Genomic DNA, 44,310 nt, shown 5'->3' on the forward strand with positions numbered 1-44,310 from the left:
GCTATTAAACATAACAGCACTTTACTTTAATAAGGCTCCACTGTGGGGCTCAATTCCATTCCAAGCCCATTTTCTGGCGGTGCTTGTACACGGGCGAAGAGCGTTTCCACTTCAACTGCAAGCCCTGGCGCGGCGTGCCGCACTGGGCTTTGGCATGCCCGTGCTGTACCACAGCCGCCGCCCGGTGAACGTGACCAACGAACTACCCGAACTCGTCACGTTATCGGGCAAGGCCAAGCACACACCGCTCGATGACTTGCTCAAACGCGCCGACATCGTCGCCGCCGTGCTGCCCTTGTCAAACGAAACCCGCGGCCTCATGGGCGCACGCGAGTTTGGCCTGATGAAACCCGGCGCCATCTTCATCAACGGCGAGCGCGGCGCCACCGTGCAGGAAGACACCCTGCTCCACGCCCTCACCCACGGCATGCGATGGCGGTGCTGGCTACGAGCAACCTGCTGCAGGCTCTGGCGGGGGAGCGGCCGATGGCGGTGTTTGAGGCAACGGGTTCTTAGAAAAATAGGCCTCAAGCCCATATTTAACGGGCGTGAGTAGCTATCAAATAAGTAGCAATTGAAGCACCTATGGTCGCTTCTGTAAGATTCAGGCCTGCTCATTACCCACTCCAACCGCCATCTTTCGAATAAACGGCATGGGGTAAGGGATTTCTGGATACCCCGCTCTAATGAACCAACAAGCCCTTTCTTCCTTTATCTGGTCGGTTGCCGACCTGCTGCGCGGCGACTACAGGCAGTCCGAATACGGCAAGGTCATCCTGCCCTTCACTGTGCTGCGCCGGCTCGACTGCGTCCTGGAGGCCACCAAACCCGCCGTGTTGGCCGAGCATGCAAAACAGGTCAAGGCCGGTATCAACCCCGAGCCCTTTTTGCTGCGTAAAGCGGGCCAAACCTTTTACAACACCTCGCTGCTCGACATGAAGACGCTCACGGGCGATGCCGACCACATCAGGCAAAACCTGATGGCGTATATCCAGGCCTTCTCTAAAGACGCACGCGATATCTTTGACCGGTTTGACGTTCATACCCAGATTGACCGACTGGCCAAAACCGGGCTGCTGTACCTGGTGACAGAAAAGTTTGCCCAGATAGACCTGCACCCCGACGCGGTTGACAACACGAAGATGGGCCACGTATTCGAGGAACTGATCCGCAAGTTTGCAGAAATCTCCAACGAGACAGCCGGTGAACATTTCACCCCGCGCGAAGTCATCCGCCTGATGGTTGACCTGCTCTTGTGTGAAGACGACCAGGTTTTGAGCAAGCCCGGCGTGGTGCGCACCATTTATGACCCGACGGCGGGCACCGGCGGCATGCTCTCGGCAGCGGGTGAATACCTGGACGAGCACAACCCGCGCGCCCGGCTCACCATGTTTGGCCAGGAACTCAATGACGAGTCTTACGCCATCTGCAAGGCCGACATGCTCATCAAGGGGCAGGATGTGGCCAACATAGTAGCTGGCAATACCCTGAATGACGACGGCTTTCCGGGCCGCAAGTTTGACTACATGCTCTCCAACCCGCCCTTTGGCGTGGAATGGAAAAAGGTCGAAAAAGACATTCGCAAGGAGCATGAGCAGCAGGGCTTTAACGGCCGCTTCGGCCCCGGCCTGCCGCGTGTGAGTGATGGCTCGCTGCTGTTCTTGATGCACCTCATCAGCAAGATGACGCCGGCCAAAGACGGCGGCAGCCGCATCGGCATTGTGCTTAATGGCTCACCACTCTTTACGGGCGGTGCCGGCAGCGGCGAGAGTGAAATACGCCGCTACGTGCTGGAAAACGATTTGCTGGAGGCCATCATCGCCTTGCCGACCGACATGTTTTACAACACCGGCATCAGCACCTATATCTGGATTTTGACCAACCGCAAGCCCGCCAGTCGCAAGGGCAAGCTGCAATTGATTGATGCATCCGGCATGTGGCAGAAGATGCGCAAGAGCCTTGGGTCAAAGCGCAAGGAGTTGAGCGACGAGCACATCGACGAAATCACCCGCCTGTTTGGCGCGGGCCAGGACGCGCAGCAAGACGGCAAGCCGATCAGCCGTGTTTTCAGCAACGAAGATTTTGGCTACAGCACCATCACCGTGGAGCGCCCCTTCGGGACAAAAAGGGCAAAGTCATCCTGGGCGAAAAAGGCAAGCTCAAAGGCAAGCCTCAGCCCGACTCGGCCCTGCGCGATACCGAAAACGTGCCACTCAGTGAGGACATCAAAACCTACTTCAAGCGCGAGGTACTGCCGCACGCGCCCGACGCCTGGATAGACGCCGAAAAAACCAAAGTGGGTTATGAGATTCCATTCAACCGCCACTTCTATGTGTTTGAGCCGCCGCGTCCGCTGGCCGAGATTGATGCGGATTTGAAGCGCTCTACTGACCGCATCAAGGCGATGATCGAGGGACTGGCAGCATGAGCTTGCCACGGTACGAAAAGTACAAAGAATCTGGGGTGGAGTGGCTTGGGGAAATTCCAAGCCATTGGGAGGTCAAGCGGTTGAAATACAACTTGGGCCTGTTGACAGAAAAGACCAGCCGCCGCGAAAACGCGGTTGCATTGGAAAACATTGAAGGTTGGACTGGCCGTTTCCTGTCCACTGAAACCGAGTTTGAAGGCGAAGGCGTTGCCTTTGAGTCGGGTGACATTCTGTTTGGCAAGTTGCGCCCCTACCTTGCAAAAGCGTATTTGACAGAAGCAGCGGGCGAGGCGGTTGGTGATTTTCATGTGATGCGCCCGACTGCAAACGTTGCGGGGCGCTTTGCCCAGTATCAGTTGCTTAGTCGCGAATTCATTGCGATAGTTGACGGTTCCACATTCGGCTCGAAGATGCCGCGCGCCAGTTGGGAATTCGTTGCGGGAATGATCTTGTCGACACCTCCCAAAGCAGAACAACAAACCATCGCAGCCTTCCTCGACCGCGAAACCGCCAAGATCGACGGCTTGATCGCCGAGCAGCGCAGGCTGGTCAATCTGCTCAAGGAAAAGCGCCAGGCCGTCATCTCCCACGCCGTCACCAAGGGCCTGAACCCGGACGCGCCCATGAAGGACTCTGGCGTGGCGTGGCTGGGGGAGGTGCCGGCGCATTGGGAAGTATCCAGCCTCAAGCGCTATTGGAGCATTGCCGACTGCAAGCACATCACTGCCGAATTTCTTGATGAGGGAATCCCGCTTGCGAGTATTCGTGAAGTTCAGAGTCGCTACGTAGAACTGGAAAATGCAAAGCAGACAACCGACTATTTCTACGAGCAACTGATTGAAGGTGGGCGCCTGCCTAAAGTGGGCGATCTTATTTTTAGCCGCAATGCGACTGTCGGTGAGGTGGCACAAGTCGCGGATTGGCACCCACGGTTTGCAATGGGACAGGATGTTTGCCTATTGAGAAAATTGGAGCCGAACTATTCCAGCGACTACATGCAATTGGTCCTACGCTCGCCGGTGATCGTTGAACAGTTGGAACACGTAATGGTGGGTTCAACCTTTAAGCGCGTAAATGTCGAGGAAATCAGAGGGTTCGTGGTGCCGATGCCGCCAGCCATAGAGCAATCTGAGATTGCAACCTTTCTCGACCACCAAACCACCCAACTCGACACCCTGACCCAGGAAGCCCAAACCGCCATCACCCTGCTGCAAGAGCGCCGCAGCGCGCTGATCTCGGCGGCGGTCACGGGCAAGATTGATGTGCGGGGCGCTTTGCCTGCCTGAGCGAGTCAATGTCGCTACTTTTTTGATAGCTTCTTGCGCCCGTATTTATTGGGCTACAGGCTTATTTTTCTCATGAAGAAAGCCTGAAACAGGCAATTCCAGCACCGTGTTGAAAATCCAAATTCTGGCTATACTGTACATATTAGCTAGTTTTACAAGGAGCCAGTCATGATCACTGTGACCTCTGTGGAAGCGCAAAACCGTTTTGGGCAACTGCTGGACACGGCCCAGCGCGAGCCGGTCACCATCACCCGGCACGGACGCACGGCGGCGTTCATTGTCTCGCCACAGGACATGGACGAACTCATCAATGCGCGCCGCAAGCGCAGCAAGGCGGTGGCTGAGTTCGAGGCGTGGAGCAAGCGGGCCAGTCAAACTGCGTTGCCCGCGGCTGCCGAGCTGAGTGACGAAGACGTCATTCGTCTGGTTCGTGAAGCGCGATGAGCGCCCTGCGGCGCGTGGTGTTTGACACCAGCAGCCTGATTGGCGCGGCCTTACAGGTGGGCTCTATGCCGCATCGCGCGCTGGCCCATGCCTTGTCTGCGGGCGACGTGTGCGCCTCCGCTGCCACGCTGGCCGAACTGGAACAGGTGCTGCTGCGCCCAAAGTTTGACCGATACCAGCTACGCGATGTACGCATGGAGTTTGCCGCATTGTTGCGCCGACAAGTGCATTTGTTCGATGTTTCAGAGGCTGATGAAGCCAACGTCCAGCCACCATGCCGTGACCCTAAAGACAATAAATTCCTGGCGCTGTCCAACGTGTGCGATGCCGATGCGCTGATCAGCAGTGATGCCGATTTGCTGGTCTTGCACCCATGGCACGGCGTGCAAATCTTGACGCCAGCGGCGTTTGTTGCATTGGCGCAGACCTGACAAGAAAAAAAAGGGAGAACGAATGAGCTTGCACAAGGAAATCAGCTTTGAAAACGACGTGTGCAAGCACTTGGCGGCCAACGGCTGGCTGTATGCCGAAGGCGACGCCGCCCACTATGACCGTGGCCGCGCAGTCTATGCCCCTGATGTGACAGCCTGGGTCCAGGCCACACAGCCCAAGGCCTGGGAAACGCTGCAGAAAAACCATGGCGCGGCGGCCGAGGCAAGCGTGCTCGACCGACTGCGCAAACAGCTGGACGAGCGCGGCACGCTCGATGTGCTGCGCCACGGCATTGAGCTGATGGGCCTGCGCCAGCCGCTGCAACTGGCGCAGTTCAGACCGGCGCTGGCCATAAACCCGGAGATACAAGCCAAATACGCCGCCAACCGGCTGCGCGTGGTGCGGCAGCTGCGCTACTCGGTGCACAACGAAAACTGCATTGACCTGGTGCTGTTTCTGAACGGCCTGCCCGTGGCCACGGTAGAGCTGAAAACCGACTTTACCCAGGGCATTGGCGATGCGGTGGACCAATACCGGTTTGACCGTCAGCCAAGGCCCAAAGGTCAAAGCGCTGCGGAGCCCTTGCTGAGCTTTCCCAACGGGGCGCTGGTGCATTTTGCCGTAAGCAATACGGAAGTGCGCATGACGACGCGTCTGGAAGGCGCGGCCACCTCATTCCTGCCCTTCAACCGCGGCGACGAGGGTGCGGCCGGCAACCCACCCAACCCGGCTGGCCATAAAACGGCTTATTTGTGGGAAGAAGTATGGGCGCGGGACAGCTGGCTGGAAATTCTGGGCCGCTATCTGGTGGCGGAGCGCGATGGCAAAAAGCAGATCAAAAAGACGATCTTCCCGCGCTATCACCAACTGGACGCGACGCGCAGGCTGCTGGCGCAAGTACTTGCTGACGGAGCCGGGCAAAAATACCTGATCCAGCATTCGGCGGGTTCGGGCAAAACCAATTCGATTGCCTGGTCTGCCCACTTTCTGGCCGACCTGCACGATGCGCAGAACAACAAGGTATTCGATTCGGTGCTGGTCATCAGCGACCGCACGGTGCTTGACTCGCAGTTGCAGGAAGCAATTTTTGGCTTTGAACGTACCACGGGTGTGGTGGCCACCATCAAGGGCGACTCCCAAAGCAAGAGCGGCGAGCTGGCCGAAGCCTTGTCGGGCGGCAAGAAGATTGTGGTGTGCACCATACAGACTTTTCCGTTTGCGATGAAGGCCGTGCACGAGCTTTCGGCCACGCAGGGCAAGCGCTTTGCAGTGATTGCTGACGAGGCGCATTCATCGCAAACCGGTGAAGCTGCCGCCAAACTCAAAGCCGTGCTGAGCGTGGAGGAAATCGCTGAGCTAAACGATGGCGGCGAAGTGAGCACTGAGGATTTGCTGGCTGCGCAGATGAGCAACCGGGCCAGTCAGGGAAGTGAAGCCGGCATTACTTACGTGGCCTTCACCGCCACACCCAAGGCAAAGACACTGGAGCTGTTTGGCCGCCGGCCACAGCCTGAGCTGCCTGCCGGACCGGGCAACCTGCCTGCGCCATTTCACGTGTATTCGATGCGCCAGGCGATTGAAGAGGGCTTCATCCTGGATGTGCTGCAGAACTACACGCCCTATAAAACTGCCTTCAAGCTGGCCCACAACGGCGTGGAAATGGACGACTCAGAGGTGGAACGCAGCGCGGCGGTGAAAGGCATCATGCGCTGGGTGCGGCTGCATCCGTACAACATTTCGCAAAAGGTGCAGGTGGTGGTGGAGCACTTTCGTGACAACGTGGCACCGCTGCTGGCCGGCCGCGCCAAGGCCATGGTGGTGGTGGGCAGCCGGGTGGAAGCCGTCCGCTGGCAATTGGCCGTCAACAAATACATCCGCGAGCAGGGTTACAAGATTGGCACCCTGGTGGCGTTCTCGGGCGAGGTGATGGATGCTGATTCATTGTCTGAGCCGGTAACGGAAACAGCCAAGGCGCTGAACCCCAACCTTAAGGGCCGCGACATGCGCGAGGCCTTTGCCACGGACGAATACCAGATCTTGCTGGTGGCCAACAAGTTCCAGACCGGGTTTGACCAGCCCCTGCTGTGCGGCATGTATGTGGACAAGCGGCTGGCGGGCATTGCGGCGGTGCAAACGCTGTCGCGCCTGAACCGTGCTTACCGTGACGACAAGAGCGTCAAGGACACGACCTATGTGGTGGATTTTGTGAATGAGCCGGATGAAATTCTGGCGGCGTTCAAGACCTACCACAGTACGGCCGAGCTGGAGAATGTGACTGATCCGCACCTCGTGTACGACCTGCGCGCCAAGCTCGACGGTGCGGGCCACTACGACGACTTTGAAGTGAACCGCGTCGTGGAGGTGGTGCTGAACGCCAAGTCGGGTCAGGCGGCTTTGGCTGCCGCCGTTGCGCCCGTGGCGGACCGTGTGGTGAAACGCTTCAAGGCGGCGCAGGAGCAGTTGCGTGCAGCCCGCGCCCTGAAAGACAGCAAGGCCGAGCAGGCCGCCAAGGATGAAATGGAGGCGCTGGAGCTGTTCAAGCGCGACCTGGGCACTTATCTGCGGCTCTATGCTTTCCTGTCTCAAATCTTCGACTACGGCAACACCGATATCGAGAAGCGCGCCATTTTCTTTAAATACCTGCTGCCGCTGCTGGAGTTTGGCCGTGAGCGTGAAGAGCTGGATTTGTCCAAGATGGCATTAACGCACCACACCTTGAAGAACCAGGGCGGACGGGCACTTTACCTGAACCAAGGCGAGGCCACCAAGCTGCTGGCCATGGAACCCGGTGCGGGTAGCGTGCAAGAGAAAGAAAAGGCGCGGCTCGCGGAAATCATCGAAAAGGTCAACGACCTGTTTGAAGGCGACTTGAGCGATGACGACCGGCTGGTTTATGTCAACAACGTCATCAAAGGCAAGTTGCTGGAGTCTGAAGTGCTGACTCAGCAGGCCGCCAACAACACCAAAGAGCAGTTTTCCAACTCACCCGACTTGGCCAATGAGATGCTCAACGCGATCATGGACGCGCTGGCTGCGCATAACAGCATGAGCCGTCAGGCACTCGACTCGCAGCGAGTGCGCAGCGGCATGAAAGACGTCTTGCTGGGGCCGGGGCAGCTGTATGAAGCGTTGCGTGAACGTAGCGCGGGCAGCTACAGCACAGGCCCGTAACGGCCAGTGGGTGTTGCCACCCATGGCGTCAAAGCCGTTGCGCATCAGGCGCCTGGCTCAGTGACTGTGCGCCATCCCGCTAATCAGCATCACCATCCCCATCCCAACCGCCAGCCAGGCAATTTGCGCCACCGTTTCCTTGGCCGTCAGGCGTTTTTGCAGTTGCGGGATCAAATCCGCCAGCGCCACATACACAAAGCTGCTGGCCGCCATGACCAGGAAGTACGGCAGGTAGTCGTGAAGCTGGTCCACCAGAGCGTAGCCCACCAGGCCGCCCAGCGCGGTCACCGCGCCGGCCAGTGACACTTTGATGAGGGCTATGCGCCGGTTGCTTGACGACTGGCGCAGCACCACCAGGTCGCCCATGTGGTGGGGCACCTCGTGCACCAGCACGGCCAGCGCGGCGACCAGGCCCAGGCGCATGTCGGCGATGAAGGCGGAGGCAATGAGAATGCCGTCGCCAAAGGCATGCACGCTGTCGCCCGTCAGCACGGCCCAGCTGCCCGACTTGGGCGCGTGGCTGTGGATGTGGTGGCGGTGCTCGTGGCTGGCCACCGTTTCGCCCAGCTCGCCGCGCACCGAGTTGCCGGTGTGTAGGGGTGTGGGGCCGTCCTCATGGTCGTGATCGTGATCGTGCCCGTGGTTGTGGTGGTGCTCATGGCCGTGGTGCCACAGCTCGGCCTTGTCCAGCAGAAAGAAGAACACCAGCCCCACCAGCAGGGTGGCAAACAGCTCGTGGGCGCTGGCCTGGCTTTCAAAGGCCTCGGGCAGCAGGTGCATGAAAGCGGTGGCCAGCAGTGTGCCGGCGGCCAGGCTGAGCATGTGCTGGGTGTAGCGGGCCAGCACGCCAAAGCTGAGCAGGGCTGCCAGCCACACACTGCCGATGCCGGCTGCCATGGTTCCCATCAAAATTGCTATCAAAGTCATAGCTGCTTGCGCTCGTTCTATACGGGCTGGAGCCCAAAATGATTACTGGATATTTGCAAAAGCGACCTGTGAGGGTACACCACAAATGGCGAAACCCCGGGGCCAGCTTGACTGCCGGCGACCGGGGCTGCATTTATCTTATCAAGCGTGTCAAGAGGGGGGCGCAAAAAAACCGCCTCGCATCGCAGCGGGCGGTTTTTTTGGAGGGAGTTTAAGCCCTAAGCCACACCGTGGGTCTTGAACCACGCCAGCGCGCGCTTGAAGCCGTCGTCTGCCGCTTCCTTGCGGTAGCTGGGGCGGTAGTCGGCGTGAAAAGCGTGGGGCGTATCCGGGTACACCACAAACTCCGAGGCCTTGGCGGCGGCGTTGCCTTTGCTTGCTGCCTCGGCCAGCGCAGCTTTCATCTTGTCAACCGTGTCAAGGGGAATGCCGCTGTCTTGCCCGCCATACAGGCCCAGCACCGGGCCGTGCAGGCTGGTGGCCAGATCGATGGGGTTTTTAGGCATGAGGGCGTTGGGCGTGCCCACCAGCCGGCCATACCAGGCGACGGCCGCCTTGACGTTTTTGCTGTACGCGGCATACAGCCAGGTGATGCGGCCGCCCCAGCAAAAGCCGGTGATGCCTACCTTGGCGGTATTGCCGCCGTTGGCGCCCGCCCATTTCACGGCGCCGTCCAGGTCGGCCATCACCTGGGCGTCGGGCACCTTGTTGACGACCTCGGCAATCAGCTTGCCGATCTCGTTGTAGGTGCCGGGGTCGCCCTGGCGCGCATACAACTCGGGCGCAATGGCCAGGTAGCCGGCCCGGGCAAAGCGGCGGGCGGTGTCGGCAATGTATTCGTGCACGCCAAACACTTCCTGCACCACCAGCACCACGGGCAAATCGGTTTTGCCGGCCGGGGCGGCGTAAAAGGCCGGCACCTTGAAGCCGTTGACCTCGTAGGTGGTTTCGCCGGTTTTGAGGCCTTCCGACGAGGTTTTGATGGCCGTCTGCGCCATGATGGGCAGGGCTGTGGCGGCGTAACCCACACCCAGCGCCGCTTTCAGCGCGGTGCGGCGGCTGGCGCCGGCTTCGCTTGACTGCCCCGGCAGCAAGGCATTGAAGTCGTTTTTCTGGTCCTGGTTCAGCATGGCGGTTTCCTCAGAAAGAGTGGTTTGAAGAACGCAGTCGGAGTCCAAGCGGCTGCAGAAGTTCCTGCAGGCCAGACCCAAGCGCAAAGGCCGTCGCTCACACAATCTTGACGCTGAGCTCGGGCAAGCCGTCGATGTGGCATTCAATCACATCACCCTTGACGACGGGCCCGACGTTTTCCGGCGTGCCCGAATAAATGATGTCGCCGGGAAACAGCTCAAACGCCTCGGACAGCTTGGAGATTTGCTCGGCCACCGACCAGATCATGTGGTTCAGCGTGGCTTGCTGCTTGATCTGGCCATTGACCTTGAGCCAGATCGCGCCTTGGGTGTAGTGGCCGGTCTGCGCCACCTTGTGGATGGGACCTATGGGGGCCGAGCGGTCAAAGCTCTTGCCGATTTCCCAGGGCTTTTTCTGGTCGCCCATGCCGCGCTGCAAGTCGCGGCGCGTCATGTCCAGGCCCAAGGCGTAGCCGTAGACCCTATCCAGCGCCTGGTCCATGGGGATGTTGCGCCCGCCTTTGGACAGGGCCGCCACCAGTTCGACTTCGTAGTGGTAGTTTTTGGTGAGCGTGGGGTAGGCATGGTCGGCCACTTGGCCCGGCGGCACGACCTGAATGGCGTCCGTCGGTTTCTGGAAAAAGAAAGGCGGCTCGCGGCTGGGGTCGGAGCCCATTTCGATCGCGTGGGCGGCATAGTTGCGGCCAATGCAGTAAATGCGGCGGACCGGAAACATCTCGGCACTGCCCGCAATAGGCACGTAGGTGTCGGCCACCGTGAAGGGCGTGGCCGGCGCATTGGCCGCCGTGCCGGGTGTGGCGCAACCGATGACGGCGCCGGCCGTCATCAATCCGCCTGATTGCAAAAGCCCGCGTTTGCTGATGTCGGTCATGTTTGTCTCCTGGGGGTGTTCATGTTCTGTCGCGACAAGCAGCTTAAGCCGCACAGGCTCGCAGCAGCCAGACGCAATTACGCATTTACCGGACGATTCAATGCAATGCGGGGATGCTGCGGCTCAACAGATCACGGAGTGCCGGAAATTTTCGCGCGCACGCTGTCGCGGTAAGCCTTGGGAGTCTGGCCAAAACGCTGGCGGAAGCGGCGGGCGAAATAAGCCTCATCGGCAAAGCCCGAGGCATGTGCAACGCCGGCAATGCGCTGGCTGCTGTGCGCCAGCAACTCCTGCGCAAACTCCAGGCGCCGTTCGGTCACCAGGTCGGTGAAGGTCTTGCCGGTCTCTTTTTTGAGCAAGTGCGCCAGGTAGTTGGGTGACAAAAACGCAGCGGCAGCCGCGTCCGCCAGCGTGATCTCACCGGCCAGATGCTCGCGGATATAGCGAACGGCGCGCTGCAGGCTGGCGCGCCGGCTGCCTTGCTGCGCCTGGCTGGCAGAAAAACGCAGCAGGTCAGCTTCAAACTTGCGGCAGGTCAGCGCAATCAGTTGCAGCATGAGGCCGCGAATCATCTCGACCGATCCGAAGCGGCGGTTGGCGTTTTCGGCAGCCAGCTTTTCAAGCAGCGCTTCGACCTCAGCAAACTCGTCTTCGGAGAAATAAAAGTCGGCGTACTCCTGAAACAAAAAGGGCGCCAGCTCGGGCGCCCTGGACAGCGGCACGTCTTCCAGGTCCAGCGGGTCCACGTCCAGCCCGGGGCGCAGGAACTGCTGCGACATGTTGATGATGACGTAGCGCGAGCCTTCGGGATGCGGAATCACGTGCACCCGGTAAGGCAGGATGAAGCTGAGGTAGCCGCGCCGAAAAGGCCGCACCGTGCCGGCCACGTTCTGCTCGGTGTCGCCCTGCAGGCTGATCTGGATCTGAAAGTATTCGTGCCGGTGCGGACGCACCAGCGGCGGCCGCACCAGCTGGGACCGGATGTCAAAGTCGAGGTGGTCCGCCCGCTCGGACATGCCGTAGGTCTTGATGTCTGTCATGCACGCGTTTTCGTTGATGAGAGAGGGTTTGCGGATATCCTTTTGAAGCTCTCGTTTTCACGAATCTAGTGCGCCTTGTCCCAGTTCGGTCCCACCCCGATCTCGGCCAGCAGCGGCACCTTGAGGTCGGCCACCCCGGCCATCAGGCGCGGAATCTCGGTTTTAAGCCAGTCCACCTCAGCCTCGGGCACTTCAAACACCAGCTCGTCGTGCACCTGCATGATCATTTTGGTGGCACGCTTTTCATCGTCCAGCACCTGCTGCACCTGGTTCATGCTGAGCTTGATCAGGTCGGCCGCGGTGCCCTGCATGGGGGCGTTGATGGCGGCGCGCTCGGCGCCGCTGCGGCGCGGGCCGTTGGGCGAGTTGATCTCCGGCAGGTACAGGCGGCGGCCAAACACGGTTTCCACATAGCCCTTGCTTTTGGCGCTTTGCTTGGTTTCGTCCATGTACTGCTTCACGCCGGGGTAGCGCTGAAAGTATTTGTCAATGTAGGCGGCTGCGGCCTTGGTTTCAATGCCCAGGTTGCGCGCCAGGCCAAAGCTGCTCATGCCGTAGATCAGGCCAAAGTTGATGACCTTGGCGTAGCGGCGCTGCTCGCTGCTGACCTGCGCCACACTCACGCCAAACACCTCGGCAGCGGTGGCGCGGTGCACGTCCACGCCGTCGGTAAAGGCGCGCAACAGGGCTTCGTCGCCGCTGATGTGCGCCATGATGCGCAGCTCGATCTGCGAGTAGTCGGCACTGGCAATCACACTGCCGGCAGGCGCCACAAAGGCCTCGCGCACGCGCCGGCCCTCGGCGGTGCGGATCGGAATGTTTTGCAGATTGGGGTCGTTGCTGCTCAGGCGCCCGGTCACGGCCACGGCCTGCGCGTAGTGCGTGTGCACGCGGCCGGTGCGCGGGTGCGCCAGCTGAGCCAGCTTGTCGGTGTAGGTGCCCTTGAGCTTGGACAAGCCCCGGTGCTCCAGGATTTTGGCGGGCAGCGGGTAGTCTTCGGCCAGCTTCTCCAGCACCTCTTCATCGGTGCTGGGCGCGCCGGTGGCGGTTTTTTTGACGATGGGCAGGCCGAGCTTGGTAAAGAAGATCTCGCCAATCTGCTTGGGCGAGCCGAGGTTGAAGGGCTGACCGGCCAACTCGTGCGCCTCGGCTTCCAACTGCAAAATGCGCGCACCCAGCTCGCCGCTTTGTTTGGCCAGCGTAGGCGCGTCTATCAGTACGCCATTGCGCTCGATGCGGTACAGGCTTTCGCTGCTCTGCATTTCCAGCTCGTAGATAAAGCGCAGCTTGTCGTCGGCCTGCAGGCGCGGCCACAGCACGCGGTGCACGTCCAGCGTCTGGTCGGAGTCTTCGCAGGAATATTCAGCGGCCTTGGCAATATCAACCTGATTGAACTTGATCTGGTTCGCACCCTTGCCACACAGGTCTTCGTAGTTGATGCCGCTGCGCCCCAGGTGCCGCTCGGCCAGGCTGGCCAGGCCGTGAGGCTTGTGCACTTCCAGCACATAGCTTTGCAGCATGGTGTCGTGCGTGTAGCCCTGCACTTCAATGCCGTGGTTGGCAAACACATGGCGGTCGTATTTGACGTGCTGGCCCAGCTTGTGTTTTGCCGGGTTTTCCAGCCAGGGCTTGAGTTTGGCCAGCACTTCATCGCGCGGCAGTTGCGCCGGTGCGTCGGGGTAGTCGTGCGTGAGCGGGATGTAGGCGGCCTCGCCGGGGGTGACGCTGAAGCTCAGGCCGACGATTTCGGCACGCATTTCATCGAGCGACGTGGTTTCGGTGTCCAGCGCCACCAGCTCGGCCGCTTCTATTTTTGCCAGCCAGTGGTTGAAAGCTTCCCAGGTGAAGATGGTGTCGTAAGCCAGCGTGCTGGCTGGCGCAGACGCCGGCGCCGGCTTGTCTTCGGGCTCATCAAAGAGGCCGGGCTCGGATTTTTTCCCATCCCGGTCAGGACGGGCCTGCCTAGGCCCTTCCACAGGCTGAGGCTGAGGCTGGGCCTGGGCGGTATTTCCTCCCAGCGACTTGACCAGCGACTTGAAGCCATATTTCTCATAAAAAGTGGCCAAAGCCTCCATCTGCTGTGCGCCAATAGCTATCGAATCCATAGCAGGCAGGCCGTCCACATAGCCATCAAGTTCGCAATCGGTCTTGATGGTGAGCAGCTCGCGGCCTTTGGGCAGCCAGTCCAGCGCCTTGCGCAGGTTTTCGCCGGCCACGCCCTTGATCTCGCCGGCGCGCGCCACCAGCGCGGCTAGCGAACCGTATTCCTGCAGCCACTTGGCAGCGGTTTTGGGGCCGACCTTTTCAACGCCAGGCACGTTGTCGACCGCGTCGCCCACCAGCGTCTGGTAGTCCACCATCAGCGAAGGCGGCACGCCAAACTCGGCCGTCACGCCGGCCACGTCGCGTTTTTTGCCGTTCATGGTGTCGATGATGGTGATGTGCTCGTTAACCAGCTGGCTCAAGTCCTTGTCGCCGCTGCTCACAATCACCTCAATGCCCTGCCTGGCTGCCGTCACGGCCAGCGTGCCGATCACGTCGTCGGCTTCCACGCCGGGCACGTCCAGCACCTTCCAGCCCAGCAGGCGCACCACCTCGTGGATGGGGGCGATCTGGCTGCGCAAATCATCGGGCATGGGCGAGCGATTGGCCTTGTACTCGGGGTACAGCGTGTCGCGAAAGGTCGGGCCCTTGGCGTCAAACACGCAGGCGGCGTAGTCGGCCCGCACTTCCTTGCGCAGGCTCTGCATCATGTTGATCATGCCGCGAATCGCCCCGGTGGCCGCACTGGACGGATCGCCCGGCACGGCACGCAGATCGGGCATGGCGTGAAATGCGCGGTACAGGTAGCTGGAGCCGTCCACCAGCAGCAGGGTTTTTTTGTCGGTACTCATAGGCCTGATTGTCAGCTATATCCACCCGGCAGCCAGCGGCCTACAATGAGGCCATGCGACATCCTATTTGCTCCCTTTTGCTGGCTGGCATGGCCGCTGGGCCGCTGGGCGCGGCCTGGGCACAAAGCACGCCTGCCGCACAGGCCCAGGCAGAGCCCAAAACCGCGCCCCAGGCCAGGGTGGAAAAGAAACGCCCGGAGCGGGCCATCCAGCGGATTCGCACCGAAGACGCCGGCTCACGCATTGACGAGTTGCGCGTGGGCGGCGAAACCCAAAGCATCATCGTGCAGCCCAAGGTCAGCAATATGCCCGCCTACGAGGTCAAACCCGCTGAAAGCGCCAAGGGCCACGCGCCGTCTTCGACCAGCGGCGACACCAACGGTCAACGCGTCTGGAACGTGCTCAAGTTTTAACCAGTTTCAAGTTCAGGGTCCAGTTTCAGGCATGGCTGTATTTACCGAGGTCTCGTTTGACGAGGCGGCTGCTTTTTTGCACACATTGAATTTGGGTCAACTGCAGAGCATCAAGGGTGCTGCAGGCGGCATCGAAAACACCAACTATTTTGTAGACACCGAGCAGGGCGAGTACGTCCTGACGCTGTTTGAGCGCCTGAGCTTCGAGCAACTGCCGTTTTACCTGCACCTGATGAAGCATCTGGCGCAGCGCGGCATTCCGGTGCCCGACCCGCAGGCCAGCAAAAACGGCAACATCCTGCACAAACTCAAGGGCAAGCCGGCGGCCGTCGTCAACAAGCTGCGCGGCCGCAGCGAACTGGCACCCACGCCGGCCCACTGCGCCGCCGTGGGCGGCATGCTGGCCCGCATGCACCTGGCCGGGCTGGACTACGAGCGCTACCAGCCCAACCTGCGCGGCCTGCCCTGGTGGAACGAGACCGTGCCGGTGGTCTTGCCGCACATCACACCGGCGCAGCGCAGCCTGCTCGAGAGTGAGTTGGCCTACCAGAACCACATTGCCGCCGACTCGGCTTACCTGTCCCTGCCGCGCGGGGCGGTGCATGCCGACCTGTTTCGCGACAACGTGATGTTCGAGGGTGACAGCGCTCACCCGGTGCTCACCGGTTTTTTTGACTTCTACTTTGCCGGCTGCGACACCTTTCTATTTGACATCGGCGTCTGCCTGAACGACTGGTGCGTTGACTTGGCCGAAGGCACGCACAACGCCGAACGGGCCGAAGCCTTCATGGCCGCTTACCAGGCCGTGCGCCCCTTGACCGCGCAGGAACGCACCCTGCTGCCCGCGATGCAGCGCGCGGGCGCCCTGCGTTTCTGGATCTCGCGGCTATGGGACTTTCACCTGCCGCGCGAAGCGTCGGTACTCAAGCCGCATGACCCGAGCCAGTTTGAGCGTGTGCTGCGCGAACGGGTCGCCCATCCGTACAGCCTGCAGTCCTGAACCCGATCATCCTGAGGTATCGAAGGATCGGGCTGAGCTTGGCTTGCCCTGAGCGCAACGCGAACGGATTTTGCCGACCCTTCTTTGAGGCAAACTCTGCCTGCGTGTGAAATTTTGCACTGAATCCCGTGTTTTCCGTGGTTTTTTGAACTTAGACCCAGCTAGCAACCCCAATCCCGTTCAACATGAAACTCAACATCGTTCCCCCGCGTACAGGCTTCACATGGGTCAAGCTAGGCATTCAAACCTTCTTCAAGCAGCCGCTGGCCCTGTCGGGCCTGTTCTTCATGTTCATGGCCGTGCTCTCGCTCGCTACGCTCGTGCCCTTTGTCGGCGCAGCGCTGGCACTGGCCCTGCTGCCTGCCGCCACGCTGGGCCTGATGGCCGCCACGCAGGAAGCCACCAAAGGCAAATTCCCCATGCCTTCCATTCTTATCAGCGCCTTTCGGGCCGGCCAGCAGCGCAAGCAGGCCATGCTGGTGCTGGGCGCGCTGTATGCCGCCGGCTTTCTGGCCCTGATGGGGGTGTCGGCCCTGTTCGACGGCGGGCAGTTTGCCAAGCTGTACCTGGTGGGTGGAAAGATCACCGAAGAGCTGGTGCAGCAAAGCGATTTTCAGACTGCCATGTGGGTGGCGCTGGCCTTGTACCTGCCGCTGTCGCTGCTGTTCTGGCATGCGCCCGCGCTGGTGCACTGGCACGGCGTGACACCGGTCAAAAGCCTGTTTTTCAGCTTCATGGCCTGCTACAAAAACTTCGGCGCGCTGACGGTTTTCGGCCTGACCTGGGTCGGTGCTTTTTTCAGCCTGGGCTTGGCCATCACGCTGATCGCCACGCTGCTGGGCAATCCGGCCGTGGCGGGCGTGGCCATGTTTCCGGCCGCCCTGCTGATGGTGGCCATGTTCTTCACCTCGATTTATTTCACGTTTCGTGATAGTTTCACGCCCACATTGCCAGACCAGCCAGCGACCGACGAGATCATTACCCCAGGAGACAATTCATGACCCAGCACCTGCTGCAAGGCCGTACCGAAAAAGAAATTTTGTGGTTCCAGCGGCGCGACGCGCTCAAGGCCGCGGCGGCATGGGTTGCCATGGGAGGCCTGCCCGCTGCCCTGGCGCAGCAGCGCAGCAACATCGTGCAGCTGACCGGTGATGCCACCGTCAACGGCCGCCCGCTCAATGCCCAGCAAACCATCATCACCGGAGACCAACTCCAGACCGGGCCCGGCTCCAATCTAATCTTCGTGATTGGCAACTCGGCGTTTCAGGTGCGGCAAAACTCCAACATCACCGTGGAACGCGGCAGCACCCTCAATGCGGTCAGTCTGCTGCGCATGATCACCGGCGCGGTCGTCAGTGTCTGGGGCAAGGGCAGCAGCCGCGCCATCATCATGCCCACGCTGACGGCCGGCATACGCGGCACCGGGGTTTATTCCGAGATTTTTCCGAACCAGCGCAGCTACTTCTGCAACTGCTATGGCACGGTTGATCTGGAGTCGCAGGGGCAAAAAACCGTCTCACGCTCGGTTTACCACCAGGCCTTCTGGGGTGAGGTCGAAGCCCCAAACGTCAGCACGCTGACCCCGGCCCGACCCATCAACCACAGCGACGAAGAGCTTGAATTTCTGGCCCAACTGGTAGGCCAGCGAACCACCTGGCAAATTGCAGGCCGCAAGGGCACCAAGGACGGCAGTGGCACCATGGGTTATTGACAAGGTCAAGGATCAATGGGCGCCTCCGGTCTCGTGATGGCGGCGACTAGGGCCTGTTAACGCCCAGACCTCGGTCCAGGACGCTTCCCAGGCATGGGCGAAAAAACTAGCGCATGTTGCCCGTATGCCCTAGCGAGTACCTGCCGGGCTGCGGCCACACAGTCAAACCGTGCGGCTCGCGGCCCACTTTGATTTTGTCGACAGCGCCACTGTTTGTGTCAAAGCGGTAAACCTCATCGTCGTACCTCCCGGACAACCACAGGTACTTACCGTCGGCGCTCACATTTCCCATGTCTGGGCTTCCTCCACCGGGCACCAACCAGGTGGCCCCGACTTTTCGGGTGGCAAAGTCGATCACCGAAACGCTTCCCTTGCCTTTGGCGTCACCGCGAATCTTGTTGCTGCCCCGGTTGGCGACGTACAGACTCTTCCCATCGCGGCTCGGGTATAGCCCATGCGCGCCGACGCCGGTGGGAATAAAACCAACCTGACGAAACGAGTCAAAGTCCACCACATGAACACCGTCGGCGATCATGTCCGCGATGAAGAGCGTTTTGCCGTCTGGGGACATTCGAATGTCCTGAGGCATACCTGATTTGGTGTTGACCATGGCCTCGAGGTTGCTGGGGTCCGGCACGCGCATCGGCTTCTTGCCGGGCTTGGCCAGCAACGCAAGCACGTCGGGGCGATTGAAATAAGCGCTAAGTTTGACCGTTTCAATTACACGACGGTTGGCCAGATCGATCTTTGTGACCGCGCCGCCGAATTCGCAGGTAAATACCGCGTGGCGCCCGTCTATCGAAAAGTCTGCATGATTGATTCCTTCACATAGCGGTGTCTTGATTGAAAACTCAAGTCTCATGCTGTGTGCATCGCGGAAGTCCAGCCTCTTGAAAGCCTCGGCGACCACGATGGCGTATTTGCCGTCAGGTGACCAATAGAGGTTGTAAGGATCGTCCACCGGAATCGAAGTGCCGGCCTTGCCTGTACGAGGATTGATCGGTGTCAAGCTACCGTCTGTTCGTCCTTCTGCATTGTTGGCGACCCACAAGGTTTGCAGGTCCCAGGACGGCACCACATGTTGTGGGTGTACGCCAACCTTGAGCGTGCCAATCACCTTGAGCGTACCTGGGTCGATGACAGATACGGTATTGGCTGACCGGTTGGGAACATACACCCTTTCCAGCGCTCCGGATACCGCCGGCGATAAACGACCGGCACCCGTTTCGCTATAGAGATTGTTGCGGTCTGGCACCGCAGGCATGCCTGGGACATTTGCAACTGCGTTTGACTGCGGACTTGCCTGCGCATTTGCGCGCTCAGTCTGGGCGGCGAACCCTAGTGCCGCGATCACGACGGTGATCGCCAATGGTTTGGAGCGATGCATGACGAAAATCTCCTTGTGGAGTTAAGCATGAATGATGTGTCAATGGGGACGCGCCGCGATGGCCTCTAGTATCGATTGCACACTCTTGTCCACGATCATGTCCGTACCGATACGGCCCAATGCGGCACTGGATTGCGCGGGATCACCGGATACGCCCGAGGATGGTCCGGTGGTACCGGATGAGACACGCATTTGATCCGCCCTGACGCGAGTCGGATCCACCGCCAGCATGAGAGAGGTGTCCGCCAGTCCGGCATGGGTTCCAATTTGGTCACCAGGCAGGCCACGCGCTCGCAACGCTTGCGTGAAGTCGTCACTCGCCGCCCGGTAATACGCCGAGACATAGTGCGCACGCGTTTTCGAGGTGGACCACTCGCGGTTCAGACGTTGCGCCACATCCTTCATCTGGGTCTGATAGCTTCCATGATCACCGATGAACACAATGTTGAGAAATCCATGTTGCTTCAGACTGCGGGCGGCTCCAGCGAGCACTGCGACGAACGCATCGTCGGGAATCGAGATCGTGCCGGCAAACCTCATATGGCCAGAAGGCGGAGAGACACGCCCTTCCGGGACGTAGGAAATTACCGGCGCCACCAAAGCATTGCCCAGCTTGGCGGCAATTCGGCCAGAGAGAACCTGGACTCGAATGTTGTGCTTGCCCAAGGCCATGTGCGGGCCATTTTGCTCTGTACCCCCGACGGGAATGATGATGGTCGTCGTTCCCGCATCCAGCGTGTCACGAACTTCCGTCCAGGTCAGGTCATCGAGATAAACGCTGCTTGGGGCCGCTTGTACGCCTTGGTAGCACAGCGTGCAAGCTGTCAGCAGCAGTGTCGATGCGCTTCTGCTCCAATTTATCAAGAAGTGCTTGCGGCGCGGCAAAAGAGCCCTGTTTTCAGAGGCAAGGTCCGCATGATGGGGCATCAACATGATTGGCTGGTTATAGCACGGCGACAATGCCTTTTTGACTTTTGCCAGTAGGAGGTTCGAGTTGTCAGTACGAAGATGCTTTCCAGTCCCAAGACAGCCATGCCGGCGGCGCAGGCCATGACTGGAAATTCTATCGGCCCGGCGCGCAAGGAGCGTCACAACACTGTCATGTTGCTTTCTGACAATGCGTGATCTGTAACACGATCTCGTTACTGCCCACCCCCTGTCACAAGAAAGCCAACGATGACCACCTCCACCGATCTCGATACCTATGTCGATCCTGATGACCTGAACAACAACACCTCCGACAATCCGTCTTTTGATGCCGTGCTGGATGCACGCCTGAGCCGCCGCAACATTTTGCGTGGCTCGGTGGGTACCGCTGCCGCCGCCGTGTTTGGCAGCCTGGGCGCTTCGGCCCTTGGTTTGGCTGACGAAGCCGCCGCCGCCCCGCGCGAAAAGCTGTTGAGCTTCAATCCGGTGGCCAAAAGCCTGGCTGACAGCGTGGTGGTTCCCGCCGGCTACACCGCCAGCGTGCTGTACGCCCTGGGCGACCCACTGACCGCCTCCACACCCGCCTACAAAAACGATGGCACCGACGGCGACTTCGAACACCGGGCCGGCGATCACCACGATGGCATGGAGTGGTTCGGGCTCGACGCCAATGGCAAGCCCTCTGCCACCTCGACCACCCGCGGCCTGCTGGCCGTCAACCATGAAGCGACCACCGATGAAAAGCTGTCGTCGTTCTTCATTCACGCCAACGGCGGCACCAGCACGCTGCCCCGCCCCGCCGCTGAAGTAGAGAAGGAACTGGCCATTCATGGCGTGGCCGTGGTTGAAGTCCACCGCAAAAGCGGCAAAAGCGGCAAAGGCGCCAAGTGGGAATACCTGAAAGACTCGGCCTTCAACACACGCCTGACCACGCTGACAGAGATCGAAATTGCCGGCCCGGCCCGCGGCAACCCGCTGCTGGTCACCAAATACTCGCCCAACGGCACCAAGACCCGTGGCACGCTGAACAACTGCGGCACCGGCAAAACCCCCTGGGGCACCTTCCTGACAGGCGAAGAAAACTGGGCCGGCTATTTCACCCGGCCCAAGGGCGACGATGCGGCACGCGACGGCAACAAGAGTGTGACCGCGCTGGCGCGTTATGGCCGCGCAGAAGGCGCCTCTTCCCGCCATGGCTGGGAAACGGGCGGCAGCGAGGACAAATTTGCACGCTGGATCAATGCCAAGACCGGCACCTCGGCCGACGGCCGCGACGACTACCGCAACGAAATGAACGGCATGGGCTACATCGTCGAGATCGATGCCTATGACAAGCGCACGCTGGCCAGGAAACGCACGGGATTGGGCCGCTTTGCCCATGAAAGCGCGGCTTTCGGCAAGGTGGTGCCAGGCCAGCCGGTCGCGGTTTACCAGGGCGACGATTCGCGCAATGAGTACATCTACAAATGGGTGTCAAGCGCCCGCTGGGATGCGGCCGACGCCAACCCGGCCAACCGTCTGGCAACCGGCGACAAGTACCTTGATGAGGGCAAGCTTTATGTCGCCAAATTCAATGCCGATGGCTCGGGCCAGTGGATCGAATTGTCAGTCACCAGCCCGGCGCTGTCTGGCTATGCCAAGTATCCGTTTGCGGACCAGGCTGATGTTGCCGTGAACACGCGGCTGGCCGGTGACGCCGTGGGCGCGACCAAGATGGACCGCCCGGAATGGTGCTCGGTCAACCCCGCCAATGGCGAGATCTATTACTCTCTGACCAACAACAGCAACCGCCGCGTGGAGCCCTCGGGCTCGTCGCAGACGGCCCCTGACAGCGCCAACCCGCGCGCCTACAGCGACATCAAGGGCGCCTCCCGCGTTCAAACGGGCAACGTCAATGGCCACATCCTGCGCATGAAAGAAGGCGCGGCCGGCTCTGCCGCAACCAGCTTTACCTGGGACGTGTACCTGTTTGGCGCCGAAGCCAGCGCGGCGCCGGGCCCGGTCAACCTGTCGAACCTGACGGGTGAGCAGGACTTCTCCAGCCCCGACGGCCTGGCCTTCAGCCCCAGCACCGGCATTTGCTGGATACAGACGGACGACAGCGCCTACACCGACGTGACCAACTGCATGCTGCTGGCCGGCCTGCCGGGCCAGGTCGGCGACGGCCGCAAGGTCACCCTGAACTACCCCAAGGCTGATGGCGGTGGTTTGACAGTGGACACTTACGTCGGCAAGGCCCCCACACCGGACAAGCTCAAGCGCTTCCTGGTGGGCCCGGCGGATTGCGAAATCACCGGCCTGTGCGAAACCCCGGACGGCAAGGCCATGTTTGTGAACATCCAGCACCCTGGCGAGACCACCTCGCAGGCCAACGTCACCAATCCGGCCAAGTACACCAGCCAGTGGCCCGCCAATGTCGGCTACGGCGCCGGCAAACGTCCGCGCTCAGCCACCATTGTGATTACCAAGAACGACGGCGGCCGTATCGGCAGCTGATCAATCGTCGTCAGGCAATCCTGTCACGCCGTCCCGCCGAAAGGCGGGGCGGCGTGTTCATTTGGAAAGCAGCGAATTTCAGTTGACCAGCGTCAGCTTGGCCACGCTCAGTGCCAGCCATTTCACGCCATGGCGTGTGAAGTTGATTTGCGCGCGCGCATCGTCCCCGCTGCCTTCGAGCATCATCACCTTGCCTTCACCAAACTTGCTGTGAAAAACTTCCACGCCGGTTTTCAGGCCATGCGAAGGCGCGTTGCGCTGCGGCGGCACCGGCGGGTTGGCAAAGCGTTCCGCGCTGCCGCTTTTAGAGCCAAAAACATTGCTGGCCCAATCACTACGTGCGCCGGCAGCTCCTGAATTGCTAGCACTCCCGCGGCTGCCACCCATCCCCAGACCCGAGCCAAAGCCCTGGTGCCTGGGCGTGATCCATTTGAGAGCGGCCTCGGGCAGCTCATCAAAAAACCGGCTTTTGAGGTTGTAGCGCGTCTGGCCATGCAGCATGCGGGTTTGGGAATGGCTCAGGCACAGCCGCTTGCGCGCGCGCGTGATGGCCACGTACATCAGGCGGCGCTCTTCTTCCAGGCCTTCACGGTCCGTCATCGAGTTCTCGTGCGGGAACAGGCCTTCTTCCAGGCCGGTGATGAACACGCAGTCAAACTCCAGCCCTTTGGAGGAATGCACCGTCATCAGCTGCACGGCGTCCTGCCCGGCCTGCGCCTGGTTGTCGCCCGACTCCAGCGCGGCGTGCGTCAGGAAGGCGGCCAATGGACTCAAGGTTTCGCCGGTCTCGGTGTTGGGTGCCAAGCTTTCGACCGACTCAGGGTGAATGCTTGCATCAGGGTCCAGCCCTTGCGAAACCGGTGACTGGCTCAAGGGCGTGCCCAGCTCATCGACCGGCATGGCCACCGCATCGCGGCCAAAGCCTTCCTGGCTCACAAAGGACTCGGCGGCATTCACCAGCTCACCCAGGTTCTCCAGCCGGTCCTGGCCTTCTTTTTCAGTCTTGTAGTGTTCTTCCAGCCCGCTGTGCTGCAACACCAGCTCGATGATCTCGCGCAGCGTCAGGCCCGTGGTCTGCTCGCGCAGCACATCGATCTTGGCCACAAAGGCACCGAGGTTGGCGCCCGCCTTGCCCGTCACCGCACTGACGCCATCATGCAGCGAGCAGCCCGATGCCTGCGCGATGTCTTGCAACTGCTCGATGCTGCGCGCGCCAATGCCGCGCGGCGGGAAGTTGACCACGCGCAGAAAGCTGGTGTCGTCGTGCGGGTTGTCGAGCAGGCGCAGGTAAGCGAGCGCATGCTTGATCTCGGCACGCTCGAAAAAGCGCAGGCCGCCATACACCCGGTAAGGCACGCCGGCGTTGAACAGCGCGGTTTCCATGACCCGGCTTTGCGCATTGCTGCGGTACAGCAGCGCAATCTCTTTGCGCTCGGTACCGTCCCGCACCAGCTGGCGCACTTCGTCGACAAACCACTGCGCTTCGGCAAAGTCGCTGGGGCTTTCGTACACGCGCACCGGCTCGCCGGGGCCGGCTTCGGTGCGCAGGTTTTTGCCCAGGCGCTTGCTGTTGTGGCTGATCAGCTCGTTGGCGGAGTCGAGGATGTTGCCAAAGCTGCGGTAGTTGCGCTCGAGCTTGATCTGGTTTTGCACCTTGAACTCGCGCACGAAGTCGGTCATGTTGCCCACCCGGGCGCCGCGAAAGGCGTAAATGCTCTGGTCGTCGTCACCGACCGCCACCACCGAGCCACCGGGCATGGCCGGGGCGCCGCCGGCCCCCAACGTCGCATCATCACCCTGCCCGGCCAGCATCTTGATCCAGGCGTACTGCAGCTTGTTGGTGTCCTGGAACTCGTCGATCAGGATGTGGCGAAAGCGCCGCTGGTAGTGCTCGCGTACCGGCGGGTTGTCACGCAGCAACTCGTAGCTGCGCAGCATGAGCTCGCCAAAATCGACCACGCCTTCGCGCTGGCACTGCTCTTCGTACAGCGCATAAATCTCCACTTTCTTGCGGCCTTCTTCGTCGCGCACCTGCACATCCTTGGCACGCTGGCCGTCTTCCTTGCAGGCGGCAATAAACCATGCCAGCTGCTTGGGCGGAAAGCGCTCGTCGTCCACATTGAACTGCTTGCACAGGCGCTTGATGGCCGAGAGCTGGTCTTGCGTGTCCAGAATCTGAAAGCTCTGCGGCAGGTTGGCCAGCTTGTAGTGCGCGCGCAAAAAACGGTTGCACAAGCCGTGGAAGGTGCCAATCCACATGCCGCGCACATTGAGCGGCAGCATGCTGGACAGGCGCGCCAGCATTTCCTTGGCGGCCTTGTTGGTGAAAGTCACGGCCAGGATGCCGCCGGGCGAGACCTGGCCGGTTTGCAGCAGCCAGGCGATGCGGGTGGTCAATACCCGGGTTTTGCCCGAGCCCGCCCCCGCCAGAATCAGCGCATGGGTCGCCGGCAAAGTGACTGCGGCCAGCTGCTCTGGATTAAGATTTTGCAAGAGGGGGGAATCTTGGGTGACTTCTGGGAACATATGCCCTCATTGTAGAAAGCCTTGATGAAACCTTTTTTTGCCTCGTATCCGGCCCTTGCCTTCACTGCCCTATTGCTGCTGGGCGGTTCGCTGCAGAATCTGCACGCGCAATCGTTTTGCGCCAGCGATGGCCAGCCCCGGCCCGTGGCCCTGCTGGAACGCTTCATCAACGCCAACTGCGAAAGCTGCTGGTCAGACCCCAAAACCCCCCAGCCAGGCCGCCGCGAAATCGCCCTGGACTGGGTCCTGCCCGGTGACAAGGGCGACGACGCGCCCCTGTCCGCCGTCGCCAGCCGCGACGCACTGGCCCGGCTGGAGGCCTTGAAGCAGCCGGTGCCGGCCCAGACCTGGAACAGCGCCAGCCCGGTCAAGGCAGGCAAAACCGGCACCTTGCGGGTGGCGCACGGCTTGGCACTGTCGGGCTATATGGGTGCTTCGATAGAACTCAAACCGGTGCCCCAAACCGCCACCGACCAGCGCTGGACCGCCTGGCTGGCGCTGGTGGAAACGCTTCCCGTAGGCACCGAAGGCACGCCGGTGGAAAGAAATCTGGTCAGAAATGTGCTCGAGACCTCGTGGAATGTGCGAAAACAGCTATCAAAAGAGGAGCGAAAACGCTTTTTTGAGTCGCGCGCCATGAGCCTGCCCGAAGGTGTGAACCCGCAGCGCGTACGGGTGATTGGCTGGGTGCAGGATGAGCAGGGCCGGGTACTGGCAGCCGCGCAATCGCGCTGCACCAGCAATTTTCCGCCGGGCCGCCCCAAGGAAAATTAGCCCCCTCGGGGGGCAGAGAGCACACAAAGTGAGCGAACGTGGGGCCATGTTCTAGCGTTTCGACGCTTGCAAGGCCGGCGCCGGTATAACTGCGGTGCATATAGGGGGTATACGGCGGCCATGATGTCCGTCCCGCCCCCGGAGGTTTAGAATCAGTCACCGGGCCCAAGCAATTGCGCCCGGTTTTTTGCGCCCGCTCCCCCTGCATCGCCCTGGTGCACGCGCGCAAAACCGGTCCAGTCCAAGTGCCTTCTGTTCATCAACAGTTTTTCTAAAGGCTTGGGAATCATGGAAATTTTCGATTACGACAACATCTTGCTTTTGCCGCGCAAATGCCGCGTGGAAAGCCGGTCTGAATGCGACGCGGGCGTGGAACTGGGCGGGCGCACCTTCCGCATCCCGGTGGTGCCGGCCAACATGAAAACGGTGGTCGACGAGGAGATTTGCACCTGGATGGCGCAAAACGGCTACTTCTACGTGATGCACCGCTTTGACCTCGACAACCTGCAGTTCGTCAAGAGCATGAAGGCCAAAGGCGTTTACGCGTCGATCTCGCTGGGCGTCAAAAAACCCGACTACGACACGGTGGACCAGCTGGTGGCCGCCGGCCTGGCCCCCGACTACATCACGATCGACGTGGCCCATGGCCACGCCGACACCGTCAAGAACATGATTGGCTACCTGAAGGACAAGCTGCCCAAGTCCTTCATCATCGCGGGCAACGTGGGCACGCCCGAGGCCATCATTGACCTGGAAAACTGGGGCGCCGATGCGACCAAGGTAGGCATTGGCCCCGGCAAGGTGTGCATCACCAAAATGAAAACCGGCTTTGGCACCGGCGGCTGGCAGCTGTCGGCCCTCAAGTGGTGCGCCCGCGTGGCGACCAAACCCATCATTGCCGATGGCGGCATTCGCGAGCACGGCGACATTGCCAAGTCCATCCGCTTCGGCGCCACCATGGTGATGATTGGCTCCATGCTGGCCGGCCTGGAAGAAAGCCCGGGCAAAACCGTGGAAGTCGATGGCAAGCTGTTCAAGGAATACTACGGCAGCGCCTCGGACTTCAACAAGGGCGAGTACAAACACGTCGAAGGCAAGCGCATTCTGGAGCCCGTCAAGGGCAACCTGAAAGACACGCTGCGCGAGATGGAAGAAGACGTGCAAAGCGCCATCAGTTATGCCGGCGGCAAAACACTGATGGACATCCGCAAGGTCAACTATGTGATTCTGGGCGGCGACAACGCCGGCGAACATCTCCTGATGTAGGGCCTGTTAACGCTATTTTTGCAAATGCGAACGGGGTGAAAACAGCGCCAATCAAGGCGCGCGACGACGCCCAGACTGGGCGTCTGGGCTAGGAGTGCAACGCCGAGTGGCGCTGTTTTCACCCCGTTCCCTTCGGGTTGCGATCAAAAAGGCCCTGCGCCGCGTTGCAAAGCCTTGTCGGGGCCTACCCCGACGGCGTTTTGCGCCTTGCTCATGGCCTTTTTGACTCGCAACGCATCTTGCAAAAATAGCGTTAACAGGCCCTCGTCGCGGCTCAAGCAGTTGTGCTGCCCAGCAACTCCAGCGCCAGCCCGTGCAGGCGGTGGCCGGGCTCGATCAGGGCCTGCAGTATGCTGAAGTGGTTCAGACGCAGATGGGCCTCGCAAACAGGCACCGTCTGCGAGCCCCAGGCCTGCTGGATCAACAGGTTTTGCCGTAAAAACTCCGCACTTTCATCGGCACCCACCACGCTGTACAACAGGCCCTGGCTGGGACGTGGCAACCCTGCCGGGCTGGCCTGGCGGACCTGCTCGGGCGTCAGACGCAGCGAGTCTTTTAAAAATGGCGTGTGCCGCATCGGCTCCAGGTCATAAAGCCCTGAAATCGACAGCGCGTTTTTGACGAGGTCGGCCGGCAGGTCCTGCGCATAGGCCTGCCACACGCAGCTCAGCAGCATGGCCGCCAGATGCCCGCCGGCCGAGTGGCCCGCCACGGTGATGCGCGCCGGGTCGCCGCCGTACCGGGCAATGTGGCGCCAGGTCCATGCCAATGCCCTGACCATCTGCAGCGTGATCTGCGGAATCGTCACGGCGGGACACAAGGCGTAATTGGGAACCACGACGCAGGCACCGGCCTTGCTGAACGCCGGCGCCAGAAAGGAGTGGTCCGACTTGTCGAGTGAGCGCCAGTAACCGCCGTGGATGAACACCAGCACTGGTGCCGCGGCCTGGGGGCTGGCGCCGCCTGCGGCAGGCGCAGTTGCCGGAAACACATCGAGCGTTTCACCGGGGTTCAGGCCATAGGGCACGTCGAGCTGGCACGGCGTCCATTGACGCGCGCTTTGCGACTGCTCGGCCCAGCGCGAAAAATGCGCCTCATGGTCAGGTACCAGCGCGCGGTTGTTGTACATGCGGTCCAGCCAGGCGGGATCGGGTCGGGTCATGCTTGCTCCTGAAAATATCAAATTAGGGTTCGTTCTGGAATAAGTTGTGCATTTGGCCGTCAGATTCGGGATGCAATGCTAGGCGTGAAGCGCGCCGTGTGGCCCAGCCACACAAGCGATTCGCAACAACGCAGTGCGCCCGAATCTGACGAGACAAATGTGCAAGTTATTTCTGAAAGAGCCCTTAACGTCAAACGGCTGCCATCTTGGCACAGTCAGGCGCCTGCGCCAGAACCTCGGGTAAACCCACAGAGTCACATTGATGATTTCATGTATTCTGTATACAGAGTACACATCATGGCCTCCCAACTCGTCAAAATCGAATCCGCACCGGACCTGGTGGACCAGGTCTACCGCAGCTTGCTGGACGCGATCAGCGACGGCTCCCTGGCGCCGGGCGCCCGCATCATGCAGGAAGATATTGCCGAGCAGTTGGCGGTGTCGCGCCAGCCGGTGCTGCAGGCCTTGCGGCTGCTGAAAAAAGACGGCTTTGTGCTGGACGCGCCCGGCCGCGGTGTGCTGGTGGCGCCGCTGGACGTGGCCTGGCTGGTGCAGATCTACCAGGTGCGCAGCGCGCTCGATGCGCTGGCCGCCCGGCTGGCTGCGCGTGCCCGCTACCCAATGGACCCCAAGCTGATCAGCCAGGGGCGGCTGGCTGCGCGCAGCAACAAGATCAAGGCCATGATGGCGGCCGACGCGCAGTTTCATGCGGCCATTTATGCCGCATCGGGCAACCCGCTGATTGCCCAGAGCGCGCAGTTGCACTGGCGCCACATCCGCCGCGCCATGGGGGCGGTGCTGCAGGTGTCGACCATGCGCGAGTCCATCTGGGATGAACATGAGGCCATTGCCAAGGCCATCAGCGCCGGCGATGAAGACAGGGCCGAAACCCTGATCCGCCAGCACGATGAAGACGCCGCCCGCAATTTGGCGAGCCTGCTGTCCAGCGCCCTGAACACCCAAGCCCATGGAGACAAACGATGAAACTGACTCCCTCCAAATTAGCCCAATTTGACCGCGACGGCTACCTGTTTTTCCCAAGCCTGTTCACACCGGAAGAAACGCAGACGCTCAACGATGCCGTGCCCGAGCTCTACAGCCGGCGCGAGGACTACAACGTGCGCGAAAAAGGCAAGGACGCGGTGCGCACCAACTTCGCCGCGCACCTGTACAGCGCGCCCTTTGCCAAACTGGGCCGGCATCCGCGCATGATCGAACCGGTGCAGGACCTGCTGGGCGAAGAGCTCTACATGCACCAGTTCAAGATCAACGGCAAGATGGCGTTTGAAGGCGACGTCTGGCAGTGGCACCAGGACTACGGCACCTGGCTGAACGACGACCTGATGCCGACCGAACGCGCGATGAATGTGGCGATTTTTCTGGACGATGTGACCGAGCACAACGGCCCGCTGATGTTCATTCCCGGCAGCCACAAGAAGGGCGTGGTTGATGCCAAACATGACCTCACCACCACCAGCTACCCGCTGTGGACCGTGGACAACAATTTGATCCGCCAGCTGGTGCAGCGCGCCGGGGGTCAACAGGGCGGCATCGTCAGCCCCAAAGGCCCGGCCGGCTCGATGATTTTGTTCCACTCCTGCCTGGTCCATGCCTCGGGCAGCAACCTGTCGCCGTTCAACCGCGTCAGCGTCTACCTGAGCCTGTGCGCGGTCAGCAACCACATCCGCCGCCACAAACGCCCCGAGTACATCGCGCACCGCGACTTCACACCCATCACCTGCCTGCCGGACGACTGCCTGCTCAAGGACTATCCGGTGGACCTGCCCTGGAAAGACGGCGTGCCGGCCACGGCGCTGCAGACCTCGTCCGTGCCGTTTGACGAGATGAAGAAAGCTGCATAACGAAAGAGAAAGGTGTCATGCCGGACTTGATCCGGCATCCATGCCACGCAAGTTAATGCCTCGCCCGGACATGGATTCCGGGTCAAGCCCGGAATGACAAGCCATGAACCTCTACACCAAACTCCAGCAGCGCGCCTTTGATAACAAGCCCATCCGCATCGGCCTGATAGGCGCCGGCAAATTCGGCTCCATGTACCTGGCGCAGATTCCAAGAACACCGGGCGTGCACCTGGTGGCGATTGCCGACCTGTCGCCCGACGCGGCCCGCAGTAACCTCGACCGTGTGGGTTGGAAACCGGAGCTAGCCCAGGCAGAATCTGCGCAAGCAGCTATCAAAACAGGAGCAACCTGGATCACCGACGACTGGCAGGCGGTGGTCACGCACCCGCAGATCGACATCATTGTGGAATGCACCGGCAACCCGGTGGCTGCGGTGGAGCACTGCCTGCAAGCCTTTGCGCATGGCAAGCATGTGGTCAATGTCACGGTGGAAGCCGACGCCTTTTGCGGCCCGCTGCTGGCGCGCAAGGCGGCCCAGGCGGGTGTGGTTTATTCGCTGGCCTTCGGCGACCAGCCGGCCTTGATCTGCGACCTGGTGGACTGGGCGCGCACCTGCGGCTTTCCGGTGGTGGCGGCGGGCCGCGGCCACAAATGGCTGCCGCATTTTTGCGAATCCACGCCCGACACCGTTTGGGGCAACTATGGCCTCACGCCCGAGCAAGCCCTGCGCGGCGGGCTGAACCCGAAAATGTTCAACAGCTTTCTCGATGGCTCCAAGCCCTCCATCGAATGCACCGCCGTGGCCAACGCCACCGGGCTGACCGTGCCCAGCAACGGTCTGCTCTACCCGCCCGCCAGCGTGGAAGACATTCCCTTTGTGACGCGACCTGTTCAAGAGGGCGGCGTGCTGGAGCGCAAGGGCATGGTCGAAGTCATCTCCTCGCTGGAAGCCAATGGCCGCAAGATTCCCTACGACATTCGCATGGGGGTCTGGGTCACGGTCGAAGCCGAGACCGACTACATCAAAAACTGCTTTGAAGAGTACAACGCACACACCGATCCGAGCGGGCGCTATTTCACGCTGTACAAGCGCTGGCACCTGATCGGGCTGGAGGTCGGTGTGTCCGTCGCCAGCGTCGCGCTGCGCGGCGAACCGACGGGGGTGGCGACCACTTGGGGCGCCGACGTGGTGGCCACCGCCAAGCGCGATCTCAAACCCGGCGACATGCTGGACGGCGAAGGCGGCTACACGGTCTGGGGCAAGCTGCTGCCGGCCGACACATCGCTGCAAATGGGCGGCCTGCCGCTGGGCCTGGCGCACCAGGTCAAGGTCGTGCGTGCGGTCAAGAAAGGCCAGAGCCTGAGCTGGGCCGATGTGGCCATGGACACCTCCACCCCGGCCTACAAGGTGCGCCGTGAGATGGAAACCATGTTCTCGCCGGCCATGAAGAAAGCTGCCTGACAGCATTCTCGCGCTGCGTGCCGCATGATGGCCGCAGCGCCATCCACCGGAAACTCAAATGACCATTGCAAGTGACAAGTACACCCCCAAAATCGCCTTTTTAGGCACGGGCAGCATGGGGCTTCCCATGGCCAGGCGTCTGTGTGAAGCCGGGCACGCGTTGCAGGTGTGGAACCGCACGCCGGGTAAAACCGATTCACTGGCCGCGCTGGGCGCGGTGGTTCATGGGCAGGCCAGCGCGGCGGTCGTTGATGCGGACATCGTTGTCAGCATGCTGGAAAACGGCGCCGTGGTGGAAGACGTGCTGTTCGCGCAAGGCGTCGCCGCTGCGATGAAGCCGGGCGCGCTCTTCATTGACATGGCGTCGATCAAGCCCAGGGAAGCGCGGGACCACGCCGCGCGCCTGGGCGCCTTGGGCATCGCGCACCTCGATGCCCCGGTCTCGGGCGGTACCGGCGGCGCCGAGCAGGGCACTTTGGTCATCATGGCGGGCGGCAAAGCGGCCGAGTTTGAACGCGCCCTGCCCCTGTTCCAGGTGTTCGGGCGCGCGACCCACGTGGGCCCCCATGGCGCGGGCCAGCTCACCAAGCTGGCCAACCAGATGATTGTCGGCATCACGATTGGCGCGGTGGCCGAGGCCTTGCTGTTTGCCGTCAAGGGCGGCGCCGACATGGCCAAGGTCAAGGAAGCGATTACCGGTGGTTTCGCCGACAGCCGCATTTTGCAGGTGCACGGCCAGCGCATGGTGGAGCGGGACTTCGCGCCGCGCGGCCGCATGGCCATACAGCTCAAGGACATGCGCAACGCCCTGGCCACCGCGCAGGAAATCGGTTTTGACGCCCCGGTGACCGCGCTGTTTGAGCAGCTCTACGCGGACGGCATCGAGCACGGCCTGAGCGATCTGGACCACTCCGGCCTGTTTGTCGAGCTGGCCAGCCGCAACGGCATGAACTGAATCTCTGCTGCCGGCACCTGAGCTAGTTAGCCGCCCATTCGGGCAAACCCTGTGTACGTTGTGGCACATGGATTGCTAGCATCACTTCACAAAACTGACCAAACGGTCAATTTTTTGGATTGCAGCTTGTTTTCAGATCACCACTACAGGAGTTGCCAGCGTGTCTATCTCATCCTCGCCCGATGTTCGCTCCGGCCGTCTGAACGCCAACGAATACGCCCAGCGCTTTGCCGATGCCACCCCACGCATGACCCAGGCGCAAGCCATGCTGGAAGCCGAGCGCTGTCTTTACTGCTATGACGCACCCTGCACCACGGCCTGCCCCACCAGCATTGATGTGCCCTCTTTCATCAAGCGTATTGCGGACGGCAACCTGCGGGGATCAGCCCGCACCATTCTCGAGTCCAACCCGCTGGGCGGCATGTGCGCGCGGGTGTGCCCGACCGAAAACCTGTGCGAGCAGGTGTGCGTGCGCAATACGCAAGAGGGCCAGCCCGTGGCCATTGGCCGCCTGCAGCGCCACGCCGTGGACGCGCTGATGGAGAGCGCCCAGCCGCAGCTCTTCACGCGCGCAGCCAGCACCGGCAAAAAGGTGGCGGTCGTGGGCGCAGGCCCGGCCGGCCTGGCCTGCGCCCACACACTGGCACGCCTGGGTCACGATGTGGTGGTGTTCGACGCCCGCCCCAAAGCCGGTGGCCTCAATGAATACGGCCTGGCCAGCTACAAAACACCGGACAACTTTGCCCAGCGCGAGGTGCAGTGGCTGCTGGACATCGGTGGCATCGAGATTCGCTCCGGCTGGAAGCTGGAACGCGCTGAGCAACTCGACACCTTGCGCACAAGCCATGACGCCCTCTTTTTGGGAATGGGCTTGTCCACCACGCACCTGCTTGGTGTGCCCGGTGAAACGCTAGGGGGCGTGCAGGATGCCGTGGACTTCATCGCCACACTGCGCCAGACAGAGGACTTGTCCACCCTGCCCATCGGGCGACGCGTCGTGGTGATTGGCGGCGGCATGACGGCGGTAGACGCCGCCGTGCAGTCCCGCCTGCTGGGTGCTGAAAACGTACATATGGTGTACCGGCGCGGGCCTGAGACCCTGTCGGCGTCGACTGCCGAACAGGAATGGGCGCAAACCAACGGCGTGACCCTGCACCACTGGCTGGCACCGGTTGAAATCCTGGGCCATCACAGCAACAGCGGCCATGTCGGCGCGGTGCGCTTTGCGCGCCAGGCGCTGGTGGACGGCAAACTCGTGCCTACCGGCGAGACGGAGGTGTTGGAAGCCGACATGGTGCTCAAGGCCATCGGCCAACAACTTGGCAACCCGTTGCTGGCACAAGCGGGCCTCAAATTAGAAGGTGGGCGCATAGCCACTGACGCTGCGGGCCTGACCAATTTGAAAAACGTGTGGGCCGGAGGCGACTGCCGCGCGGGCGGGCTGGATCTGACCGTGGAGGCCGTGGAACACGGCAAACAATCGGCACGGGCCATCCACGCCTATATCACGGCCCCCTCATTGTCATCCCGGACTTGATCCGGGATCCATGGATTGCGGGTCAGGCCCGCAATGACAAGCCCCCCAAAGACCCAACACCTCAAAACTCGGAGTTCACCATGGCCAATCTGCACACCCATTTTGCAGGCATCCACAGCCCCAACCCATTCTGGCTGGCCTCGGCGCCGCCCACCGACAAAGCCTACAACGTCATCCGCGCCTTCGAAGCGGGCTGGGGCGGTGTGGTCTGGAAAACGCTGGGCGAAGCCGGGCCCCCGGTGGTCAACGTCAACGGCCCGCGCTACGGTGCACTGCTCACGCCCGACCGCCGCTTGATGGGTTTCAACAACATCGAACTCATCACCGACCGCGACCTGGAGTTGAACCTCAAAGAGATTACCCAGGTCAAGCGCGAATGGCCCGACCGCGCCATGGTGGTGTCGCTGATGGTGCCGTGCGTGGAAGCCTCCTGGAAGGCCATCCTGCCGCGTGTGGAAGACACCGGTGCCGACGGCATTGAGCTCAACTTCGGCTGCCCGCACGGCATGAGTGAGCGCGGCATGGGTGCGGCAGTGGGCCAGGTGCCGGAGTACATCGAGATGGTCACCGCCTGGTGCAAGCAATACTCAAAAATGCCGGTGATCGTGAAGCTCACCCCCAACATCACCGACATCCGCCAGCCGGCCCGCGCGGCCAAGCGGGGCGGCGCCGACGCCGTGTCGCTGATCAACACCATCAACTCCATCATGGGTGTGGACCCGGCGACGCTGACCATGTCGCCCTCCACCGGCGGCAAAGGCTCGCACGGTGGTTACTGCGGCCCGGCCGTCAAACCGATTGCGCTGAACATGGTGGCCGAGATTGCACGTGACCCACAAACCGCCGGTCTGCCGATTTCAGGCATTGGCGGCATCGGCAACTGGCGCGATGCGCTGGACTTTATTGCACTGGGTTCGGGCACGGTGCAGGTGTGTACTGCGGCGATGGTGTATGGCTTCAAAATCGTGCAGGAGATGAGCGACGGCCTGTCCAACTACATGGACGAGATGGGATTCAAATCGGTCAGTGACATTGTTGGCAAAGCCGTGCCCACGGTGTCGGACTGGCGCTACCTCAACCTGAACCACATCTCCAAGGCCGTGATCAACCAGGACGCCTGCATCCAGTGCGGGCGCTGCCACATTGCCTGCGAAGACACCTCGCACCAGGCCATCACCGCCACGAAAGACGGCAAGCGCCACTTCGAAGTGATGGAAGATGAATGTGTGGGCTGCAACCTGTGTGTGACGGTGTGCCCGGTGCCCGAGTGCATCACGCTGCGCGACCTGACACCCGGCGAGCAAGACCTGCGCACCGGCAAAACCGTCAGCGCCACCCACGCCGACTGGACCAGTCATCCCAACAACCCGATGCGCAGCGCGGCAACGGCGTAGTATCTTCCCCCTTGTCCCTCCTATTCCTGAGGAAAAATCATGGCAACCCTGTTGATTCGTGGCGGTACGGTGGTCAACGCCGATCGCGCTTTCCGTGCTGATGTGTTGTGTCAGGATGGCCGCATTGTCGGCGTGGGTGAGAACCTGCAGGCCCCCAGCGGCGCGCAGGTGCTGGACGCCGGCGGCCAATACGTGATGCCCGGCGGCATCGACCCGCACACGCACATGCAGCTGCCCTTCATGGGCACGGTGACCATGGACGACTTCTTCACCGGCACGGCAGCCGGGCTGGCTGGCGGCACCACGTCCATCATTGATTTCGTCATTCCCAATCCGCAGCAATCACTGCTGGAGGCCTACCACACCTGGCGCGGCTGGGCTGAGAAGTCGGCGGCCGACTACGGCTTTCACGTCGCCGTTACCTGGTGGGACGAAACCGTTAAACGCGACATGGGCACCCTGGTTCAGCAAGAGGGCGTGAACAGTTTCAAGCACTTCATGGCCTACAAAAATGCCATCATGTGCGACGACGAAACACTGGTGAACAGCTTCAAGCGTGCACTCGAGTTAGGTGCCATGCCCACGGTGCACGCCGAGAACGGCGAGCTGGTGTTCCTGCTGCAAAAAGAAGTGGCGGCCATGGGCATCACGGGGCCGGAAGGTCACCCCTTGTCGCGCCCACCCATGGTGGAAGGTGAGGCCGCCAACCGCGCGATTGCGATTGCCGATGTGCTCAACGTGCCTATTTACGTGGTGCATGTGTCGTGTATCGAAGCCGCCGAAGCCATTGCCCGTGCCCGCGCCCGCGGCCAACGTGTTTATGGCGAGGTGCTGGCCGGGCATCTGGTGCTGGACGACAGCGTCTACCGCCACCCCGACTTCGCCACGGCCGCCGCACACGTGATGAGCCCCCCGTTTCGGCCCAAAGGAAATCAGGAGTTCCTGTGGCGCGGCCTGCAGTCAGGCAACCTGCACACCACCGCCACCGACCATTGCACCTTCTGCGCGGAGCAAAAGGCGGCTGGCAAAGACGATTTTTCGAAAATTCCGAATGGCTGCGGCGGCGTGGAGGAACGCCTGGCCGTCATCTGGGACGCCGGCGTCAACAGCGGGCGCCTGACCCCCAGCGAGTTTGTAGCCATCACCTCCGCCAACACCGCCAAACTGTTCAACATCTACCCGCAAAAAGGCAGTGTGTCCGTGGGAGCCGATGCCGACCTGGTGGTGTGGGACCCGCAAGGCAGCAAGACCTTGTCCGCCAAGACCCAGCACAGCAAGGGCGACTTCAACATCTTTGAAGGCCGCACTGTGCGCGGCATTCCCAGCCACACCGTGAGCCGGGGCGAGCTGGTCTATGTACGGGGCGAGCTGCGGGCCAGACAGGGTGCGGGGCGCTACATCAAACGCCCGGCGTTTGGTGCGAACTTCGCGGCCGCCAAGCAACGCGCCGAAACCCTGGCCCCCAGCGCCGTGGCACGCTGAACGTCCATCCCCCTACCTTACGGAGAACACCATGAGCACAGCAACCCCGACCGGCGTGGACGGCCTGCGCATCAACGGCGAGCGCCTGTGGGCCTCGCTGATGGAACTGGCAAAAATTGGCGCCACCCAAAAAGGGGGCGTCTGCCGCCTGACCCTCACCGACCTCGACAAACAGGGGCGTGACCTGGTCATCCGCTGGGCCAAAGAGGCCGGCATGACCGTCACCATCGACAAGATCGGCAACGGCTTCATGCGCCGCGCCGGACGCAACAACAGCTTGGCCCCCATCATGACCGGCAGCCACATCGACACCCAGCCCACTGGCGGCAAGTTCGACGGCAACTACGGCGTGCTGGCGGGCATCGAGGTGGTGCGCACACTCAATGATCACGACATCCAGACCGAGGCCCCGATTGAAGTGGCCTTCTGGACCAACGAAGAAGGCTCGCGTTTTGTGCCGGTGATGATGGGCTCGGGCGTGTTTGCCAAAGCTTTCACGCTGGAGCATGCCTACGCCGCGCGCGACATTGAAGGCAAGTCGGTCAAGGACGAGCTCACCCGCATTGGCTATGTGGGTGATCAGGAACCCGGCGACCACCCGATTGGCGCGTACTTCGAGACCCACATCGAACAGGGCCCGGTGCTGGAAGACAACGACAAGACCATTGGCGTGGTGCAGGGTGTGCTGGGTATCCGTTGGTTTGACTGCACCGTGACCGGCATGGAGGCGCACGCGGGCCCCACCCCGATGGCGCTGCGCAAGGATGCCCTGCAGGTAGCCACCCATTTGATGCAGGAAGTGGTGGCCGCGGCACTGCGCCACAAACCGCACGGACGCGGCACCGTGGGCATGGTGCATGTGCACCCGAACAGCCGCAACGTGATCCCGGGCCGTGTGAAGTTTTCCATCGATCTGCGCAACAGCACCGATGCGCTGGTGGACCAGATGGCCGACGAGGTCAAGGCTTATGCCGCCCAACTCAGCCAGGACTCAGGTCTGGACATCCAGATCGAACTGGTGTCCAGCTACCCGGCGCAGGGCTTCCATGCCGATTGCGTTGACGCCGTGGCGCGCGCCGCCAAAAAGCTGGGCTACTCGAACATGCCCGCCGTCTCCGGCGCCGGGCACGATGCGGTCTACATGGCCAAACTGGCGCCCAGCGGCATGATCTTCATTCCCTGCAAGGACGGTATCAGCCACAACGAAATTGAAGACGCCAAGCCCGAGCACATCACCGCCGGCTGCAATGTGCTGCTGCATGCGATGCTGGAGCGGGCTGGCACATAAAGTGCTTAATTTTCTTAATGAAAACAGGCTCTAGCCGCCGTCAAACAAGCGTGAGCAGCTATTATTTTTATAGTGTCATTAACCTGGAGAAGCTATGTCGATGAAACTTTTAAACCGCCGTCATGCGGTCGTTTTGGCCACAGCACTTGCCACATTGGCGCCCGCCCTGGCGTTGGCGCAAGCCAAACTGAAGGTTGCCGCCATTTACACCGTGCCGTTTGAGCAGCAATGGGTCAGCCGCTTGCACAAGGCACTCAAAGCAGCCGAAGCCCGCGGCGAGATTGAATACAAGGCCAGCGAAAACGTCTCGAACGCCGACTACGAGCGCGTCATGCGCGAGTACGCCACTGGTGGCAACGCGCTCATCGTGGGCGAAGCTTTTGCCGTCGAAGCTGCCGCGCGCAAGGTGGCCAAAGATTTTCCCAAGGTTTCCTTTCTGCTGGGTTCATCCGGCAAACCCCAGGCCCCCAACCTCAGCGTGTTTGACAACTACATCCAGGAACCTGCTTTTCTCTCGGGCATGGTGGCCGGTGGCGTGACCAAGAGCAACAAAATCGGCATGGTCGGTGGTTTTCCTATTCCCGAAGTCAACCGCCTGATGAACGCCTTCATGGCCGGCGCCAAGGAGGTCAACCCCAAAGTCGAGTTCAGCGTGAGTTTTATCAACAGCTGGTTTGATCCCCCCAAAGCCAAGGAAGCGGCTTTCGCCATGATCGACAAGGGTGCGGACGTGATGTACGCCGAGCGCTTTGGTGTGAGCGATGCGGCCAAGGAAAAAAACAAACTGGCCATTGGCAACGTGATCAACACCCAGGCCCAGTACCCCGACACCGTGGTCGCCTCGGCCCTGTGGCACATGGAGCCCAGCATTGACCGCGCCATCAAGCTGGTCAAGGAGAGCAAGTTCAGCGCCGAAGACTACGGCCCCTACTCGATGATGAAACACAAGGGCTCCGAGCTGGCGCCTTTGGGCACTTTCGAGAAAAAAGTGCCCACGGAGGTGGTGGCCAAAGTACGGGCCAAGGAAAAAGCCATTCTGGACGGCAGCTTTAGCGTCAAGGTGGACGACAACCAGCCCAAGTCGACGGCCAAATAATCACTTGAGCAAGCCCACAAGACACCCCAACCACGGGGTGTCTTTTTTTGACAGATCCCCATGACCGACCCCGTTCTGAAACTCGCCCACATCACCAAGCGCTTTGGCGCCTTGGTGGCCAACGACGATATCTCGCTACAGCTCAAGGCCGGTGAGGTGTTGGCGCTGCTGGGCGAGAACGGTGCCGGCAAGTCCACCCTGGTATCGATTCTGTTTGGGCACTACACGGCGGATGCCGGTCACGTCGAGGTTTTTGGCAAGCCACTGCAGCCCGGCGACCCCAAGGCTGCGCTGGCGGCTGGCATTGGCATGGTGCACCAGCATTTCACGCTGGCTGACAACCTGAGCGTGCTCGACAACGTGATGATGGGCTCGGAGCCCTTGTGGCAGCCGTTTACGCGCCGCCGCGCGGCACGCGCCAAATTGATGGCGGTGGCGCAGCGCTTTGGCTTGGGTGTCGATCCCAACGCGAACGTGGGCAAGCTGTCGGTAGGCGAACGCCAGCGCGTCGAAATTCTCAAAGCCCTGTACCGCGGTGCCCGCATCTTGATTCTGGACGAGCCCACCGCCGTGCTGACGCCCCAGGAAAGCGAAGCACTGTTCGGGGTGTTGGCGCAAATGGTGGCGCAGGGGCTGTCGATCATCTTCATCAGCCACAAACTGGGCGAGGTGTTGCGCGTATCCAAGCGTATTGCGGTGCTGCGCGGCGGCAAGCTGGTGGCCGAATCAGACGCACAACAAACCACACAAGCCCAGCTGGCGCAATGGATGGTGGGCCACGCTATTGAAGCACCCCAGCGCCGCCCGGCACAAACCGTGGGCGAGCCGGTGTGTGTGTTGCACCAGGTGAGCACCGGGCTTGGACGTGAGCGGCTCAACCAGGTGTCACTGACCCTGCGCAAAGGGGAGATCGTTGCGATTGCCGGGGTATCGGGCAACGGCCAGGTGGCGTTGGCCGAGTTGCTGTGCGGCACACGGCGTGCCACCTCTGGGCGTGTGGAGTTCATGGGTCAAGACATGCCCGCGCATCCGGCCCGGTTGGTCGCGCTGGGTGTAGCGCGTATTCCTGAAGACCGCCATGCCGTGGGCGTCGTCGGCGATTTGCCGGTGTGGGAAAACGCCGTCTCGGAACGCTTGCGCAGCCCTGCTTTTTCGCGGTTTTCCTGGGTGCGCCGCCGTGCAGCACGCGCCTACGCCCAGCGGGTGATGGAGGCCTTTGATGTGCGTGGTGGAGGCGCGCACGCCCCGGCACGTTCGCTCTCGGGTGGCAACATGCAAAAGCTGATTTTGGGACGCGCCCTGTTGCACCCTGACAGCAATACAAGCAATACAAGCAACAACACCACCCCCAGGCTGATCGTTGCCCACCAGCCCACCTGGGGGCTCGATATTGGCGCCGTGGCCTACGTACAAGAGCAGCTCATTGCTGCGCGCGATGCGGGTGCAGCCGTGTTGGTGATTTCCGATGATCTGGATGAGGTGTTGACCCTGGGCGACCGTGTCGCCGTGATGCATGGCGCAAGCCTGAGCCCGGCACGCCCGGCCCTGCACTGGAGCCGCGAAGCCGTCGGTCTGGCGATGGCCGGCGTCGGTTCGTCCGAGGCGAAAAGTGCGCATTTTTCCGACGGGCCGCCCCTAGGAAAAATAGCCCCCTCGGGGGGCAGCGTATTACACGAAGTGAGAAGCGTGGGGGCGAATCAAGCATGAGACTCGAAAAACGCGCCCAAAGCTCGACACTCGCATTGGTGCTGGCACCCATAGCCGCCGTGCTGGTCACCCTGCTGGTCAGCGCCTTGCTGGTGCTGTGGGCCGGTGCCGCCGTGGCACAAACCTACGGCCTGCTGCTGCAAGGGGGCTTTGGATCGGTCTTCGCTTTAACTGAAACCCTCACGCGCGCCATTCCGCTGATGTTTACCGGGCTGGCGGCCACCGTCGCTTTCAAGGCGCGTTTGTTCAACATTGGTGGTGAAGGCCAGCTCTATGTTGGCGCACTGGCGGCCGTGGCGGTGGGCGGGCTGCATGGCGGCAGCGGTTTCGCACTGCCGCCTTATGTGTTGTTTGTGCTGATGATGCTCGCCGCCGCTTTGGCGGGCGCACTGCTGCTGCTCGGCCCGGCGCTCATGAAGGCCAGGCTTGGCGTGGATGAAGTCGTTACCACCCTGCTGCTGAACTTCATTGTGTTGCTGCTGGTGTCCCTCATGCTGGATGGCCCCATGAAAGACCCGAGCGCCATGGGCTGGCCACAAAGCGTGGCCTTGATGGGCGAACTCGAACTCTCCAAACTCATACCTCAAACCCGCGTGCACACCGGTCTGCTGTGGGCCTGCGCCCTGTCCGTGGGTCTGTGGGCGCTGATGAAATACACCGTGCTGGGTTTTGACATTCGCGCTGTAGGCGCCAACGCGCGCGCCGCTGCCTTTGCCGGCGTGCCGGTGACGCGCACCATGGTGCTGGTGGCCATGTTGTCAGGCGCCCTGGCCGGCTTGGCCGGCGCCATTGAGGTGGCCGGTCGCACCAGTTACCTCACGCTGGACATGTCGCCCGGCTACGGCTACTCCGGCATTGTGATCGCCATGCTCGCCGCCCTGCACCCGCTGGGTGTGGTGGCCGCCAGCGTGTTTGTGGCCGGCGTGCTGGTGGGCGCCGACAGCATGAGCCGCGCCGTGGGCGTGCCGACCTACATCGCCGATGTGATCGTGGCGACGTCCCTGATTGCCGTGCTGGTGGCCACGCTGCTGACGCAATACCGAGTCCGCCTGAAATGATGGAGCTCTTCGACATCCTTGCCAACCAGGCCTTCTGGATCGCGGTGCTGCGCATTGCCACGCCGCTGATTCTGGGCACGCTCGGTGTGCTGCTGTGCGAGCGGGCCGGCGTGTTGAATCTGGGCATTGAAGGCATCATGGTGGCGGGCGCCTTCACCGGTTGGCTCGCGGTTTATGGCGGCGCCCCGCTGTGGCTGGGCGTGGTCGTGGCGGCACTCACGGGGGCTGCATTTGGCTTGCTGCACGCCTTCCTGACCGTGGGCCTGGCGCTGTCGCAACATGTTGCCGGCTTGGGGCTCACCCTGCTGGCGACGTCCTTGAGCTATTACGGCTACCGCGTGAGCTTTCCCAAAGTCACTACGCCGCCGACCATCACTCCGTTTGCCGGGATGGACTGGCTGGGCGTGCCGATTCTGGCGCAGCAAACCCCGCTGACGCTGCTGGCGCTGCTGCTGGTGCCGCTCATCGGCTACGTGCTGTACCGCACTCCTATCGGTCTGGCAGTGCGCATGGTGGGCGAAAACCCGCAAGCCGCCGAAGGCCAGGGCGTATCGGTCGCGGCCGTGCGCACCGGCGCGATTGTGGCGGGCTCGGCGCTCATGGGCGTAGCGGGATCGTTTTTGACCTTGTCGGCCTTCAACGCCTTCTTTTTCAACATGGTCAACGGGCGCGGCTGGATCTGCGTGGCGCTGGTCGTATTTGCCTCATGGCGCCCGGGCAAAGCTCTGCTGGGCGCCTTGCTGTTTGCATTTTTTGACGCCTTGCAACTGCGCCTGCAACAATCGGGCACGGCCGTGCTGCCCTACCAGATGTACCTGATGCTGCCCTACGTACTGTCCATCATGGCGCTGATCCTGGTCGCCCGCAAAGCCAGTTACCCGCAGGCACTGATGAAACCCTATCGCAAAGGCGAACGTTAAATGCTTGACTTGCTCATCAAAAACGCAGCCTTGCCCGATGGGCGCGTCGACATGTCCATCGCCGTGCGCGATGGGAAAATTGTAGAGGTCACCGCAGGCCTGGATGCCCCCGCGCATGAAGTGATCGACGCACAAGGCCTGCTGGTCAGCCCGCCTTTTGTCGACGCCCATTTTCACATGGACGCCACGCTGAGCTACGGCCTGCCGCGCGTGAACCAGTCCGGCACGCTGCTCGAAGGCATTGCCTTGTGGGGCGAGCTCAAACCCTTGCTCACCCAGGAAGCGCTGATTGAGCGCGCCCTCACCTACTGCGACTGGGCCGTCGCCAAGGGCTTGCTGGCGATTCGCACCCACGTGGACGTGTGTGACCCACGCCTGCTGGCGGTCGAAGCACTGCTGGAGGTCAAACGCCGCGTGGCGCCGTATCTGGATTTGCAGCTGGTGGCGTTTCCGCAAGACGGCGTGCTGCGCGGCCCGCTGGGGCCCATGCAGCATCTGGACAACCTCAAACGTGCACTGGCGATGGGCGTGGACGTCATCGGCGGCATCCCCCACTTTGAACGCACTTTTGAACAGGGGGCACACAGCATCAAGCTGCTGTGTGAACTCGCCGCCGAGCGGGGCTTGCCGGTGGACATGCACTGCGACGAATCCGACGACCCGCACTCGCGCCACGTCGAGACGCTGGCCTTTGAAACCCAGCGCCTGGGGCTGCAGGGGCGCGTGACCGGCTCGCACCTAACCTCCATGCACAGCATGGACAACTACTATGTGAGCAAGCTGCTGCCGCTCATGGCCGAGGCGCAGTTGCACGTGGTGGCCAACCCGCTCATCAACATCACCTTGCAAGGCCGGCACGACAGCTACCCCAAGCGCCGCGGCATGACACGCGTGCCCGAGCTGCTGGCGCAGGGCATCAACGTCGCCTTTGGCCATGACTGTGTGATGGACCCGTGGTATAGCCTGGGCAGCGGCGACATGCTCGAAGTCGCCCACATGGGCTTGCATGTGGCCCAAATGACCAGCCAGGCCGCCATGCGCCAGTGCTTTGAAGCGATTACCCGCAACCCGGCACGCATTCTGGGTTTGCAGGGCTATGGACTGGAGAGCGGCTGCCATGCCGACTTTGTGCTGCTGCAGGCGCGCGACCCGATTGAAGCCATCCGCCTGCGCGCCACGCGCCTGAAGGTGTTCAGGCGGGGTCAACTGCTGGCCGAATCGCCGGCGGCCACCAGCCTGCTGC

At 61.6% G+C, this 44,310-nt stretch carries 33 protein-coding genes and 2 pseudogenes; 26 read left to right on the forward strand and 9 right to left on the reverse strand.

Translation table 11 applies throughout. From position 1 onward, the window contains the following. Positions 1-118 precede the first annotated feature (118 nt). The 6 genes and pseudogenes from V6M61_RS10370 to V6M61_RS10395 form a co-directional block, all read left to right on the forward strand. Positions 119-516, forward strand: a pseudogene (locus tag V6M61_RS10370) (NAD(P)-dependent oxidoreductase); the annotation flags it as partial. 170 nt (positions 517-686) lie between these two features. Next, positions 687-2,428: pseudogene (locus V6M61_RS10375) on the forward strand (type I restriction-modification system subunit M). Beyond that, positions 2,425-3,714 (forward strand): restriction endonuclease subunit S, encoded by a 1,290-nt coding sequence (locus tag V6M61_RS10380; protein WP_332776495.1) that lies wholly within the window; start codon positions 2,425-2,427, stop codon positions 3,712-3,714. The pseudogene V6M61_RS10375 and the gene V6M61_RS10380 overlap by 4 nt, the downstream one beginning before the upstream one ends. A gap of 168 nt (positions 3,715-3,882) precedes the next feature. Next, positions 3,883-4,158, forward strand: coding sequence for a type II toxin-antitoxin system Phd/YefM family antitoxin (locus V6M61_RS10385; RefSeq protein ID WP_332776496.1), 276 nt, complete (start codon positions 3,883-3,885; stop codon positions 4,156-4,158). Next, positions 4,155-4,589, forward strand: a complete 435-nt coding sequence (locus V6M61_RS10390; protein ID WP_332776497.1) for a putative toxin-antitoxin system toxin component, PIN family — start codon at positions 4,155-4,157, stop codon at positions 4,587-4,589. Before V6M61_RS10385 ends, V6M61_RS10390 begins: the two co-directional genes overlap by 4 nt. 22 nt (positions 4,590-4,611) lie before the next feature. Then, entirely contained in the window at positions 4,612-7,761 is a 3,150-nt protein-coding gene (locus V6M61_RS10395) for a type I restriction endonuclease subunit R (RefSeq protein ID WP_332776498.1), read from the forward strand. A 57-nt stretch (positions 7,762-7,818) separates the two neighbouring features. Here the strand turns inward: V6M61_RS10395 and V6M61_RS10400 are convergent, their stop codons facing one another. The 5 genes from V6M61_RS10400 to polA all read right to left on the reverse strand — a co-directional run bounded on the left by V6M61_RS10400 (position 7,819) and on the right by polA (position 14,644). Continuing rightward, on the reverse strand, positions 7,819-8,688 hold the full coding sequence (locus tag V6M61_RS10400) for a ZIP family metal transporter (protein WP_332776499.1): 870 nt from the start codon (positions 8,686-8,688) through the stop codon (positions 7,819-7,821). 218 nt (positions 8,689-8,906) lie between these two features. After that, positions 8,907-9,818, reverse strand: coding sequence for a dienelactone hydrolase family protein (locus tag V6M61_RS10405; protein ID WP_332776500.1), 912 nt, complete (start codon positions 9,816-9,818; stop codon positions 8,907-8,909). Between the two features lie 97 nt (positions 9,819-9,915). Beyond that, positions 9,916-10,710 carry a fumarylacetoacetate hydrolase family protein gene (locus V6M61_RS10410; RefSeq protein WP_332776501.1) on the reverse strand — a complete coding sequence of 265 codons (795 nt, stop codon included), beginning with the start codon at positions 10,708-10,710 and terminating at the stop codon, positions 9,916-9,918. A 131-nt stretch (positions 10,711-10,841) separates the two neighbouring features. Next, positions 10,842-11,750 carry a helix-turn-helix transcriptional regulator gene (locus V6M61_RS10415; protein ID WP_332776502.1) on the reverse strand — a complete coding sequence of 303 codons (909 nt, stop codon included), beginning with the start codon at positions 11,748-11,750 and terminating at the stop codon, positions 10,842-10,844. Positions 11,751-11,815: 65 nt separating this feature from the next. Continuing rightward, the gene (polA, locus tag V6M61_RS10420; protein ID WP_332776503.1) at positions 11,816-14,644 is read right to left on the reverse strand and encodes a DNA polymerase I; all 2,829 of its coding nucleotides are present in this window, start codon (positions 14,642-14,644) and stop codon (positions 11,816-11,818) included. Positions 14,645-14,697: 53 nt separating this feature from the next. On the opposite strand from polA, the gene V6M61_RS10425 reads away from it, so the two are divergent. The 4 genes from V6M61_RS10425 to V6M61_RS10440 all read left to right on the forward strand — a co-directional run bounded on the left by V6M61_RS10425 (position 14,698) and on the right by V6M61_RS10440 (position 17,768). Then, positions 14,698-15,057: a hypothetical protein gene (locus tag V6M61_RS10425; RefSeq protein WP_332776504.1), complete on the forward strand. Its 360-nt coding sequence runs from the start codon at positions 14,698-14,700 to the stop codon at positions 15,055-15,057. 31 nt (positions 15,058-15,088) lie between these two features. Continuing rightward, on the forward strand, positions 15,089-16,057 hold the full coding sequence (locus tag V6M61_RS10430; protein ID WP_332776505.1) for a homoserine kinase: 969 nt from the start codon (positions 15,089-15,091) through the stop codon (positions 16,055-16,057). A 185-nt stretch (positions 16,058-16,242) separates the two neighbouring features. Next, complete coding sequence (locus V6M61_RS10435) at positions 16,243-17,058, forward strand: BPSS1780 family membrane protein (RefSeq protein WP_332776506.1); 816 nt, start codon at positions 16,243-16,245, stop codon at positions 17,056-17,058. Next, positions 17,055-17,768, forward strand: a complete 714-nt coding sequence (locus V6M61_RS10440) for an iron dicitrate transport regulator FecR (RefSeq protein ID WP_332776507.1) — start codon at positions 17,055-17,057, stop codon at positions 17,766-17,768. Before V6M61_RS10435 ends, V6M61_RS10440 begins: the two co-directional genes overlap by 4 nt. Before the next feature lie 106 nt (positions 17,769-17,874). Here the strand turns inward: V6M61_RS10440 and V6M61_RS10445 are convergent, their stop codons facing one another. Continuing rightward, a complete protein-coding gene (locus tag V6M61_RS10445; RefSeq protein WP_332776508.1) occupies positions 17,875-19,155 on the reverse strand; it encodes a YncE family protein in 1,281 nt (426 codons plus the stop codon). A gap of 39 nt (positions 19,156-19,194) precedes the next feature. Then, on the reverse strand, positions 19,195-20,088 hold the full coding sequence (locus V6M61_RS10450; protein ID WP_332776509.1) for a creatininase family protein: 894 nt from the start codon (positions 20,086-20,088) through the stop codon (positions 19,195-19,197). A 243-nt stretch (positions 20,089-20,331) separates the two neighbouring features. On the opposite strand from V6M61_RS10450, the gene V6M61_RS10455 reads away from it, so the two are divergent. Next, positions 20,332-22,578: a PhoX family protein gene (locus tag V6M61_RS10455; RefSeq protein ID WP_332776510.1), complete on the forward strand. Its 2,247-nt coding sequence runs from the start codon at positions 20,332-20,334 to the stop codon at positions 22,576-22,578. Between the two features lie 78 nt (positions 22,579-22,656). Here the strand turns inward: V6M61_RS10455 and V6M61_RS10460 are convergent, their stop codons facing one another. Next, positions 22,657-25,104: a UvrD-helicase domain-containing protein gene (locus V6M61_RS10460; RefSeq protein WP_332776511.1), complete on the reverse strand. Its 2,448-nt coding sequence runs from the start codon at positions 25,102-25,104 to the stop codon at positions 22,657-22,659. A 24-nt stretch (positions 25,105-25,128) separates the two neighbouring features. On the opposite strand from V6M61_RS10460, the gene V6M61_RS10465 reads away from it, so the two are divergent. Continuing rightward, positions 25,129-25,878, forward strand: a complete 750-nt coding sequence (locus V6M61_RS10465) for a hypothetical protein (protein WP_332776512.1) — start codon at positions 25,129-25,131, stop codon at positions 25,876-25,878. Between the two features lie 288 nt (positions 25,879-26,166). Further along, positions 26,167-27,144, forward strand: coding sequence for a GMP reductase (locus V6M61_RS10470; RefSeq protein WP_332776513.1), 978 nt, complete (start codon positions 26,167-26,169; stop codon positions 27,142-27,144). Between the two features lie 274 nt (positions 27,145-27,418). On the opposite strand, the gene V6M61_RS10475 is transcribed toward V6M61_RS10470, so the two are convergent. Then, a complete protein-coding gene (locus V6M61_RS10475) occupies positions 27,419-28,306 on the reverse strand; it encodes an alpha/beta hydrolase (protein ID WP_332776514.1) in 888 nt (295 codons plus the stop codon). A 297-nt stretch (positions 28,307-28,603) separates the two neighbouring features. On the opposite strand from V6M61_RS10475, the gene V6M61_RS10480 reads away from it, so the two are divergent. From V6M61_RS10480 to V6M61_RS10540, 13 genes are all read left to right on the forward strand, one after another. Beyond that, positions 28,604-29,290, forward strand: a complete 687-nt coding sequence (locus V6M61_RS10480) for a GntR family transcriptional regulator (protein ID WP_332776515.1) — start codon at positions 28,604-28,606, stop codon at positions 29,288-29,290. Further along, the gene (locus V6M61_RS10485; RefSeq protein WP_332776516.1) at positions 29,287-30,168 is read left to right on the forward strand and encodes a phytanoyl-CoA dioxygenase family protein; all 882 of its coding nucleotides are present in this window, start codon (positions 29,287-29,289) and stop codon (positions 30,166-30,168) included. The genes V6M61_RS10480 and V6M61_RS10485 overlap by 4 nt, the downstream gene beginning before the upstream one ends. A 103-nt stretch (positions 30,169-30,271) precedes the next feature. Next, complete coding sequence (locus tag V6M61_RS10490) at positions 30,272-31,630, forward strand: NAD(P)H-dependent oxidoreductase (RefSeq protein ID WP_332776517.1); 1,359 nt, start codon at positions 30,272-30,274, stop codon at positions 31,628-31,630. A gap of 58 nt (positions 31,631-31,688) precedes the next feature. Continuing rightward, positions 31,689-32,585, forward strand: a complete 897-nt coding sequence (locus V6M61_RS10495) for an NAD(P)-dependent oxidoreductase (protein ID WP_332776518.1) — start codon at positions 31,689-31,691, stop codon at positions 32,583-32,585. 160 nt (positions 32,586-32,745) lie between these two features. After that, a complete protein-coding gene (locus tag V6M61_RS10500) occupies positions 32,746-34,122 on the forward strand; it encodes an NAD(P)-dependent oxidoreductase (RefSeq protein WP_332776519.1) in 1,377 nt (458 codons plus the stop codon). 80 nt (positions 34,123-34,202) lie between these two features. Beyond that, positions 34,203-35,516 (forward strand): NAD-dependent dihydropyrimidine dehydrogenase subunit PreA, encoded by a 1,314-nt coding sequence (gene preA / locus V6M61_RS10505; RefSeq protein ID WP_332776520.1) that lies wholly within the window; start codon positions 34,203-34,205, stop codon positions 35,514-35,516. A gap of 39 nt (positions 35,517-35,555) precedes the next feature. Continuing rightward, positions 35,556-36,998 (forward strand): dihydropyrimidinase, encoded by a 1,443-nt coding sequence (hydA, locus tag V6M61_RS10510; protein WP_332776521.1) that lies wholly within the window; start codon positions 35,556-35,558, stop codon positions 36,996-36,998. A 31-nt stretch (positions 36,999-37,029) separates the two neighbouring features. After that, positions 37,030-38,286 (forward strand): Zn-dependent hydrolase, encoded by a 1,257-nt coding sequence (locus V6M61_RS10515; protein WP_332776522.1) that lies wholly within the window; start codon positions 37,030-37,032, stop codon positions 38,284-38,286. A gap of 100 nt (positions 38,287-38,386) precedes the next feature. After that, positions 38,387-39,382 carry a BMP family protein gene (locus tag V6M61_RS10520; RefSeq protein ID WP_442957762.1) on the forward strand — a complete coding sequence of 332 codons (996 nt, stop codon included), beginning with the start codon at positions 38,387-38,389 and terminating at the stop codon, positions 39,380-39,382. Between the two features lie 60 nt (positions 39,383-39,442). Next, entirely contained in the window at positions 39,443-41,089 is a 1,647-nt protein-coding gene (locus V6M61_RS10525; protein ID WP_332776524.1) for an ABC transporter ATP-binding protein, read from the forward strand. Continuing rightward, positions 41,086-42,147 carry an ABC transporter permease gene (locus V6M61_RS10530; RefSeq protein ID WP_332776525.1) on the forward strand — a complete coding sequence of 354 codons (1,062 nt, stop codon included), beginning with the start codon at positions 41,086-41,088 and terminating at the stop codon, positions 42,145-42,147. Before V6M61_RS10525 ends, V6M61_RS10530 begins: the two co-directional genes overlap by 4 nt. After that, positions 42,144-43,067, forward strand: coding sequence for an ABC transporter permease (locus tag V6M61_RS10535; protein ID WP_332776526.1), 924 nt, complete (start codon positions 42,144-42,146; stop codon positions 43,065-43,067). The genes V6M61_RS10530 and V6M61_RS10535 overlap by 4 nt, the downstream gene beginning before the upstream one ends. Beyond that, on the forward strand, positions 43,068-44,310 hold a 1,243-nt coding region (locus V6M61_RS10540; RefSeq protein WP_332776527.1), incomplete at its 3' end, for an amidohydrolase family protein.

Origin of the sequence: Polaromonas sp. (assembly GCF_036676035.1) — a bacterium.
Taxonomy (GTDB): Bacteria; Pseudomonadota; Gammaproteobacteria; order Burkholderiales; family Burkholderiaceae_C; genus Polaromonas.

Bases quoted from the DNA above. Each gene is read 5' to 3' on its own strand.
- V6M61_RS10380 (WP_332776495.1), top strand. From the start codon at position 2,425: ATGAGCTTGCCACGGTACGAAAAGTACAAAGAATCTGGGGTGGAGTGG.
- V6M61_RS10385 (WP_332776496.1), top strand. From the start codon at position 3,883: ATGATCACTGTGACCTCTGTGGAAGCGCAAAACCGTTTTGGGCAACTG.
- V6M61_RS10390 (WP_332776497.1), top strand. From the start codon at position 4,155: ATGAGCGCCCTGCGGCGCGTGGTGTTTGACACCAGCAGCCTGATTGGC.
- V6M61_RS10395 (WP_332776498.1), top strand. From the start codon at position 4,612: ATGAGCTTGCACAAGGAAATCAGCTTTGAAAACGACGTGTGCAAGCAC.
- V6M61_RS10400 (WP_332776499.1), bottom strand. From the start codon at position 8,688: ATGACTTTGATAGCAATTTTGATGGGAACCATGGCAGCCGGCATCGGC.
- V6M61_RS10405 (WP_332776500.1), bottom strand. From the start codon at position 9,818: ATGCTGAACCAGGACCAGAAAAACGACTTCAATGCCTTGCTGCCGGGG.
- V6M61_RS10410 (WP_332776501.1), bottom strand. From the start codon at position 10,710: ATGACCGACATCAGCAAACGCGGGCTTTTGCAATCAGGCGGATTGATG.
- V6M61_RS10415 (WP_332776502.1), bottom strand. From the start codon at position 11,750: ATGACAGACATCAAGACCTACGGCATGTCCGAGCGGGCGGACCACCTC.
- polA (WP_332776503.1), bottom strand. From the start codon at position 14,644: ATGAGTACCGACAAAAAAACCCTGCTGCTGGTGGACGGCTCCAGCTAC.
- V6M61_RS10425 (WP_332776504.1), top strand. From the start codon at position 14,698: ATGCGACATCCTATTTGCTCCCTTTTGCTGGCTGGCATGGCCGCTGGG.
- V6M61_RS10430 (WP_332776505.1), top strand. From the start codon at position 15,089: ATGGCTGTATTTACCGAGGTCTCGTTTGACGAGGCGGCTGCTTTTTTG.
- V6M61_RS10435 (WP_332776506.1), top strand. From the start codon at position 16,243: ATGAAACTCAACATCGTTCCCCCGCGTACAGGCTTCACATGGGTCAAG.
- V6M61_RS10440 (WP_332776507.1), top strand. From the start codon at position 17,055: ATGACCCAGCACCTGCTGCAAGGCCGTACCGAAAAAGAAATTTTGTGG.
- V6M61_RS10445 (WP_332776508.1), bottom strand. From the start codon at position 19,155: ATGCATCGCTCCAAACCATTGGCGATCACCGTCGTGATCGCGGCACTA.
- V6M61_RS10450 (WP_332776509.1), bottom strand. From the start codon at position 20,088: ATGTTGATGCCCCATCATGCGGACCTTGCCTCTGAAAACAGGGCTCTT.
- V6M61_RS10455 (WP_332776510.1), top strand. From the start codon at position 20,332: ATGACCACCTCCACCGATCTCGATACCTATGTCGATCCTGATGACCTG.
- V6M61_RS10460 (WP_332776511.1), bottom strand. From the start codon at position 25,104: ATGTTCCCAGAAGTCACCCAAGATTCCCCCCTCTTGCAAAATCTTAAT.
- V6M61_RS10465 (WP_332776512.1), top strand. From the start codon at position 25,129: ATGAAACCTTTTTTTGCCTCGTATCCGGCCCTTGCCTTCACTGCCCTA.
- V6M61_RS10470 (WP_332776513.1), top strand. From the start codon at position 26,167: ATGGAAATTTTCGATTACGACAACATCTTGCTTTTGCCGCGCAAATGC.
- V6M61_RS10475 (WP_332776514.1), bottom strand. From the start codon at position 28,306: ATGACCCGACCCGATCCCGCCTGGCTGGACCGCATGTACAACAACCGC.
- V6M61_RS10480 (WP_332776515.1), top strand. From the start codon at position 28,604: ATGGCCTCCCAACTCGTCAAAATCGAATCCGCACCGGACCTGGTGGAC.
- V6M61_RS10485 (WP_332776516.1), top strand. From the start codon at position 29,287: ATGAAACTGACTCCCTCCAAATTAGCCCAATTTGACCGCGACGGCTAC.
- V6M61_RS10490 (WP_332776517.1), top strand. From the start codon at position 30,272: ATGAACCTCTACACCAAACTCCAGCAGCGCGCCTTTGATAACAAGCCC.
- V6M61_RS10495 (WP_332776518.1), top strand. From the start codon at position 31,689: ATGACCATTGCAAGTGACAAGTACACCCCCAAAATCGCCTTTTTAGGC.
- preA (WP_332776520.1), top strand. From the start codon at position 34,203: ATGGCCAATCTGCACACCCATTTTGCAGGCATCCACAGCCCCAACCCA.
- hydA (WP_332776521.1), top strand. From the start codon at position 35,556: ATGGCAACCCTGTTGATTCGTGGCGGTACGGTGGTCAACGCCGATCGC.
- V6M61_RS10515 (WP_332776522.1), top strand. From the start codon at position 37,030: ATGAGCACAGCAACCCCGACCGGCGTGGACGGCCTGCGCATCAACGGC.
- V6M61_RS10520 (WP_442957762.1), top strand. From the start codon at position 38,387: ATGAAACTTTTAAACCGCCGTCATGCGGTCGTTTTGGCCACAGCACTT.
- V6M61_RS10525 (WP_332776524.1), top strand. From the start codon at position 39,443: ATGACCGACCCCGTTCTGAAACTCGCCCACATCACCAAGCGCTTTGGC.
- V6M61_RS10530 (WP_332776525.1), top strand. From the start codon at position 41,086: ATGAGACTCGAAAAACGCGCCCAAAGCTCGACACTCGCATTGGTGCTG.
- V6M61_RS10535 (WP_332776526.1), top strand. From the start codon at position 42,144: ATGATGGAGCTCTTCGACATCCTTGCCAACCAGGCCTTCTGGATCGCG.